53 protein-coding genes, 1 tRNA gene and 3 pseudogenes (2 of these 57 running past the window's edge) are annotated in these 56,455 nt (G+C 68.4%); 38 read left to right on the top strand and 19 right to left on the bottom strand.

Features of this window, described 5'->3' with window-relative positions; all coding sequences use genetic code 11:
* The 5 genes from BW730_RS11210 to mfd form a co-directional block, all read left to right on the top strand.
* A protein-coding gene (locus BW730_RS11210; RefSeq protein WP_077686308.1) for a ribonucleoside-diphosphate reductase subunit alpha crosses the window boundary here: on the top strand, positions 1-1,661 show its 3' portion. It extends 922 nt beyond the left edge of the window; only the last 1,661 of its 2,583 coding nucleotides appear in the window; the start codon falls outside the window, past its left edge; it ends in the stop codon at positions 1,659-1,661.
* A gap of 26 nt (positions 1,662-1,687) precedes the next feature.
* Positions 1,688-2,668: a ribonucleotide-diphosphate reductase subunit beta gene (locus BW730_RS11205; protein WP_077686307.1), complete on the top strand. Its 981-nt coding sequence runs from the start codon at positions 1,688-1,690 to the stop codon at positions 2,666-2,668.
* Positions 2,669-3,655: 987 nt separating this feature from the next.
* Complete coding sequence (locus tag BW730_RS11200) at positions 3,656-4,276, top strand: 50S ribosomal protein L25/general stress protein Ctc (RefSeq protein ID WP_077686306.1); 621 nt, start codon at positions 3,656-3,658, stop codon at positions 4,274-4,276.
* The gene (gene pth / locus BW730_RS11195) at positions 4,273-4,854 is read left to right on the top strand and encodes an aminoacyl-tRNA hydrolase (protein WP_077686305.1); all 582 of its coding nucleotides are present in this window, start codon (positions 4,273-4,275) and stop codon (positions 4,852-4,854) included. The genes BW730_RS11200 and pth overlap by 4 nt, the downstream gene beginning before the upstream one ends.
* Positions 4,855-4,973: 119 nt before the next feature.
* Complete coding sequence (mfd, locus tag BW730_RS11190) at positions 4,974-8,474, top strand: transcription-repair coupling factor (protein WP_077686304.1); 3,501 nt, start codon at positions 4,974-4,976, stop codon at positions 8,472-8,474.
* Positions 8,475-8,489: 15 nt separating this feature from the next.
* Here mfd and BW730_RS11185 read toward each other — a convergent pair whose 3' ends face one another.
* Complete coding sequence (locus tag BW730_RS11185) at positions 8,490-8,990, bottom strand: SRPBCC domain-containing protein (protein ID WP_077686303.1); 501 nt, start codon at positions 8,988-8,990, stop codon at positions 8,490-8,492.
* Positions 8,991-9,139: 149 nt separating this feature from the next.
* Between BW730_RS11185 and BW730_RS11180 the strand changes: the two genes are divergently transcribed.
* From BW730_RS11180 to BW730_RS11155, 6 genes are all read left to right on the top strand, one after another.
* A complete protein-coding gene (locus tag BW730_RS11180; protein ID WP_077686302.1) occupies positions 9,140-9,652 on the top strand; it encodes a hypothetical protein in 513 nt (170 codons plus the stop codon).
* A 29-nt stretch (positions 9,653-9,681) separates the two neighbouring features.
* Entirely contained in the window at positions 9,682-10,278 is a 597-nt protein-coding gene (locus BW730_RS11175; RefSeq protein WP_077687634.1) for a nucleoside triphosphate pyrophosphohydrolase, read from the top strand.
* Between the two features lie 379 nt (positions 10,279-10,657).
* Positions 10,658-11,938: a phosphopyruvate hydratase gene (eno, locus tag BW730_RS11170; protein ID WP_077686301.1), complete on the top strand. Its 1,281-nt coding sequence runs from the start codon at positions 10,658-10,660 to the stop codon at positions 11,936-11,938.
* 212 nt (positions 11,939-12,150) lie between these two features.
* Positions 12,151-12,579 carry an FtsB family cell division protein gene (locus BW730_RS11165; protein WP_077686300.1) on the top strand — a complete coding sequence of 143 codons (429 nt, stop codon included), beginning with the start codon at positions 12,151-12,153 and terminating at the stop codon, positions 12,577-12,579.
* An 11-nt stretch (positions 12,580-12,590) separates the two neighbouring features.
* Positions 12,591-13,097 (top strand): DUF501 domain-containing protein, encoded by a 507-nt coding sequence (locus BW730_RS11160; RefSeq protein WP_077686299.1) that lies wholly within the window; start codon positions 12,591-12,593, stop codon positions 13,095-13,097.
* Positions 13,094-14,014 carry a Ppx/GppA phosphatase family protein gene (locus BW730_RS11155; RefSeq protein ID WP_077686298.1) on the top strand — a complete coding sequence of 307 codons (921 nt, stop codon included), beginning with the start codon at positions 13,094-13,096 and terminating at the stop codon, positions 14,012-14,014. The genes BW730_RS11160 and BW730_RS11155 overlap by 4 nt, the downstream gene beginning before the upstream one ends.
* A gap of 175 nt (positions 14,015-14,189) precedes the next feature.
* On the opposite strand, the gene BW730_RS11150 is transcribed toward BW730_RS11155, so the two are convergent.
* A complete protein-coding gene (locus BW730_RS11150) occupies positions 14,190-16,301 on the bottom strand; it encodes a choice-of-anchor G family protein (protein WP_145952823.1) in 2,112 nt (703 codons plus the stop codon).
* A gap of 485 nt (positions 16,302-16,786) precedes the next feature.
* Here BW730_RS11150 and BW730_RS19360 point away from each other — a divergent pair, with 485 nt between their 5' ends.
* From BW730_RS19360 to BW730_RS19805, 9 genes and pseudogenes are all read left to right on the top strand, one after another.
* On the top strand, positions 16,787-18,136 hold the full coding sequence (locus BW730_RS19360; RefSeq protein WP_226996740.1) for a glucose PTS transporter subunit IIA: 1,350 nt from the start codon (positions 16,787-16,789) through the stop codon (positions 18,134-18,136).
* Positions 18,052-19,371, top strand: coding sequence for a phosphoenolpyruvate--protein phosphotransferase (ptsP, locus tag BW730_RS19355; RefSeq protein ID WP_226996739.1), 1,320 nt, complete (start codon positions 18,052-18,054; stop codon positions 19,369-19,371). Before BW730_RS19360 ends, ptsP begins: the two co-directional genes overlap by 85 nt.
* 11 nt (positions 19,372-19,382) lie before the next feature.
* Positions 19,383-21,151 (top strand): annotated as a pseudogene (locus tag BW730_RS11140) (PTS transporter subunit EIIB).
* A gap of 157 nt (positions 21,152-21,308) precedes the next feature.
* The gene (locus BW730_RS11135; protein WP_077686296.1) at positions 21,309-22,052 is read left to right on the top strand and encodes an SRPBCC domain-containing protein; all 744 of its coding nucleotides are present in this window, start codon (positions 21,309-21,311) and stop codon (positions 22,050-22,052) included.
* Between the two features lie 74 nt (positions 22,053-22,126).
* A complete protein-coding gene (locus tag BW730_RS18565) occupies positions 22,127-22,291 on the top strand; it encodes a hypothetical protein (RefSeq protein WP_158522617.1) in 165 nt (54 codons plus the stop codon).
* Between the two features lie 95 nt (positions 22,292-22,386).
* Positions 22,387-23,097: a potassium channel family protein gene (locus BW730_RS11130; protein WP_077686295.1), complete on the top strand. Its 711-nt coding sequence runs from the start codon at positions 22,387-22,389 to the stop codon at positions 23,095-23,097.
* Positions 23,098-23,174: 77 nt separating this feature from the next.
* Positions 23,175-23,777 carry a hypothetical protein gene (locus tag BW730_RS11125; RefSeq protein ID WP_145952822.1) on the top strand — a complete coding sequence of 201 codons (603 nt, stop codon included), beginning with the start codon at positions 23,175-23,177 and terminating at the stop codon, positions 23,775-23,777.
* A 49-nt stretch (positions 23,778-23,826) separates the two neighbouring features.
* Positions 23,827-24,537, top strand: a complete 711-nt coding sequence (locus BW730_RS11120) for a response regulator transcription factor (protein ID WP_226996738.1) — start codon at positions 23,827-23,829, stop codon at positions 24,535-24,537.
* Positions 24,534-25,432, top strand: a pseudogene (locus tag BW730_RS19805) (sensor histidine kinase). The gene BW730_RS11120 and the pseudogene BW730_RS19805 overlap by 4 nt, the downstream one beginning before the upstream one ends.
* Positions 25,433-25,794: 362 nt before the next feature.
* Here the strand turns inward: BW730_RS19805 and BW730_RS11110 are convergent.
* Genes BW730_RS11110 through BW730_RS11100 form a run of 3 tightly spaced genes read right to left on the bottom strand, consistent with a single transcriptional unit; the run spans position 25,795 to position 27,850 of the window.
* Positions 25,795-27,315 carry a flotillin family protein gene (locus BW730_RS11110; RefSeq protein ID WP_077686292.1) on the bottom strand — a complete coding sequence of 507 codons (1,521 nt, stop codon included), beginning with the start codon at positions 27,313-27,315 and terminating at the stop codon, positions 25,795-25,797.
* A 23-nt stretch (positions 27,316-27,338) separates the two neighbouring features.
* A complete protein-coding gene (locus tag BW730_RS11105; protein ID WP_077686291.1) occupies positions 27,339-27,602 on the bottom strand; it encodes a hypothetical protein in 264 nt (87 codons plus the stop codon).
* On the bottom strand, positions 27,593-27,850 hold the full coding sequence (locus BW730_RS11100) for a hypothetical protein (protein WP_077686290.1): 258 nt from the start codon (positions 27,848-27,850) through the stop codon (positions 27,593-27,595). Before BW730_RS11100 ends, BW730_RS11105 begins: the two co-directional genes overlap by 10 nt.
* Before the next feature lie 106 nt (positions 27,851-27,956).
* Here BW730_RS11100 and BW730_RS11095 point away from each other — a divergent pair.
* A tRNA-Leu gene (locus BW730_RS11095) sits at positions 27,957-28,030 on the top strand.
* Between the two features lie 19 nt (positions 28,031-28,049).
* Positions 28,050-28,523, top strand: coding sequence for a DUF3060 domain-containing protein (locus BW730_RS11090; RefSeq protein WP_077686289.1), 474 nt, complete (start codon positions 28,050-28,052; stop codon positions 28,521-28,523).
* Here the strand turns inward: BW730_RS11090 and BW730_RS11085 are convergent.
* Positions 28,520-30,037 (bottom strand): ATP-dependent DNA ligase, encoded by a 1,518-nt coding sequence (locus BW730_RS11085; RefSeq protein WP_077687632.1) that lies wholly within the window; start codon positions 30,035-30,037, stop codon positions 28,520-28,522. The two genes, BW730_RS11090 and BW730_RS11085, sit on opposite strands and share 4 nt — an antisense overlap.
* 144 nt (positions 30,038-30,181) lie before the next feature.
* On the opposite strand from BW730_RS11085, the gene BW730_RS11080 reads away from it, so the two are divergent.
* Positions 30,182-31,648 carry a DHA2 family efflux MFS transporter permease subunit gene (locus BW730_RS11080; protein WP_226996736.1) on the top strand — a complete coding sequence of 489 codons (1,467 nt, stop codon included), beginning with the start codon at positions 30,182-30,184 and terminating at the stop codon, positions 31,646-31,648.
* Here BW730_RS11080 and BW730_RS11075 read toward each other — a convergent pair.
* Positions 31,645-33,042 carry an MBL fold metallo-hydrolase RNA specificity domain-containing protein gene (locus BW730_RS11075; protein ID WP_077686287.1) on the bottom strand — a complete coding sequence of 466 codons (1,398 nt, stop codon included), beginning with the start codon at positions 33,040-33,042 and terminating at the stop codon, positions 31,645-31,647. The genes BW730_RS11080 and BW730_RS11075 overlap by 4 nt on opposite strands.
* A 152-nt stretch (positions 33,043-33,194) precedes the next feature.
* Here BW730_RS11075 and BW730_RS11070 point away from each other — a divergent pair, with 152 nt between their 5' ends.
* On the top strand, positions 33,195-34,037 hold the full coding sequence (locus BW730_RS11070) for a Bax inhibitor-1/YccA family protein (RefSeq protein WP_077686286.1): 843 nt from the start codon (positions 33,195-33,197) through the stop codon (positions 34,035-34,037).
* Here BW730_RS11070 and BW730_RS11065 read toward each other — a convergent pair.
* Entirely contained in the window at positions 34,027-34,635 is a 609-nt protein-coding gene (locus BW730_RS11065; RefSeq protein WP_226997221.1) for an NUDIX hydrolase, read from the bottom strand. The two genes, BW730_RS11070 and BW730_RS11065, sit on opposite strands and share 11 nt — an antisense overlap.
* A gap of 222 nt (positions 34,636-34,857) precedes the next feature.
* Between BW730_RS11065 and ypfJ the strand changes: the two genes are divergently transcribed.
* Entirely contained in the window at positions 34,858-35,751 is an 894-nt protein-coding gene (ypfJ, locus tag BW730_RS11060; RefSeq protein ID WP_077686285.1) for a KPN_02809 family neutral zinc metallopeptidase, read from the top strand.
* Here the strand turns inward: ypfJ and BW730_RS11055 are convergent.
* On the bottom strand, positions 35,748-36,215 hold the full coding sequence (locus BW730_RS11055) for an aminoacyl-tRNA deacylase (protein WP_077686284.1): 468 nt from the start codon (positions 36,213-36,215) through the stop codon (positions 35,748-35,750). The two genes, ypfJ and BW730_RS11055, sit on opposite strands and share 4 nt — an antisense overlap.
* A gap of 183 nt (positions 36,216-36,398) precedes the next feature.
* On the bottom strand, positions 36,399-37,379 hold the full coding sequence (locus BW730_RS11050) for a hypothetical protein (RefSeq protein WP_145952821.1): 981 nt from the start codon (positions 37,377-37,379) through the stop codon (positions 36,399-36,401).
* A gap of 275 nt (positions 37,380-37,654) precedes the next feature.
* On the opposite strand from BW730_RS11050, the gene BW730_RS11045 reads away from it, so the two are divergent.
* From BW730_RS11045 to BW730_RS11035, 3 genes are read left to right on the top strand one after another with little or no spacing between them, the layout of a single operon-like run.
* The gene (locus BW730_RS11045) at positions 37,655-38,215 is read left to right on the top strand and encodes an HdeD family acid-resistance protein (protein WP_077686282.1); all 561 of its coding nucleotides are present in this window, start codon (positions 37,655-37,657) and stop codon (positions 38,213-38,215) included.
* Positions 38,216-38,263: 48 nt separating this feature from the next.
* The gene (locus BW730_RS11040; protein WP_077686281.1) at positions 38,264-38,488 is read left to right on the top strand and encodes an acylphosphatase; all 225 of its coding nucleotides are present in this window, start codon (positions 38,264-38,266) and stop codon (positions 38,486-38,488) included.
* Between the two features lie 15 nt (positions 38,489-38,503).
* The gene (locus BW730_RS11035; RefSeq protein WP_077686280.1) at positions 38,504-39,631 is read left to right on the top strand and encodes a cytochrome P450; all 1,128 of its coding nucleotides are present in this window, start codon (positions 38,504-38,506) and stop codon (positions 39,629-39,631) included.
* Between the two features lie 35 nt (positions 39,632-39,666).
* On the opposite strand, the gene BW730_RS11030 is transcribed toward BW730_RS11035, so the two are convergent.
* Positions 39,667-40,671 (bottom strand): LacI family DNA-binding transcriptional regulator, encoded by a 1,005-nt coding sequence (locus BW730_RS11030; protein ID WP_158522615.1) that lies wholly within the window; start codon positions 40,669-40,671, stop codon positions 39,667-39,669.
* A 241-nt stretch (positions 40,672-40,912) separates the two neighbouring features.
* Between BW730_RS11030 and BW730_RS11025 the strand changes: the two genes are divergently transcribed.
* Genes BW730_RS11025 through BW730_RS11010 form a run of 4 tightly spaced genes read left to right on the top strand, consistent with a single transcriptional unit; the run spans position 40,913 to position 45,133 of the window.
* Positions 40,913-41,950, top strand: a complete 1,038-nt coding sequence (locus BW730_RS11025) for a nucleoside hydrolase (RefSeq protein WP_077686278.1) — start codon at positions 40,913-40,915, stop codon at positions 41,948-41,950.
* A 39-nt stretch (positions 41,951-41,989) separates the two neighbouring features.
* Positions 41,990-43,261 (top strand): extracellular solute-binding protein, encoded by a 1,272-nt coding sequence (locus BW730_RS11020; protein ID WP_077686277.1) that lies wholly within the window; start codon positions 41,990-41,992, stop codon positions 43,259-43,261.
* A 49-nt stretch (positions 43,262-43,310) separates the two neighbouring features.
* On the top strand, positions 43,311-44,249 hold the full coding sequence (locus BW730_RS11015) for a carbohydrate ABC transporter permease (protein WP_077686276.1): 939 nt from the start codon (positions 43,311-43,313) through the stop codon (positions 44,247-44,249).
* Entirely contained in the window at positions 44,246-45,133 is an 888-nt protein-coding gene (locus BW730_RS11010) for a carbohydrate ABC transporter permease (RefSeq protein ID WP_226996734.1), read from the top strand. Before BW730_RS11015 ends, BW730_RS11010 begins: the two co-directional genes overlap by 4 nt.
* A gap of 47 nt (positions 45,134-45,180) precedes the next feature.
* Here the strand turns inward: BW730_RS11010 and BW730_RS11005 are convergent, their stop codons facing one another.
* The 4 genes and pseudogenes from BW730_RS11005 to BW730_RS10990 all read right to left on the bottom strand — a co-directional run bounded on the left by BW730_RS11005 (position 45,181) and on the right by BW730_RS10990 (position 47,702).
* Positions 45,181-46,008, bottom strand: a complete 828-nt coding sequence (locus tag BW730_RS11005) for a phosphotransferase (RefSeq protein ID WP_077686275.1) — start codon at positions 46,006-46,008, stop codon at positions 45,181-45,183.
* A gap of 73 nt (positions 46,009-46,081) precedes the next feature.
* The gene (msrA, locus tag BW730_RS11000) at positions 46,082-46,747 is read right to left on the bottom strand and encodes a peptide-methionine (S)-S-oxide reductase MsrA (RefSeq protein ID WP_158522613.1); all 666 of its coding nucleotides are present in this window, start codon (positions 46,745-46,747) and stop codon (positions 46,082-46,084) included.
* A gap of 28 nt (positions 46,748-46,775) precedes the next feature.
* Positions 46,776-47,009: a hypothetical protein gene (locus BW730_RS10995; RefSeq protein WP_077686274.1), complete on the bottom strand. Its 234-nt coding sequence runs from the start codon at positions 47,007-47,009 to the stop codon at positions 46,776-46,778.
* Positions 47,010-47,013: 4 nt separating this feature from the next.
* A pseudogene (locus tag BW730_RS10990) lies at positions 47,014-47,702 on the bottom strand (uracil-DNA glycosylase).
* A gap of 491 nt (positions 47,703-48,193) precedes the next feature.
* Between BW730_RS10990 and BW730_RS10985 the strand changes: the two are divergent.
* Positions 48,194-48,991, top strand: a complete 798-nt coding sequence (locus tag BW730_RS10985) for a hypothetical protein (protein WP_077686273.1) — start codon at positions 48,194-48,196, stop codon at positions 48,989-48,991.
* Positions 48,992-49,441: a DUF2089 domain-containing protein gene (locus BW730_RS10980; protein ID WP_077686272.1), complete on the top strand. Its 450-nt coding sequence runs from the start codon at positions 48,992-48,994 to the stop codon at positions 49,439-49,441. It abuts the gene before it with no gap.
* 83 nt (positions 49,442-49,524) lie between these two features.
* On the opposite strand, the gene greA is transcribed toward BW730_RS10980, so the two are convergent.
* Both greA and BW730_RS10970 read right to left on the bottom strand, forming a co-directional pair.
* Complete coding sequence (greA, locus tag BW730_RS10975) at positions 49,525-50,028, bottom strand: transcription elongation factor GreA (protein ID WP_077686271.1); 504 nt, start codon at positions 50,026-50,028, stop codon at positions 49,525-49,527.
* Positions 50,029-50,040: 12 nt separating this feature from the next.
* Entirely contained in the window at positions 50,041-50,445 is a 405-nt protein-coding gene (locus tag BW730_RS10970; RefSeq protein ID WP_158522611.1) for a DUF4307 domain-containing protein, read from the bottom strand.
* 64 nt (positions 50,446-50,509) lie between these two features.
* Here BW730_RS10970 and mca point away from each other — a divergent pair, with 64 nt between their 5' ends.
* Positions 50,510-51,406, top strand: coding sequence for a mycothiol conjugate amidase Mca (gene mca / locus BW730_RS10965; RefSeq protein WP_077686269.1), 897 nt, complete (start codon positions 50,510-50,512; stop codon positions 51,404-51,406).
* 16 nt (positions 51,407-51,422) lie between these two features.
* Here the strand turns inward: mca and BW730_RS10960 are convergent, their stop codons facing one another.
* Positions 51,423-52,028 (bottom strand): rhomboid family intramembrane serine protease, encoded by a 606-nt coding sequence (locus BW730_RS10960; protein WP_077686268.1) that lies wholly within the window; start codon positions 52,026-52,028, stop codon positions 51,423-51,425.
* Between the two features lie 71 nt (positions 52,029-52,099).
* On the opposite strand from BW730_RS10960, the gene BW730_RS19345 reads away from it, so the two are divergent.
* Positions 52,100-53,335: a thioredoxin domain-containing protein gene (locus BW730_RS19345; protein WP_226996732.1), complete on the top strand. Its 1,236-nt coding sequence runs from the start codon at positions 52,100-52,102 to the stop codon at positions 53,333-53,335.
* A 1,075-nt stretch (positions 53,336-54,410) separates the two neighbouring features.
* Here the strand turns inward: BW730_RS19345 and BW730_RS10950 are convergent.
* Entirely contained in the window at positions 54,411-54,977 is a 567-nt protein-coding gene (locus tag BW730_RS10950; RefSeq protein WP_226996730.1) for a P-loop NTPase family protein, read from the bottom strand.
* 74 nt (positions 54,978-55,051) lie between these two features.
* Between BW730_RS10950 and BW730_RS10945 the strand changes: the two genes are divergently transcribed.
* Both BW730_RS10945 and BW730_RS10940 read left to right on the top strand, forming a co-directional pair.
* The gene (locus tag BW730_RS10945; protein ID WP_226996728.1) at positions 55,052-56,317 is read left to right on the top strand and encodes an ankyrin repeat domain-containing protein; all 1,266 of its coding nucleotides are present in this window, start codon (positions 55,052-55,054) and stop codon (positions 56,315-56,317) included.
* Between the two features lie 33 nt (positions 56,318-56,350).
* Positions 56,351-56,455, top strand: partial view of a transglutaminase-like domain-containing protein gene (locus tag BW730_RS10940; protein ID WP_077686267.1) — the 5' portion only. The gene runs 756 nt beyond the window's last position; only the first 105 of its 861 coding nucleotides appear in the window; it begins with the start codon at positions 56,351-56,353; its stop codon lies beyond the right edge, outside the window.

The raw sequence follows: 56,455 nt of genomic DNA, 5'->3' as shown, positions 1-56,455 counted from the left end.
GGAAGAAGTTCGGCGCACTGTGCTTCTACATGGAGAACTGGCACCTCGACTTCCCGCAGTTCCTCGACCTGCGGCAGAACTCCGGCGACCCCTACCGCCGCACCCGCACCGCCAACACCGCAGTGTGGATCTCCGACGAGTTCATGGCCCGCGTGGCCGCCGACGACTACTGGTACCTGTTCGACCCGCTGGAGGTCGACGACCTGACCGAGTTGTACGGCGCCGAGTTCTCCGCGCGCTACCGCGAGTACGTCGCGATGGCCGAGGCAGGCGAACTGCGCCGCTTCGTCAAGGTCAAGGCGCGCGAGCAGTACACGTCGATCCTCGTCACGCTGCAGACGACGTCGCACCCGTGGCTGACGTGGAAGGACGCGATCAACACCCGGGCGTTGAACGACAACACGGGCACCATCCACCTGTCGAACCTCTGCACCGAGATCTGCCTGCCGCAGGACCGCGACTCGATCGCCGTGTGCAACCTCGCGTCGGTCAACCTGTCCCGCCACCTGATCGGCGACGAAGGCGCGCTCGGCATCGACTGGGACGGCCTCGCAGACACCGTCCGCACCGCGGTGCGCCAACTCGACAACCTCGTCGACATCACCATCTCCTCGGTTTACGAGGCCGAGACCGCAAACCGCGACAACCGTGCCGTCGGGCTGGGCGTGATGGGCTTCACCGACATCCTCGAGCGGCTCGGACACCCGTACGACTCGGAGGAGTCCTACGCGCTGATCGACCAGATCACCGAGTTCGTTTCTTGGCACGCCATCGACGCGTCCTGCGACCTCGCCGCCGAGCGTGGCGCCTACCCCAACTTCCAGGGATCGGGATGGTCGAAGGGCCTCGTGCCGATCGACACGCTCGACCGCCTCGAGCGCGACCGTGGCATCAGCGTCGACGTCGACCGCACCGTCCGGCTCGACTGGGACCACCTGCGCGCCCGGGTCGCCGGGGGAGTGCGCAACGCGACCCTGATGGCCGTCGCCCCCACCGCGTCGATCGGGCTGGTCGCTGGCACCACGCCGGGCCTCGACCCGCAGTTCTCCCAGATCTTCAGCCGCGCCACCTCGTCCGGCAAGTTCCTGGAGGTCAACCGCAACCTGGTCGCCGACCTGAAGCGCCTGGGTCTGTGGGAGGCCAAGCGCGGCGACCTGCTGCGCGCCCAGGGCGACCTCGCCAAGGTCGACGGGATCCCGGAGGAACTGCGTCGCACCTACCGCACAAGCTTCCAGGTAGATCCGGCGTCGTTCCTGCACGTCGCGGCGCGCGCCCAGAAGTGGATCGACCAGGCCATCAGCCGCAACATCTACCTCGCCGACCGCAACGTGTCGACCATGGTGGACCTGTACCAACTCGCCTGGCGGATGGGCGTCAAGACGACCTACTACCTGCACATGATGCCCCGCCACACCGCGGAGCAGAGCACGGTCGCCGTCAACAAGAGCGCCGACCTGGCGGGGGCGTCTTCGGGTCGACGGCGTGGGTTCGGGTCGCGCCCGGCCGCTGCCACCGTCGCCGCACCTGTCGCCTCGGCCGCGGTGGCCGCCCCCGCCCTGCTGCCGGTCGTCGGGTCGGCCATCACGCTCGAGGTGGAGGTCGACGAGACCGGCTGCCCCGTCGACCCGCAGGAACGCCTGCAGTGCGAGTCGTGCCAGTGACCACCACCACATCAGGAGAATCCACCATGACCTCGATCCTCGGCACCGGCATCCAGGAAGGGCTGCTGCTCAAGCCCGTCACCTACCCCTGGGCCTACGACCTGTACAACCAGGCGGTCGCCAACACCTGGTTCCCCAACGAGATCCAGCTCGGCGAGGACCTCGCCGACTTCGCCAGGATGAGCGACGACGAACGCCACGCCCTGACGTACCTGATGAGCTACTTCAACCCGAACGAGCTGCTGGTCAACAAGGCCCTCGCGTTCGGCGTCTACCCCTACCTGAACGCCGCCGAGTGCCACCTGTACCTGGCTAAGCAGATGTGGGAGGAGGCGAACCACTGCATGGCTTTCGAGTACGTGCTCGAGACGTTCCCGATCGACAGGAAGGCGGCCTACGAGTCGCACGTGACGGTGCCGTCGATGGCGGCGAAGGAGGAGTTCGAGGTCGCCTACATCAAGCGGATGACGGAGGAGACGCTCGACATCTCGACCGTCGAGGGCAAGCGGGACTTCGTGCGGAACCTGGTCGCCTACAACGTGATCCTGGAGGGGATCTGGTTCTACTCGGGGTTCATGGTGGCGCTGTCGTTCCGCCAGCGGAACCTGCTGCGGAACTTCGGGTCGCTGATCGACTGGATCGTGCGGGACGAGAGCCTGCACCTGAAGTTCGGGATCAACCTGATCTTGACGGTGTTGGACGAGAACCCTGAGGTCGCCACGGACGAGTTCGCGGACGAGATCCGGGGAATGATCCTCGACGCGGTGGAGATGGAGGAGCGCTACAACCGGGACATGCTGCCGAACGGGATCCTGGGGTTGAACGCGGAGTACGTCAACGACTATGTGAAGTACCTGGCGGACCGGCGGCTGGAGGAGCTCGGCTTCGAGCCGCACTACAACACGGCGAACCCGGCCAAATGGATGGCCGCGGCAAACGACACCCTCCAGCTCGTCAACTTCTTCGAGGCCACCAACACGTCCTACGAGGTCAACGCCCAGGCCTGATCCGTTGGTCGAGCCATGCAGCGGCGCTGCGCGTCGCTTCATCGGTCGTGTTCGCTGGTTGAGCCATGAAGGGACGCGGAGCGTCGTTTCATCGGTCGAAACCTCGTGACCTTTCAGTCGGTCTTGTCAGGGGTTGGTCTTTGCCTGGACTGGCCAGAGGGTCCGTTGGTTGAGCCATGCCGCGGCGCTGCGCGTCGCTTCATCGGTCGATACCTCGTGACCCTTCGGTGCGTCTCGGGCAGCGTCGGTTACCTGAGCCCGTGTTGTCTCGACGCTGCCCTGCGCTGGGTTGCGGTCAGCCCCGGCCGGTCGCCCGGCGGCTCCTTGGCTGGTTCGCGTTGCCGGAGTCCGGTCGTCGGGTGGTCGGGTTGTTGAGGCCGCCGGTCGTCCGTCCGGGTCTGCCCGGTGTCGGGTCGTCTGCCTGTGGTCGGGTGCCGTGCTCGGGTGGGTACTCACGACCGCGGCCTGCGCCCTTCCGGTCGCCCCGTTGGGGTCGGGCCCCTGGAGGCGTGTGTCGTTGGGTCCCTGGCTGAGTCTGGCGTGCTGCGCGGACGGGGCGACTGGAGGGCTAGTGGCCGTTACTTCCGGCACGTCGCGTTCCGCTGCTGTTCTGCCGCTGCTCGTGTCGGTGGCGGTCGGGCCTGGGAGGTCGCCCGGCGGCTCCTTGGCTGGTTCGCGTTGCTGGCGTTCGGCGTCGGGTGGTCGGGTTGTTGAGGCCGCCGGTCGTCCGTCCGGGTCGGCCCGGTGTCTCGTCGTTCGCCTCAGTTTCAGGAGCTCGTCGACACGGATTGCCGCCCGTGCGACCTGCGTTCCCGCGTCAACCAACCGGGCGACCCGGGCGATTTCGGCCACCCGATTCTCCTGAGGTAAGCTGTTCCAGTTGCCTGGCGAGGGACCCCCAGGGTCCGTGATCGACTAGCTCGCTCCTCGCTCGGCGTCCGCTTTTGTTGCATTGCCCCGTTGTTTCAGAGCTTGAGGAGATCCCCCATGGCAGACGTCAAACTGACCGCCACCACCCGCACCGAGTTCGGCAAGGGCGCCGCCCGCCGCCTGCGTCGCGCTGGCCAGACCCCCGCGGTCCTCTACGGTCACGGCACCGATCCCGTCCACCTGGCCCTCTCGGCCCAGGAGGCCTTCCTGGCGCTGCGTACCGCCAACGTCCTGCTCGAGATCTCCATCGAGGGTGAGAAGAAGCCCGTCCTCGCCCTGCCGAAGCAGGTCCAGCGCGACCCGATCTCCCCGGTCATCGAGCACATCGACCTCCTCCTGGTGAAGGCCGGCGAGAAGGTCGCCGTCGACGTCGCCCTGTTGCTGGTCGGCGAAGCCGAGCGTGGCTCCATGGTCAACCACGACCTCACCGCGCTGCCCGTGCTTGCCCCCGCCACCAACATCCCCAACGAGATCGAGGTCTCGATCGAGGGCCTGGAGATCGGCGCGCAGATCCTCGTCTCCGACGTCGTGCTGCCTGAGGGCGTCGAGGCCAACGCCGACCCCGAGGCGCTCGTGCTGTCGGTCGTCGTGATCCCCGTGGCCGAGGAGACCGAGGCTGAAGAGGGCGCCGAGGGTGGCGCTGCTGAGGCTGCTGAAGGCGACGAAGCGGGCGAGTGAACACTCCCTACCTCGTGGTCGGGCTCGGAAACCCGGGCCCGACCTACGACTTCACCCGGCACAACGTCGGTTTCTGGGCCGTAGCGGACCTTGCGGATCGCTACGGTTCCTCCTTTTCCCTCAACTCGAGGCAGCGGGCGGAAGTGGCGACAGTCACCCTGCCCGGCCCTGAGCCGATCAAACTGGTGCTCGCCAAGCCGACCACCTTCATGAACGACTCGGGCACGGCCGTGAAGGCGATCGCCGCCTTCCACAAGATCCCCGTCGACCACGTCATCGTGATCCACGACGAACTCGATCTCGATGCGGGGCGACTTCGCGTCAAGACCGGGGGAGGCGACAACGGGCACAACGGGCTCAAGTCGATCCGCGCGCACCTCGGCACCGGCGACTTTCACCGGGTCCGCGTCGGCATCGGGCGACCGCCGGGCAGGCAGCCCGCCGCGGACTACGTCCTCAACAAGCTGAAGCCCGCCCAGGCCGACGAGATGAGGGTCGACGCAGCCGTCGCGGCCGACGCCGTCGAATACCTCATCCGCGAGGGCCTCACCGCAACGCAGAACCGCTTCAACGGCTGATAATTGAGCAGTTTCCGTTGCTCGATGACGATGGCAGCGCTAACAGTTGCCGCTTAGGCTAACGAGCGACGGAAACTGCTCAAGCATTCACCCAACCCAACGCATCGGCAGGACGACTCGTGAAGTATCCAGGGCTCCTCTCACTGCTCGAGGCGGACCGCGGCTTTGCCGCGACGATCGCCGACTCGAGGAGGTCGGGCGTCACGACGCTCGACGTCACCGCCGTGCCCTCCTTCTTCCCCCTGCTCAGCTCCGCGATCGCCGAGGGGTCTGCCAACACGGTGCTCCTCGTCACGTCGACGTACCGGGAGGCCGAACAGTACGCGGCCGAACTCGGCGGGCTGCTCGGCGAGGACGACGTCGCCTACTTCCCGGCCTGGGAGACCCTGCCGCATGAGCGCCTCTCGCCGCGCGCCGACACCGTCGGACGACGCCTGGCGGTGTTGCGCCGACTCTCCGGCAAGGACGAACTCCCGCCTCCGCGCGTGGTGGTCGCGCCGATCCGTTCTGTGTTGCAGCCCCAGGTCAAGGGCCTCGCCGACATGGCGCCCGTCCGCATCGCGGTGGGGGAGACCTACGAACTGAGCCAACTCCTCGCCGATCTGGCCGACGCCGCCTACAACCGCGTCGACATGGTCGAACGGCGCGGCGAGTTCGCCGTGCGCGGCGGCATCGTCGACGTGTTTCCGCCAACAGCCGAGCACCCCGTCCGCGTCGACTTCTTCGGCGACGAGGTGGACGAGATCCGCTTCTTCACCGTCGCCGACCAGCGCTCGACAGGCGAGACGACGACCTCCATGGTCTGCCCTCCCTGCCGCGAACTCCTGCTCACGCCGCAGGTCCGATCCCGCGCCAAGCGACTCTCGCAAGAGCACCCAGAGCTGAGCGACATGCTCGCCCGGATTGCCGAGGGGCAGGCGGTCGAGGGCATGGAGGCGCTCACCCCGGCGCTGGTCGACGGCCTCGAACTGCTCGTCGACGTGCTGCCGAAGGGGTCGCTCGTGCTGGCGGCCTCCCCGGAGCTGATCCGGGCCCGCGCCGCGGAACTCGTGCAGACCAGCCAGGAGTTTCTCGAGGCGAGTTGGGCCGCCGCGGCCGGTGGGGGCACCTCTCCCATCGACCTCGGGGCATCTGCCTACTGGAGCCTCGGCGACGTGCGCCAGCACTCCCTCGACAAGGGCCACCGCTGGTGGTCGCTTTCACCGTTCGCGGCCCACGACGACGACGGCGAGGCGGAGCAGCCCAACTTCGACCCCGACTCGGTCCACTCCCGGATCCTCGACGTGGGGCCGTCCGAGACCTTCCGCGGCGACACCGAGGCCGCGACCCGCCACATCGCGGCGCGCATCGACGCCGGCTGGCACGTCATCCTCGTGGTCGAGGGCCGCGGCCTGGCGCAGCGCCTGATCGAACTGCTCGGAGAGGCTGGCCTCTCTGCGCACCTCGACGACCTGAGCGAGCCCCCGAAGCGCGGCCGGATCTCCATCGTGTTGTCCTCGCTCAGGCAGGGCTGGCGCGCCGACGAGCCGAAGGTCGAGGTCATCACCGCGGCCGAACTCACCGGCCAGCAGGCCCTCGACCGCTCCGAGCGCAAGCTCCCGTCGCGCCGCAAGGCCACCATCCAGCCGCTCGAGCTGAAGGCGGGCGACCCCGTCGTGCACGAACAGCACGGCGTCGGACGCTTCGTCGAACTGGTGCAGCGCGTCGTGCAAGGCGCCACCCGCGACTACCTCGTCATCGAGTACGCGCCCTCGAAGCGCGGCCAACCGGGCGACCGGCTGTTCGTGCCGATGGACCAACTCGACCAGCTCAGCCGCTACGTCGGCTCCGAGTCGCCGACGCTCGACAAGATGGGCGGCGCCGACTGGACCAAGCGCAAGGCGAAGGCCCGCAAGGCCGTCCGGGAGATCTCCGCCGAGCTGATCAAGCTCTACGCCGCCCGGCAGGCGACGAAGGGCTACGCCTTCAGCCCCGACACGCAGTGGCAGCGCGAACTCGAGGACGCGTTCAACTACGTCGAGACGCCCGACCAGTTGTCGGCCATCACCGAGGTCAAGGGCGACATGGAGCAGGTCGTCCCCATGGACCGCCTGATCTGCGGCGACGTCGGCTACGGCAAGACCGAGATCGCGGTGCGCGCCGCGTTCAAGGCGGTCCAGGACGGCAAGCAGGTCGCGGTGCTCGTGCCGACGACGCTCCTCGTCACACAGCACTACCAGACCTTCGCGTCCCGGTTCGCTGGCTTCCCCGTGCACCTGGCGCAGTTGTCCCGGTTCCAGAGCGATGCCGAGGCCAAGAAGGTCGTCGACGGCCTCGCCACGGGCAAGGTCGACGTCGTGATCGGCACCCATCGGTTGCTCAGCAACGGGATCCAGTACAAGGACCTCGGGTTGGTGATCATCGACGAGGAGCAGCGCTTCGGCGTCGACCACAAGGAGCGGCTCAAGTCGATGCGCGTCGACGTCGATGTGCTGTCGATGTCGGCGACCCCGATCCCGCGCACCCTGGAGATCGCCATCACCGGCATCCGGGAGATGAGCGTCATCGCGACCCCGCCGGAGGAGCGCCACCCGGTCCTCACGTTCGCGGGCCCGTACGACCAGGCGCAGGTCAAGGCCGCCATCCGCCGCGAGTTGGCCCGCGAGGGTCAGGTGTTCTTCCTGCACAACCGGGTCGGCACGATCGAGAAGACCGCCGCGACGCTGCGGGAACTGGTGCCTGAGGCGAGGGTCGTGACGGCGCACGGCCAGATGAGCGAGAAGCGGTTGGAGCAGGTGATGCTCGACTTCGGCGAGCGTCGCGCCGACGTGCTGGTGTGCACCACCATCGTCGAGGCTGGCCTCAACATCCAGACCGCCAACACGCTCATCATCGACCGCGCCGACCTGCTCGGCCTCTCCCAGTTGCACCAGTTGCGCGGCCGAGTGGGTCGATCCCGCGAGCGCGGCTACGCCTACTTCCTGTATCCGCCGGACAAGCCGCTGACGGAGGCCTCCCACGAGCGACTCGCGACGATGGCCGCCAACACCGACCTTGGCGCAGGCATGGCGATCGCGATGCGTGACCTTGAACTGCGCGGCGCGGGCAACCTGCTCGGCGAGGATCAGTCCGGCCACATCGAGGGCGTCGGCTTCGACATGTACCTGCGGATGGTCGGCGAGGCTGTTGCCAGCTACCGCGGCGTCGACACCGAGACCGAGCCGACGATGCGGGTCGAGATCCCCGTCGACGCGCATCTGCCCGAGGACTACATCGCCTCCGAGCGGCTGCGGTTGGAGATGTACAAGCAGATCGCCGAGATCCGCAACGACGCCGACATCGAGGCGGTCCGCGGCGAACTCGTCGACCGCTACGGCGAACTGCCCGACCCTGTCGAGGCGCTCCTCGGGGTCGCGCACCTGCGCAACCTGGCCCGCGAGAAGGGGATCCAGGAGATCGTGCCGCAGGGCAAGGTCGTCCGGTTCTCGCCCATGACGCTGCCCGAGTCGAAGCAGGTGCGACTGCAGCGCCTGTACCCCGGCGCGACCGTCAAGTCGGCCCTCGACCAGATCCTGGTCCCGAAGCCCGACGGCGACTACCTCACCTGGGCGAGAACCTTCCTCACGCAGATGTACGCCTGAGCAAGAAGGCTCGCGTCAGAAGGTCATGGCCTCGCCGAGGTCGCGGTAGTACCGCTGCTGGGCGGGGAAGTAGTCGCGCTCGAAGTTGACCTCGGCGAGGTCGCCTCCGGTCTCGACGGCGACCAGTCGATCCAGGTAGTACTCCCAGCCTGGCCCGATCGACGAGACGTCGTCGCCCTCGTCGAAGTCCTGTACGAGCGTCAGCGTCGTGACGCCGTCGGTCTCGGCCAGTTCGAGGGCGAGGCGCCACTGGAACACGGGGTGCAGGGTCGTCACCCGCAGCAGGTCGGGGGAGCGACACTCGTCGATCCGCAGCGGCGAACCCTCGGTGTCGCCCTCGCTGGTGACCGCCAGGGTCACCTCCCCGCTCGCCGGGTCGCCGGTCCAGGTGCCGTACCAGCGCTGCAGTAGGGCGGGGTCGGTCACGGCCGCCCAGATCCGCTCGATGGGCGCGTCGAAGGCGCGGCTGATGGCGATGTGTGAACCGTCGCGTAGCTCTCCGGTGGCCTCGGGCATCCTGGTCCCCTTCCGTTGTTTCGCTCATCTTCACAGGAATCCGACGCGGCCGGTGGGCGTTCCGCCGTCTCTGGTCGGCGCCCGCGCATGCGGTAGTCTGGCGGACGCGCGCCCGCCGCGTTCGAACCCTGCCGCATGAAGGACCGAAGATGAAGCTGATCCGCGTCGCTACCGCCGTCGCCGCCGTCGCCCTGCTCGGGGCGTGCAGCCCCACGTCCGGGACCGCCGCCGTCGTCGACGGACGCGTGCTGACCACTACCGAGGTCGAGAACACCGTTGCCGGCTGCGCCAGCGCGATCGGGGTCGACAAGTCGCAGGTGAATCGCAGCGTCATCGCTCAGTCGCTCGTCCTCGGGCGTGCTCTCGCCCCGCTCATCGACGGGTTCGACCAGATGCCCGACGATCAGATCCTCCAGGTCGGTCAGGGCATCGGTATCGACACGACACCGCTTCTCGCCAACGCCGACTGCAACGAGTTCGGCCGCGCCGCCGTGCTGACCAACTCTCTCCTGCAGAGCCTCGGCGCGCAGGGCGTCGCCCAGGCGCTCGCCGACACCGACATCACCGTCAACCCGCAGTACGGGCGCTTCGACCCCGCACAGGCGACCCTCTTCACCTCGACCGGCTCCCTGTCGGTGCCCGCCGCCGCGACCTTGAAGTGACCTCCGAGCTGGAGCGGCTGCGGCAGGTCATGGTCGACCTGCGTGACCGGTGCCCGTGGGACGCCGAGCAGACGCACCGCTCCCTGCTCAACCACCTCCTCGAGGAGACAGCTGAGGTCGTCGACGCCGTCGAGACCGGAACCGACGACGACCTCCGCGAGGAACTCGGCGACCTGCTCCTGCAGGTCTACTTCCACGCGCGCATCGCGGAGCAGGAGGGCCGCTTCGGCCTCGACGACGTCGCCCGCGGCATCTCCGACAAGCTGATCCGCAGGCATCCGCACGTCTTCGCCGACGAGGACGTGCCCGACGACATGTGGCAGTCCTGGGAGGAGCGCAAGCGCGCCGAGAAGGGCCGCTCGTCCGCACTGGACGGCATCGCGGAGTCGCTCAACGTGCTGCCGAGGATCCAGAAGGTCGTCTCGAGGGCACGGTCCCACCAGGTCGACCTCGACCTCCCCGACGAGCCGATCGACGAGGCGACGCTTGGAGACGAACTGGTCGCGCTGATCGCCCGCGCCCAGTCGGGAGGGATCGACGCCGACGCCGCCGCCCGCGCGGCGCTCCGCCGCCTGGAGGCCACCGTCCGCGTGGTCGAGGGCACGGACGGCCACCCGGCCGACTGATCGACCACCGGCCGTCCCGCCTACTTGTCCCGTTTGCCGGACGAGCGGCCCTGCTGGCTGAGCGTCCCGGGAGCGCGGCGACCGGGCGTCGACACGTCCAGCACCCGCCGAGCCGACCCGGGGCATCACGGGCGAGGAGGAGCCTGCCGAGCCCAGAAGAGGGTCCTTGGCCAGCCCATCGCGCCCCTCGTCAGCCCCTGGTACGACCGTCACCGCGGGCCTGTCGACGTCCCCGCCGGTCGCGGCCCGCGGCGGTCCGACCGAGCCTGCCGCCAGCCGGCCTCCGAACGCTCAGATCGGATAGACCCCAAGGGGCGCATCTCGGTGCGGTAACGGTAGGCTGACCAGTGAAAGAGACGACTCTTTGAAAGGGAGCTACATGGCATCCATCGAATTCATCCAGGCTCGCGAGATTCTTGATTCCCGCGGCAACCCGACCGTCGAGGTCGAGGTGGAGCTTGACTCGGGCGCCAGCGGTCGCGCTGCCGTCCCCTCGGGTGCCTCGACCGGCGCCTTCGAGGCGGTCGAACTCCGCGATGGCGACAAGTCCCGCTACGGCGGCAAGGGCGTCCTGACTGCCGTCAAGAACGTCACCGAGGTCATCGGTGAGGAGATCCTGGGCCTCGAGGCCGACGAGCAGCGCCTCGTCGACATGGCCATGATCGAGCTCGACGGTACCGACAACAAGGCGAAGCTCGGCGCCAACGCCATCCTCGGCGTCTCGCTCGCCGTCGCCCACGCCGCTGCCGAAGAGGCAGGCCTGCCGCTGTACAAGTACGTCGGCGGCCCGAACGCGCACATCCTGCCCGTTCCCATGATGAACATCCTCAACGGTGGCTCCCACGCCGACTCCAATGTCGACGTCCAGGAGTTCATGATCGCTCCGATCGGCGCCGAGTCGTTCGCCGAGGCCCTGGAAATGGGTGCGAGCGTCTATCACGAGCTGAAGAAGGTCCTCAAGGCCCGTCAGCTCTCCACCGGCCTGGGTGACGAGGGCGGCTTCGCCCCCAACCTGGACAGCAACCGTGAGGCCCTTGACCTCATCATCACCGCCATCACCGACGCCGGCTACAAGCCCGGCGAGGAGATTGCGCTTGCGATGGACGTCGCCGCCTCCGAGTTCTTCGAGGACGGCCAGTACAACTTCGAGGGCGAGAAGAAGACCTCGGAGCAGATGGTCGACTACTACGAGGAGCTGGTGAAGTTCTACCCGCTGGTCTCCATCGAGGATCCGCTGAACGAGGAAGACTGGGACGGCTGGAAGCTGATGACCGAGCGCCTCGGCGACAAGGTCCAGATCGTCGGCGACGACCTGTTCGTCACCAACGTCACCCGCCTGCAGAAGGGCATCGACACCGACACCGCCAACGCGCTGCTGGTGAAGGTGAACCAGATCGGTTCGCTGACCGAGACCATCGACGCCGTCGACCTCGCTCACCGCAACGGTTTCCGCACCATGATGTCGCACCGCTCGGGCGAGACCGAGGACACCACGATCGCCGACCTCGCGGTCGCGCTCGGCTGCGGCCAGATCAAGTCGGGCGCCCCCGCGCGCACCGACCGTGTCGCGAAGTACAACCAGCTGCTTCGCATCGAGGACGACCTGGACGAGGCGGCCGTTTACGCCGGCCGTTCGGCGTTCCCGCGTTTCAAGGGCTGAGAAAGTTGGGGCTTGAGGAATACTTGACGGGTGCCTCAAACCCCTCGTAACACTCCGGCAACCAGTGGTCCGGGCCGCGGAACCCCGCGGACCCGGACCACTGCGCGTCCGGGGGAGCGTACGAGCCGGCCGCGCGTGCAGCCCCTCGAGCCACGCGACGTCTCCGAGGCGCTGTCCGATGCGCCGATGCCCGCCCCCGCGCGCAGCGGGCGATGACCGCCACCTGGCGGCTGGCAGTGCTGGTCGTCGTGATCGCGGGCATCTCGCTTGTGCTCGCCAACTCGCTGCGGGTCTACTTCACCCAGGCGCAGGAACTAGGCCAGGAACGCGCGAAGATCGCGGCCGAGCGGGACCGGATCGCCGACCTTGAGGACAAGCTGCAGCGCTGGAACGACGACGAGTACGTCAAGTCCATCGCGAGGGTGCGGCTGGGCTGGGTGATGCCCGGCGAGGTCGGCTACCACGTCATCGGCGCCGACGGGAAGCCACTCGAGGGCGCCACCATGAACGATCAGGACCAGGCGCCGGGGACCTGGTACGAGAAGATGTGGGGCTCGGTCCAACTGGCAGACACGCCGGGGGAGGACACCGGCGGCTCGACCGCGCCGAACCCGCAGCCCTCGCCCAGCCCGACCCCTTAGCTAGGAAGAACGTGACCCAGATCACCGACCACGACCTCGCCATCGTCGAGGCGCAACTCGGACGCGAACCGCGCGGCGTCGTCGAGGTCTCCTGGCGTTGTCCGTGTGGCAAGCCTGGAGTCGTGAAGACGCTGCCGAGGCTGCCAAACGGGACACCATTCCCGACCACCTACTACCTCACGAACCCGCGCCTTGTCTCGGCCGTGTCGACGCTCGAGGCCTCCGGGCTGATGAGCGAGATGAGCGAGAGGCTCGCCGAGGACAACGAGTTGGCCGCCCGTTACCGCGCAGCCCACGAGGCCTACCTCGCCGACCGCGAGGCGCTCGGCCACGTCGAGGAGATCGACGGCATCAGCGCGGGCGGCATGCCCATGCGGGTCAAGTGCCTCCACGTGCTCGTCGGCCACGCGCTGGCTGCGGGCCGCGGGGTCAACCCGTTCGGCGACGAGGCCCTCGACCTGATCGGCGACGATTGGCACGACGCGTGCGTCGCAGACACGGCAGAGGACACACTGTGAGCCGCACCGTCGCCGCCGTCGACTGCGGCACCAACTCCGTGCGTCTCCTGGTGCTCGAGCGCCACGGCGACGGCGAGGTGGAGGAACTTACCCGCCAGACCCGGCTCGCTCGGCTCGGCCAGGGGGTCGATGCCACGGGCGAGTTCCACCCTGAGGCCCTCGAGCGCACCTTCGCGGTGCTCGACGAGTACGCCGACCTGATCGCCGAGCACGGGGTCGACGACGTCCGCTTCGTCGCAACGTCCGCTGCCAGGGACGTCAGCAACCGCGACGTCTTCGAGTCGGGGGTGCGGGACCGGCTCGGCGTGGGCGTCGACGTCATCTCGGGAGACGAGGAGGCGCGACTGTCCTCCGCAGGCGTGCTGAGTGGGGTCACCTCGCCGCGCCCCACACTGATCTTCGACATCGGCGGAGGGTCGACCGAACTGGTGGTGGTCGGGTCGGACGAGCGCATCGTCTCGGCCATCAGCCTCGACATCGGCGCCGTCCGCATCAAGGAACGCTTCCTGCCGACCGAGCCGCCGACGCCCGCGGAGACATCGGCCGCCCGGGCGTTCGTCAACGCGCAACTCGACGCATCGGGAACCGACTTCGCGGCGGTCGCCTCCAGCATCGGGGTGGCGGGGACGGTCACCAGCGTCGCGGCCGATCACCTGAACCTCGCGACCTACTCCCGAGACGCGGTGCACGGCACCATCCTGACGTTGGCGGCCATCGACGAGGCGAACCTCCGATGGCTGGAGCAGACGACGGAGCAGATCGCCGCCAACCCCCTGCTACCCCCGCTGAGGGCCGCTGTGATCGGGGCCGGCTCGATGATCCTCGCCGAGATCGTGCGGAGGCTTCCTGCCCGCAAGATCATCGTCAGCGAGTCCGACATCCTCGACGGCATCGCGCAGGAACTCCTCGCTCGCTGAACAGTGTGGAACGGGCCCGGTCAACGTGACCGGGCCCGCTCGTTTGATTATCCGTCACGGCTCTTTGGGGGGATCGATCCGTGACGGTTCACCCACCACGTCGACAGACCTCGCCGACGGCAGGCTTGCCGGGCGGGGCGACCCTCGCATCACCGAAGAGCCGCCCCGACCGGGGTCAGTGGATGCGCCTCGAACGGCGCAGGGCGAATCCGACGGCCGCCGCCAGCAGCGCGATGGCCGCCACGGGGGCTGCCCCGTCGGCGCCCGTCGAGGGCACTCCCGGGCGCACGCCCCCGCCCGGCTTCTGCGTGGGCGTGCCGCTGGCGCCGCTTGAGGGGCCGGTGCCCGGGCTCGGGCTTCCCGATGGGTGAGTCGTCGGGCTGGCGGTCTGAGACGGTGTGGCGCTGGCGCTGGCCGACGCGGTCGGGCTGCCCGACGCACTCGGAGTTGCGGTCGGCGACGGGGTCACCACAGGCTCATACGTGAAGTCGCCCGGGGCGGAGTCTTCCCCTGGGAGCACGACGATGACCTCGCGGGGCCCGACGACGCCCGGAGGCGTCACCGCCGTGACGGTGGTGTCGTTGACGACCACCACGTCGGTGGCAGGCTTCCCGTCGATCGTGACGCCCGTCGCGCCGGTGAACCCGACCCCGGTGATCGTGATCGCGGTTCCGCCCGTCTCAGGGCCGTGGTCGGGGTCGATCCCCGTGATCACCGCGGGCGCGACCCGAACCGTCGAGGCCGCCAGAGGAAGCACGACCGCTCCCATCTCGGGCAGCAACGTCACCTGCAGCGCCCGGACCGTGAAGGCCCCGTTGGACGCGGTGCTCTGGGAGTTCACCGTCACCTCGACGATCCGGCTCAGGAGTGGGGTCAGGACCGGCGAGAGTGCATCGAGGGTCCCGACGACGGCGGTGGTCAAGGGCTGGAAGAGTTGCGCGTCAGGCGACAGGAGCCCCGCCGCGATCGGGCTGATCGCGGGAAGGACCGTGGCCCTGACAGGGGCGAGGATCAGATCCAGGAGCCCAGCCAGGGCGATCGGTGCGCCGGCGACCCTGACCTCGCCTGTGGCGGTGAGCAGCGGGGCCGGTCCATCCCCGGCGAAGCCCGCCAGCGTGCCCGCCGCCTTGATCTGCAGGGCGCCCGAGATCAGGAAGCCGGAGAGAGCCGGAGTGTAGGTCACCTCGAGTTGAGTGGCGCCCAGCCGGGTGACCAGGGACGAGACCGTCTCGGTGACGGCGTCGTCGAGCACCTCTGAGACCGAGTCGAGGATGGTGCCGATCTGGGCGGTCGTCAGCAGTTGCGTGTTCGCCGGCAGATCGTTGAGCCCACCAGCAAGGGTGGCGAGGTCAACCGAGATGGTGCCGTCGGCGAGGTCGACGACCACCCCGTTGCTACCGACGAGAGGACTGCCGAGGAGGTCGTCGAAGATGCCGGACAGGTCCGCGGTCAAGCTCACCTGCGGTGACCCGAAGTCGAGCGAGGCGAGCCCGAGGTTCACCGGGGCGATGTCGAGCGCCGCGAGCGCCTGAGAGAGGGCGCCGCCCGGTCCGAAGGTGGCGTTGACGGCGGTCTCGATCGACTCGCCCGCCTCACGCAGTTCGTCGCCCAGTGCCGCGACGGCAGGGCTGTGGAGCTTGAGGACAGCACCCGCGAGCAGGTAGTCGCTGGTCGGGGCAGAGCCCGTCTGCGCGTGCGCGGATGAGGCAAGCGCCCCCAGTTCCAGCGCCAGGCGGTCGACGAGGTGGTCGGTCAGGCCGTCAACCCCCAGTTGGTCGGTCAACCCGGTCAGGTCGAGTCGTGCCACGCCGCCGTCGCCTGCTCCGGCGGCGAGGTCGATGGCACCTGCATCGGTCAGCGCGCCGCTGGCGGCGGTCGCGGTGGCGGCGTTCGGTGCGTATGCGTAGCCCTTGAGCAGGCCTGCTGCCGCGCCGTCACCGAGGTAGAGAAGTCCTTCGTTGTCGCCGTCGGAGATGAGCGGCACGCTCAAGGCGGGAAGGTTGAGTGCCACGGCCCGGTCGAGCAGCGCCGCGTCGATGGTGGCGCGCCGCTCGGCCGGGTCGCTGGGTGTCCCCGACTCGACGGTGATGAGGTCCGCGAGGTCGATGGACAGCAGGTCCGCCTCCAGGAGAGCGGCCCTGGCCTCCGAACGGTCGGAGGGTGCGGCGTCGGCGGTGGGGATGAAGAAGGTGGAGACGGCCAGTGCACTGGCGACGACCAGCACGGCCGGGCGGTTCCGGCGCGCACGAAGGCGCGCCGAACCAGGGCTCGTTAGGGATGAAGGCATCAGAGGCTCCTCGATGGGGCGGGTGTAAATCGGTTTGTCGATCAACTGGCCGTCACCCCCACGTCAGGGAGAGTGTGATGCTGCGGCTCTGAGCGAGAGCTTAAACAGCGGTTTCTCGGCACTGCAACACGAGCGCTGCGCCCGAGACGGGTGCGACCTCACCCCTGCGGTGAATACTGCAGAGAACGCAAATTTCATAGCCGAAAGGATGAGGCCACTTGGGCAGCGGTTGCGTCCGTCTGCCCTTGCGGCGCGCACAATGGGACCGGTCACGACGCCGTGCGGGGGCTGCCGGCGCCGGGATCGGACGGCATCCATACACCGCATGTGCGGAGTCCCACTCGTCTATGGCGACGCGGGATCGACTTTTGTGCACTTTTCTCGGCATATCCCGCGTTTCGGCAAAGCTTGCTGACTAGGCTCCGGACTACACCGCGCAGCGTTGCCGGGGGTTCGCAGCCTGCGCCCGACGGGAAGACTGGCACATGAGCGAGCCGCAGACCATCACCCGAACCGAGATCATGGCGCCGCTGACCGGCGTGATGCTTGCCCTTGACCAGGTTCCAGACCCCGTCTTCGCCAAGAAGATGGTCGGTGACGGATTCTCGGTCGACCCGCTGAGCAACGTGCTCGTCGCCCCCGTCGCGGGCGAGGTCATCGACCTGCAGCCCTCACATCACGCGATCACCCTTCGCACCATGGACGGGTTGGAGATCCTGATGCACATCGGCCTCGACACCGTCTCACTGCTCGGCGAGGGATTCACTCCGCGGGTCAAGGAGGGGGCGACCGTAGCCGTCGGCGACCCCCTCATCGAGTTCGACATGGACGCCGTCGCCCGCGCCGCGAAGTCGCTGCTCACCCAGGTCGTGATCACCAACATGGAGCGCGTCGCTGGCATCGAAGCGGCCACCGGCCTCGTCATCGCGGGCAGCGACATCGCGGCGAGCGTCGAACTGAGGGAGGACGACGACGTCAAGGACACCGGAGGCACCGCGACGACTGCGACCTCGGAGGCGCTGATCATCCCGAACCCGACGGGCCTGCACGCCCGCCCGACGGCCACCTTGGTCAACCTCGCCAAGCGGTACCGCTCGGACATCAGGCTGCGGCGAGGCGACGACAGCGCGAACGCCAAGTCGATCGTGTCGATCATGGGCCTGGCCGTCGGGAGGGGAGAGAAGGTCGTCGTCACCGCGCACGGCCCCGACTCCGATGCCGCCGTGGCGGCGATCGCCACCGCCATCAAGGAGGGCCTCGGCGAGGAGGTGCCGCCCGGCGCGGGAACCGAGGACACGGCGCCCATGCCCGCGATCGTCCCAGAGCCGCTGCCCGAGCCGGAGCCAGCCAAGGGCCCGCGCTCCGGCGACCCGAACCTGCTGCTCGGCGTCTCCGCCTCGCCGGGGCTCGGCGTCGGAACGGTGGTGCAGTTGCGCCACGACGACATCGAGGTCGCCGAGACGGGGGACGACCACCACACGGAGCGCCGCAAGTTGAACGCGGCGATCGACCGGGCGCTGCTCGACCTGTCGGCCCTGCAGCAGAAACTGGAGCGCGACGCCTCACCGGACAAGGCCGCGATCTTCGCCGCCCACCGCGAGATCCTGCAGGACCCCGAACTGCTCGACATCGCCGTCAGCGCCATCGACAAGGGCAAGAGCGCCCCGTTCGCGTGGCGCGCCGCCTACAACTCCTTCGCCGAGCAACTCGCGGGCTCTCGAACGAGGTGCTGGCGGGAAGGGCCAACGACGTGCGCGACGTGGGCCAGCGCGTCCTGGAGGAACTCACCGGGCAGCGGGGCGAGCGGAGGGCGCTTCCCGACCAGGCGATCCTGATCGCCGAGGAACTCACCCCGTCCGACACCGCCCAACTCGACCGAACCAAGGTCGTCGGGTTCGCCACCACAGGCGGCGGCGCCTCCTCGCACGTGGCGATCATCGCCCGCTCGCTCGACATCCCCGCGGTCGCCGGAATCGAGACGGCGGCCCTCGACGTGCCCGACGGTAGCCGCGTCGTCCTCGACGGCACGGCGGGATCGCTGCAACTCAACCTCACAGAGGACCAGATCGGGGCGATCCTCGGCAGGCAGCGCAGGCTGGCGGAACGGAAGGCACGCGAGGACGCGCGCAAGCATGAGCCCGCCGTCACCGCCGACGGTCACCGGGTCAAGGTCGTCGCCAACATCGGGGGTGTCGAGGACGCCGTCCAGGCGGCTGGCATGGGCGCGGAGGGCGTCGGCCTGCTGCGCTCCGAGTTCGTCTTCATGGGACGCTCCACCGCACCCACCGAGGCGGACCAGGCTGAGGTCTACGCCGACTGCGCCAAGGCGCTGCGCCGGGGCGATCCGCTCGTGATCCGGACCCTCGACGTAGGCGGCGACAAGCCGCTGGCCTACCTGCCGATCCCGGCCGAGGAGAACCCGTTCCTCGGCATCCGCGGCGTCCGCGTCGGGTTGGAGAAGCCGGAGGTGCTGCGCACCCAGTTGCGCTCGATCCTCGCCGCCGCCGGGCACGGCGCCGAACTGTTCGTGATGTTCCCCATGATCGCCACCATCGCCGACTGGCGGGCCGCGAAACAGATCTTCGACGACGTCGTCGCGGCCCATCCACCAGCGCGACCCGTCTCTCTCGGGATCATGATGGAGGTGCCGTCGGTGGCCGTGATGGCCAAGCAGTTCGCCGCCGAGGAGGGCTGCGACTTCTTCAGCGTCGGCACCAACGACCTGACCAGTTACACGCTCGCCATGGACCGCGGCCACCCCAAGCTCGCCTCGCAGGTCGACCCGTGCAACCCGGCCGTCCTCAGCCTGATCGGTGACGCGGCGGAGGCGCTCCACGCTCGCGGCAAGTGGCTCGGTGTCTGCGGCGGCGTGGCGTCCGACCCGCAGGCCGTGCCGATCCTTGTCGGCCTCGGCGTCGACGAGTTGAGTTGCTCCATCCCGGCGATCCCCTCCGTGAAGGCCGCAGTCCGGTCCGTGTCGCTTGAGGACTGCCGGCGACTGGCCGCGAAGGCCGTCACCTGTTCAACACCGGAGGAAGTCCGGTCCCTCGTCCCGACCATCGATGAGTGAAGGAAGCGACCATGAGCACCGCTGAAGAGATCGTCGAGGCGGTCGGAGGACCCGACAACATCGTCTCGCTCACCCACTGCGCCACCCGCCTACGGTTCCAACTGGCCGACGCGTCCGGCGTCGACACCCCGAAGGTCGAGTCCATCAAGGGCGTGATGGGCGCCGTTCCCCAGGCGGGCGACCGCTACCAGGTGATCATGGGCGGCGCCGTCCAGAACACCTACCAGGCCATCAATGACCTGCCCTCGATGCAGGACAAGCGCCAACTGAGCGACGCGGAGGTCAAGGCCGCCGCGCGATCCGGGGGAGTGCGCGGCAGGTTCGCCTGGATCGACTCGTTCTTCGAGTTCCTCTCCGACTCGTTCCGTCCGATCCTCGGGCCCTGTTGGGTGCCTCGCTGTTCATCACGTTCATGTCGCTGATGTCGACGCTCGGCGTCATCGGCAACTGGGCCGACCCTCGCGTCGAACTGCCCCCGTCCTGGCAGTTCGTCAACCTGCTGTGGCAGTCGGTGTTCGTCTTCCTGCCCCTGATGGTCGCCTACAACGCGAGCAAGAAGGTCGGCGCGGACCCATGGGTCGGCTTCGCCATCATGGCGCTCGTGATGCTGCCCGGGTTCACAGGGCTCGGCGCGTCCGAGGCCGCATACTCGGCCACCATCGCGGGCAGTGACGTGACGCTGATCGACGTCTTCGGGATCCCGCTGACGATCTTCAGTTACAACTCGCAGGTCTTCCCGCCGCTCCTTATGGCCGCCCTGCTTGGGCCGCTGTACAAGCTGCTGAAGAAGATCATCCCCGACAACCTGCAACTGATCTTCGTGCCCTTCCTGGCGATGCTGATCATGCTGCCGCTGACGGCCTTCCTGATCGGCCCGCTCGGGGTGTTCATCGGAGCCTGGGTCGCAGGCGGCCTCGGCGCGATCAACGGGTTCAGCCCCTTCATCTTCGCGATCATCATTCCGCTCGCTTACCCGTTCATGGTGCCGCTCGGCCTGCATTGGCCGCTGAACGCCGTGATGCTGCTCAACATCCAGACGCTCGGCTTCGACTTCATCCAGGGCCCGATGGGGGCCTGGAACTTCGCCTGCTTCGGCGCCACGGCCGGAGTGCTGTACCTTGCCTGGCGGGACCGCGACGTGCAGATGCGCCAGACCGCGACCGGAGCGCTCGCGGCGGGCCTGCTCGGCGGCATCTCCGAGCCGTCCCTGTACGGCATCCACCTGAGATACAAGAAGATCTACCCGCGGATGCTGCTCGGCTGTCTGGTCGGCGGACTGATCCTCGGCTTCGGAGGCAGCGTCACGACGCAGGCGTTCGTGTTCACGTCGCTGTTGACCATCCCCGCCTTCTCCAACATTCCGCTTTACGCCATTGCGATCGGGGCGGCATTCCTGACGTCGATGCTGATGGTGATCATCTTCGACTACCGCACCCCTGAGCAGAAGGCGGCCGCCCGCCGTCAGGGCGCCGAGGACGAGGCTGCGGCCGCCGAGCCGCGGGTGATCGTGGTCGGCGACGTCGAGTCGAACCAGGCGAAGCAGTGGGTGGCCGCGCTGGGCGGCGAGGAGAACATCCTCAGCGTGGAACCGATCGCCGAGACTCGAGTCCGGGTCGAGGTTCGCGACGACGCACTGGTCGACGCCGACGCGCTCAGACGGGCGGGGCTTTCGGGCGCTGTGCAGGTCTCCCCAGGGGTATGGCACCTTGTCGCGGGGCTGGAGGCGGGCCAGTACGCGGAGGGGATGCGTCGGAGGCTGTCGTCGCTGGCCGCCACCTGACGGGGTGGGTCCGTCCCGGCGTGACACCAATGGGTGTGGCGCAAGGGAGGGCGCGTGCGCCATCGTGCGCGAGGGGCGCGCTGGGCGTACCCGAGCGCGCCCCAGGGGGACGCGCCGATCGTGTCCGCCCGTGAACCATCAAGCGAGGAGCGTCCATATGCCCACCCTTTCCGCCGTACGCCGTCAGATCCTCGTCGGTGGGGACCCCGCCGACGCCTACCGGCTCTGGATCGATGACATCGGAGCGTGGTGGCCCGTTGAGGGGTTCAGCTGCTTCGGGGCGGGGGCGAGCGTCGCCTTCGTCGGCGACCACATTGTGGAGACCGCGCCCGACGGCAGGAAGACCAGGTGGGCTGAGGTGATCTCGACCCAGCACGGGTCGCGCCTGGAGCTGAGTTGGCATCCCGGACGTGAGGCCTCCGAGTCGACGCGTGTCGTGGTGACCTTCGTCGGCGTGCCACAGGCCGGGACGTTGATCACGCTCGAACACGATGGCTGGCAGGGCTGGCCGAACCCCACGGGCGCCCGGGCCGACTACCGGGCCGGCTGGCGCAAGGTGATGTGCAGGCTGGCCGACTACGCGGGATCGCCCGGCGGTGCCGACGACGTCTGGCTGGTGTTGCAGCACCAGGCCGGTCCTGCCGCCCCGCCCGGCGGGGTCATGACGTCGCCCGACTTCGCACTGCACGGCCGGTTCCTGAGGGAACTCGGGCGACGTGGGGTGCTCGTCGCCGCGGGGCCCCTGGTAGACCGGCCCGGCTCCGGGATGGCCGTCGTGCACACCCCGGACGCCGCCACCGCCGTCGAGGTCGTGAACATGGCCCAGGACGAGGACGGCAGCGTCGTCAACGAGTTGCTCGTCCTTCTCGCCCGCCCGTGGAAGGTGATCATGTCGAGCTGACCCCCGGCCATGCGAACCCCGCCCGCCTCGGGAGGCCCACGGGTAGTCTCGGGGCAGGCGGAAAGGGGCACGCGATGACATCCGAGATTGAGTTCGACGAGACCGACCGCGCCGCGCAGGAGGCTTCGGCCGACCCTGCCGACGACCAGGTCGCGCCCGAAGGAGGGCCCGACCTGGTCGACGAGGCCGATTGGATCGACCAGCGCACCGACGCACCCCAGGACGACCCGGAGGAGTAGATCGCCCTGGCGTCGGGTCCGTCCCCCGATCATGTCGAGGGGGGCCGAACTCGAACGGTTTGCTGTTTGCTGCTGACGGTGTCCCATAATCAGGCATGTTTGGCGCGCGGCTTGAACGCTGGGACAAGATGCTGGAGTGGCCCTTGATAGTGGCCACGTGCCTCTTTCTGGTGGCTTATGCGACGGAGATCGTGTGGAGGCCCGGGATCGGCACCGCCACCGTGTTGTGGGGCACCTGGGCACTGTTCCTGGTGGACTACATCGTGCGACTCTCGCTGGCCGAGAACCGTTGGCGCTGGTTCCGAGCGCACCTGCTGGACCTCGCCGTTGTCGCCCTGCCGATGCTGCGCCCCCTTCGCCTGATGCGGTTCCTCACCATCGTTGCGCTGATCCAGCGAAATGCTGGCTCGCGTCTCCGGGGCCAGGTCGTCGCCTACACCATCGGGGCAACGATCCTGATCCTTCTGCTGGCTGCGCTGGCTGTCCTCGACGCCGAGAAGGGAGGCAGCGGCAATATCCAGTCATTCGGCGAGGCGCTCTGGTGGTCCTTCGTGACGATGACGACCGTCGGGTACGGCGATTACGCCCCCGTCACTGGAACAGGCCGGGCCGTGGCAGCTGGACTCATGGTTGGCGGGGTCGGGCTGATCGGCGTGGTCACTGCCACGCTCGCATCGTGGATCGTCGAGCGCGTCTCGCTCGAAAGCACCTCCGCGTCGTCCGCCTCCGAGGAACGGATCGAGGACCTGAGGCGGGAAGTGCGTGAGCTGAAGAACCTTGTTCAAGGGCTGGCGCAAGAACGGTGAACGATGTCGCGGATCTGCGACATGGTTGCGACAGCGCCGACACCTACGTGAGCCTCGCCGTTTCTAGGGTTGTCCCTATGAACCGCATCACACGTATCGCCTTGTCAGTGGCCGCCTGCTCGACCCTGTTGGTAGGGACCGGCTGCAGCCTCACCACCGCGGACGGCCCGGCCGAGGCGTCGCAGGCGCCCTCCTCACCGGCGGAGACGCAGGCCGCGACCAAGGCGCCGACCCCGGCGCAGCCGTCCGAGGAGCCGACGGAGGAGGCCTCTGACGAGCCGACCGACGCCCCCTCTGACGAGCCGACCGACGAGTCGGAGTCCCCCGCGCCGACCACCGCCGAGCTCAGCGAGGACCTCGACCGGGCGACCCTGCTCGCCGCCGTCGAGACCGAGGACAACTGCGCCTCCGGCAAGGTCCTCGTCGACCGCACCGGCGTCGTGGTGGCCGTGACGGCCGACTGCGACGAGGTCGAGATCACCGGGAACGGCTCCATCGTGGTGGGCCAGGGGATCGGGAAGCTCACCGTCGCTGGCACCGGGTCGGCGGTGCTCGCCACCACCATCGACGCCGTCAGCATCACCAAGGACGGCAACGGGTCGGTCGTGAACTGGGAATCTGGATCTCCGACGGTCGCCGACGCGTCCATCGGCTCCGTCGCGGTGGCTGCGGGGGCATGAGCCCCGGGCTTTCTAGGATCTGACCCATGTCCGCTGCCTCGGCGTCTCGATGATGTCCTCCTCGATCCTCCTGGTCGACGACGAGGAGGCGATCACCACGACCCTTGCGCCGTACCTGGAGCGCTCCGGGTTCAGGGTCGAGTGCGCCCCGGACGGCGAGGCCGCGCTGGAGGCCCTCGCAGTGCGAGGCGTCGACATCATCGTCAGCGACGTGCTGATGCCACGCAGGGACGGCCGCTCGCTGGTGCGCGAACTGCGCTCCAGGCAGGACTGGACGCCGGTCATCCTCCTCACCCAGGTCGACGGGTCGTTCGAGAAGTCGGCGGCGCTCGACGAGGGCGCCGACGACTACCTGGCGAAGCCGTTCGATCCTCCGGAGTTGATCGCGAGGATCCGTGCCGTCCTGCGGCGCACCACGCCGGGGGAGCGCACCCTCGCCTCCGCGAAGCGTCTCGTGGCCGACGGTGTCGAGTTCGACCGGACGGCCCGGCGAGTGTTCGTCGCGGGTCGGGAGGTCGTCCTCACGCCGAGGGCGAGCCTGCTTCTCGAGTACTTCATGAGCCATCCCGACGAGTTGCACACCCGCGAGCGACTGCTGGAGACGCTGTGGGGCTATGAGTTCGCCGTGTCGTCGCGCGCCGTCGATCACCGGGTCGCGGAGTTGCGCCGCGTGCTGGGCGACGATGCGGGCCAGCCTCGCCTCATCGAGACGGTCCCGGGCGGCGGATACCGGTTCATCTCCCCGGTGCGCGGCGGATGAGGCGCGCCTGGTGGGTCGCGCTTGCCCCGGTCGTCGTCGCAGGGATCATCGCGGCTGGGCTGCTGGTGGCCGGCGCCGACACCTGGCTGATCCTCTCGACACGGCTCTCGCTGACCATCGCGCTCGCCGGGGTGGTCGGGTCCGGTGCCTGGCTCGGGGCGCGCGCACTGCGGTCACGCGCCACGCGCCGCGAGGCCGCGGTCGAGGCGCGGGTGCGCGACCAGGAGAGCCAGGCCAGGCACCGCTTCATGCGCCGCCTCGACCACGAGTTGAAGAACCCCGTCACCGCGATCCGCACCGCGCTCGCCGCGCAGCCCACGCCGGGGCCCGCGATGGGTGTGGTGTCGGCCCAGGCGCGACGGCTCAGCACGCTGGTGGGGGACCTGGCGAAGTTGGTCGACCTGGACACCCGCGCACTGGAGCGCGAACCGGTCGACCTGCGCGACGTCGTCGACGAGGCCATCGAGGTGCTCCCGCCGTCGGACCGGCGCATCTCGGTGGAGTTCCCTCAGGTGCCGTGGCCGGTGCCCCCGGTGATCGGCGACCGCGACCTGCTGTCGGTGGCGGTGTTCAACCTGCTGAGCAACGCCGTCAAGTATTCGGAGCCGGGCGCGCGGATCGAGGTGCGGGCCACCGAAGGCGGCGGCGTCGTCCACTTGGACATCAACGACACCGGCTGGGGCATCCCTCCTGCGGCCGTCGGCCAGATGTGGGAGGAACTGGCTCGGGGCAGCACCCGCGCCCCGTCGAAGGGTCCGGCCTCGGACTGTCGATCGTCCGGACGATCCTCGCGCGCCACGGCGGCACCGCCCAGATCACCTCGGAGCCGGGGGTCGGCACCCGGATCTCGCTCCGCCTCCCGGCCGCCCCCGTCGCCCGGCGCGACCCCCGCTGACCCGCCCCGCGCCTCCCGCGTGACGCTCGGTGCACGTCTGGCGTTGAGCATGTTTGGTAACTCGTTGTCGTCCAAGCGCTATTTGCACGATCCAAACGCAAACGAGCAGCCAAACATGCTCAAATCCCACCCGACCCGAGCGTGACAAACCCGCCGACCCCCCAGCGGGGTTCGGCGCGTCCGGTGTCTCGGTGCACGTCATGCGTTGAGCATGTTTGGTAACTCGTTGTCGTCCGGGCCACGTTTTCACGATCCAAACGCAAACGAGCAACCAAACATGCTCAAGCCCCAACCCACCCCGAACATGACGAACGCGCCGACCCCCAGCGGGGATCGGCGCGTCCGGTTGCTTCAGCGACGCGTCACTCGGCGACGTCGCCCTTGACGATGTCGGCGCGGGCTGGCTCGTCCTTCTTGGTGAAGCGGTCGAGGATGCTGGTCAGGTCGTAGCCAGTGGTGTCCTTGACCATCTGCATCGTCTGCATCACGTTGTCGGTGACCTGGCGAGGCAGCGTCGACGCGCCGTCGGTGGAGATCACCGTCAGCTTGTCGATGTTGCCCATCGGCGCTGCGACCTTCTCGGCCATCTCGGGCAGCACCTCGATGAGCATCTGCAGCACGGCGGCGTCGTTGTAGTGCTGGAACGCCTCGGCACGCTTGTCCATCGCCTCGGCCTCGGCCTGGCCGACCGCGAGCACCGCGGCCGCCTTGGCCTCGCCCTCGGCGCGGACCGCCTCGGCCTCCGCGATACGACGTGCCTTCTCGGCCTCGCCTCGACGGGCACCCTCGATGGCCTCGGCCTCCGCGAGCGCCGAACGACGCGACTTCTCACCGACACCGCTCAGGCGAGCCTTCTCGGCCTCGGCCTCGGCGTTGGCGATCGACGCTGCCTTGTCGGCATCGGCACCGAAGATGGCCGCGTTGCGCTTGGCCTCTGCCTCGGTCTCCACGCGGTACCGCTCGGCGTCTGCCGGGCGGCGGACCTCGGTGTCGAGCTGGCGCTCCTTCAGGGCCGCCTGCGCGACGGCGACCTTCTCCTGCTCCTGCAGAATGGCCTGGTCACGGTCGGCCTGCGCGAGAGGGCCGGACGCGGCCGCGGTCGCGCGGGCGGCGTCGGTCTCGGACTGGATCTCGGCCTGCTTCAGCACCAGTTCGCGCTGCGCGATGGCGATCTGCTGCTCGGCGGCGATCTGGGCCTGCTCCGCCTCGCGGCGGGCCTCGGCCTCGGCGACGGCGGCCATCCGGCCCAGCTTCGCCGACTCGGGGCGACCAAGGTCGCTCAGGTAGGTGCCGTCATCGGTGATGTCCTGGATCTGGAAGGTGTCGAGCACCAGACCCTGACCGGTCAGCGACGACTCCGACTCGTCCGTGACGCGCTGCGCGAACGCGGCGCGGTCGCGGATGATCTGCTCGACCGTCAGCGAACCGACGATCGAACGCAGCGAACCGGCGAGGGTCTCCTGCGTGAATGGCTCGATCTCGTCCTGCTGCGACAGGAAGCGCTGCGCGGCGGCGCGGATCGAGTCCTCGTTGCCGCCGACCTTGACGATGGCGACGCCGTCGACGTTGAGCTTGATGCCCTGGCCGGAGACGGCGTTACGGATGGTGACCATGATGCGGCGCGACGACAGGTCGAGCACGTGCAGGCGCTGGATGAACGGGACGACGAACACGCCGCCGCCCATCACGACCTTCTGGCCGCTGAGGTCGGTCGACACGAGCCCGGTCTCCGGGTTGCGGACCTCCTTGCCCTTACGGCCGGTGATGATGAACGCCTCGCTCGGCTTGGCGACCTTGTAGCGGCTCGCGATCAGGAGCCCCACGAGGACGACGAGCACGACCAGGCCGATGATGGCGGTCGCGATGGGGTTGAGTTCGGGCATAGCTGCCTTTCTTGGGTTACGGGTCAGGCGTTGAGTTCAGGGGTGGTCGGGGTGACCTCGACGGCGGTGGGTGACAGGATCGAGGAGACCCACACCTCCTGCCCGGCGTCGACGGGGAGCGCCGACTTGGCGCTCAGCTTGCGGACGTGTCCTCCGGCGGAAATCCGGATCTCTCCGTAGCCGCCCTCCGGGATCGCAGTGATGACCAGGCCCGCGTGGCCGATCATCGAGTCGGACCTGAAGCTTGCCTCGTTCTCGCCGGACTTCAGGGCCTTGGTCAGTGACACGGCCCCCAAGCGGCGATGGCGCCGATCACGACGCCGACGATCACGGCCACCAGTGTGCTGTCGATCAGGGCAAGGCCGAGCGCTCCGCCGAAACCGAAGGCGCCGACGAAGGCCGCCAGGCTGGAGAAGGAGAACAGGTCACCGCCGAGGACATCGAGATGGAAAAGGCCGTCGAGGACGTCGCCGATGATCAGTGCCAGGAGAACTAATGCGACGCCTACGCCTCCGATGATGAGAAACGCGGTCACGATGGTGGCCCCCTTTGTCGAGTCTCAAGCCTACCGGCCGGGAGGGCCAGCGGTAGGCCGGGCGTGGAGATCGCGAAGGCGTCGGCCGGTAGTCTTGGCCTCCGCAGCCCTCGTGGCCCAACTGGCAGAGGCAGGCGGCTTAAACCCGCCCAAGTACGGGTTCGAATCCCGTCGGGGGCACTGTCGATAAGGTGGGCACATGAGGACGATGCTGGGCGTGGCCGTTGTCGCCGCGCTGTTCGGCAGCGGATGTTCGTCGGTGTTCCTCGAGGACCCCGTCTACCCCGATGCCACCATGACGGCCGAGACGCGGACGCCCGGCACCGTCGCAGACCCGCTGCCGTCGGGTTCGGCCCTCGATCGCGCCGAGATCGCGGCGGCCAGCGACCAGGTCCTGGACTGCTCCTCGGGCTCCGTGGTCATCGAGTACCCGGGGGCGTTCAGCATCAAGGGGTCTTGCGCCTCCGTCACCATCGCCGGCGACTCGACAGTGCTCACCGCCGACCACATCGACCAGTTGCGGATCTCCGGCTACGGCCACATCGTGCTGGTCGACACCATCGACGACATCGCGCTCGACGACACCGTCTCGGGCACCGTCGTGCAATGGGAACATGGCGACCCGAAGGTCGACGACAAGTCGGCCGAGTCGCGACTCTTCCGCGCCCGCTAAGTCAGGAACGCGCGGACGGCGTCGATCGTGTCGGCCTCTGCGGCGGGCTTGTCGTCGCGGTACCTGACGACGCGGGCGAACCTCAGCGCGACGCCCCCTGGATATCGCGTGGAACGCTGCACCCCGTCGAAGGCGATCTCGACGACCTGCTCCGGACGCAGCGCGACGACCCAGCCGTCGTCGGAGGTCTCCAACTCGCGGAACCTCCCTGTCTGCCACCGCAGCATCTCGTCCGTCATCCCCTTGAAGGTCTTGCCGAGCAGCACGAAACCACCGGTACCGGGGTCGCGCGCACCCAGGTGGATGTTCGACAGCATGCCCGCCCGACGGCCGCTGCCGCGTTCGACGGCGAGCACCACCAGGTCGAGCGTGTGGACGGGCTTGACCTTCACCCACCCCGAGCCGCGTCGCCCCGCCGCATACGGCGAGGAGAGGTTCTTGACGACGACGCCCTCATGGCCTGCCTCCAGCGCGCGGCGCGCGAACTCCTCGGCGACACCGGGGTCGTCGGTCACCGTCCTGGCGACGCGCAGCGCGGGCGGCACGACGCGTTCAAGCGCGGCGAAGCGGACCTCTGCCGGCTCGTCCAGCAGGACGTCGTCGTCGATCTGGAGCGCGTCGAAGAAGAAGGCGGCCACCGCCTCGCCAGCGTCGGAGGCGGTGCGCGCCGCGGTCTCCTGGAAGGCGCGCGGGCGGGCGTCCGGGCCGATCAGCATCGCCTCGCCGTCCAGCACGCACCGCTCGACGGGCAGCGCCAACACCGCCTCGACGACCTCCGGGAGCCGTTCGGTGACGTCCTGGAGCGTGCGGGTTGCGAGCCAGACCCGGTCCCCGTCGCGGTGCGCCTGCAGCCGGATGCCGTCCAGTTTCACGTCGACGGACACCGGGGCCCCGCTCGGGTCCGCCTTCGCCATCGCCGTCGCGATGTCCTTCTCCGACGCGGCGAGCATCGGCTGCACGGGGCGGCCGACGCTGAGCCCGACTGCACGCAGCGCCTCGGTCCCGCCGATCAGTGCAAGGGCGACGGCCTCGGCCGCGGAGCCGGCCAGCATCGCGGCCCTCCTTACCTCGGCGACCTCCACCGACGCGGCGCGCGCCGCAGCATCGATCAACAGCGACTCGGATGCACCCTGCCGCAGGTTGCCCGTCACGACGGCGACCAGCCACTCCTGTTCCGCGGCGGTGGCGGCGCCGAATAGCGCGTCGAGTTCCCGCGTCCGCTTGTCCACCGAGCCAGGGCCGGTGAGCGCCGCGAGCCGTTCGAATGCGGCGTCCACCTCCGCGACCGTCAGCGTCGCGTCGTCGGCGGGGGCGCGGTGCGTTCGAAGCGAGCCCCACGCGACGCCGGTGCGCCGCTGCCGCAGGGTGCCCGCCAGGTAATGCGCGACGACGTCCAGGTCCTCCGGCGCCGTGTCCGCGAGCAGGGCGGCGACGATGCTGGTCTTGGCGTCGCGGGAGCGGGTCGCGGCCACCGCGGCGGAGGCGTCCACCACGGAACGAAGCGTTGTCGGCATGTGCCAAGTCTCACGCCGCAGCCGGGCGGCCGCTGGCTTCACGCGCAGTCCACCATCCGGAATGCGGAAACTGCCCTTGTCCGCGGCGGTGCGCAGGCGTAGATTCGCGGGGCGCTCCGTCGGGGGCGCAGATGCGGAGTGCACGTGGACGACTCGCGTTCCCCTTGGCCGGGTTTCCTGTCGATGATCATCGGCTTCTTCATGATCCTGGTCGACTCAACCATCGTCACGATCGCGATGCCCCACATCATGCGGTCCTTCGACACCGGCATCAACAACGTCATCTGGGTGACCTCGGCCTACCTGCTGGCCTACGCGGTCCCGCTGCTGATCACCGGCCGACTGGGCGACCGGTTCGGCCCCAAGCCGATCTTCCTGCTCGGCCTGTTCATCTTCACGGCGTCATCGCTGTGGTGCGGCCTCGCGGGCAGCATCGGGATGCTGATCCTCGCGCGCGTCGTGCAGGGCCTCGGCGCGGCGCTGATGGCGCCGCAGACGATGGCCGTGATCATGCGGACCTTCCCCGTCGAACGCAGAGGCGCGCCGATGGGCCTGTGGGGAAGCGTCGCGGGCATCGCGATGCTCGTCGGCCCGCTGCTCGGCGGCTTCCTCGTCGACGCCGCAGGGTGGGAATGGATCTTCTTCATCAACGTTCCCGTCGGGATCGCCGCGATGGTGCTGGTCGCCGTCAACGTCCCACGACTGGAGACGCATTCGCACTCCTTCGACCTGGTGGGCGTCGCGCTCAGCGCCGTCGGGCTGTTCCTGATCGTCTTCGGCATCCAGGAGGGCGAGACGTACGCGTGGGGCAACATGCCGGTGATCGTGTTCGGGGCGACGTTGCAGGTGCCGATCTTCGGCATGATCGCCGTCGGGGTCGTCGCGATGGGCGTGTTCATCTGGTGGCAGCGTGTCACCAGGAGCGAGCCGCTCGTGCCGCTGCAACTGTTCGCGGACCGCAACTACGTGCTCTCCAACACCGCGATCTCCGTGATGGGGCTCGTGGCGGCCGCGTCGAACATCCCCCTGTTCCTGTACGTGCAGTCTGCGCGCGGCTTCACCCCGAGCCAGTCCGCGGTCCTGATGATCCCGATGGCCGTCGCGTCCGGCCTGCTGTCGCCCTTCATCGGCCGCTTCCTGCAGGACCGCGATCCGCGGCCCTGGATCGCGGGAGGGCTCGTCGGGCTCGCCGCGGCGATGGCCTGGTACGGCCTGTGGCTCGATCCGAGCCGGAGCCCCTGGTGGCTGCTGCTGCCCAGCCTCCTGGTCGGCGTAAGCAGTTCGTTCATCTGGGGGCCGCTCGCGCTGGTCGCGACGAGGAACCTCCCGCGCGACCTCGCGGGCGCCGGGTCCGGCGTCTACAACACGACTCGCCAGATCGGCTCGGTCCTCGGGTCGGCGGCCATCGCCGCCGTCATGTCTGCGCGGCTGACCGCCGAACTAGGCCCGGGAGCTGCGGCTCAGGGGGAGGGCTCGTCCGGAGCGGCGATGCCCCCGCAGGTGGTGGAGGGCTTCTCGGCCGCCATGGGGCAGTCGATGTTCCTTCCCGCAGGGCTGCTGCTGCTCGCCGTCGTGTCCGTTGCGTTCATGCGGCCCCCGGGGCGGGCCTAAGTTTCGTCGTCGAAGACGGTGGGCGCGGCGAGGCTGACCACCTCGCCGAAGCGCGGCACCACCGCGGCGCAGCCGATGGTCTCCTCGATGTCGTGGGCGAAGGACGCGGCGACCTTCGGCTCTCCGTGGACCACGAAGACCACCTCCGGCTTCGGGACGAGTTCACCGAGCCAGTCGAGCAGGTCGGAGCGGTCGCCGTGCACGGAGAACTCCCGGTCGCGCACGATCTGGGCCTTCACGGGCACGTAGCGCCCGTTGATCTTGACGTTGCGGGCGCCGTCCTCGAGCGCCCGGCCGCGGGTGCCTTCCGCCTGGTAGCCGGTCAGGATGACGGTGTTGCGCGGGTCGGGCAGCAGCCGCTCCAGGTGATACAGCACGCGCCCGCCCTCCAACATGCCTGACGACGAGATGATGATCATCGGGTCCCTCCGACGGTTCAGCTTCCTGGAGTCGCGGGCCTCGCGGGTCTCGATCAGGTTCAGGTCGGTGAAGTCGGCCACCGTGATGTCGTGGTCCAGTTCGTCGGGCTCGTCGCGGTAGACGTCGAGCGCAGCCAGGGACATGGGTCCGTCGACGACGACCGGCACGTCGGGGATCCTGTCCTCACGGCGCATCCGCACGAGGGCGTGCAGCACCGTCTCCGTGCGGTCGATCGCGAACGCGGGGATGACGACCTGCCCACCGCGCGCGATGGTCTGCCTGATCGCCTCCGCGAGGTCGGCGTGTGCCTCCTCCGGTTCTGGATGCTCGCGGTCGCCGTAGGTTGACTCGCACAAGACGATGTCCGCGCCGGGTGGCGTCGCCCTGTCGCGGAGGATCGGGTGGTCGTGGCGGCCGAGGTCGCCGGAGAACAGCACACTGCGTGGGCCCACCTCCACGTGGATGCACGCCGAACCGAGGATGTGCGCCGTGCGCACCCAACGCGCCCATGCGACGCCCTCGACGTCGATGTTGGTCTCCCATTCGACGGCCCGGAACAGCGGGAGCGTCGCCTCCACGTCGGAGGTGTCGTACAGGGGCTCGGGCTGTTCGTGCTTCGACCAGCCGCCGCGCGACGCGTCCTCGGCGGCCTGCTCCTGCAACTTGCCCGAGTCGCGCAACACGATCTCCGCGAGCCTGATCGAGGCGCCGGTCGCGTAGATCGGGCCGCGGAAGCCGTGCTTGACGAGGGCGGGCAGATACGAGGAATGGTCGGCGTGCGCGTGCGTGAGGAGGATCGCATCGATCGTCGCCGGGTCGATCGGGAACTCCTCGCGGTTCTTCAACCGCCACTTCTTCTCGCCCTGGAACATGCCCGAGTCGACCAGGATCTGCTTGCCATCGACGCTCAGCAGGTACTTCGAGCCGGTGACCGTTCCGACGGCACCGAGGAACGTGAGGGTGGGATCAGTCATGTTCGATCCTCGCACGTGGCGGTGACAGTGCGCGGGGCTTCCCGGGAACCGACAGCCCAGCGCCGAACCGGGAACAGAAGCGGTCGTTGCGTCGCGCGCTACCATGGAAGTCGACAAGCCTCCTTCGTGAGACTGAAGAAAGAGCATCTGAGATGGCAAATCCGATTATTGGTAGCCCGGACGCCTTCACGCGTCACAGCACCCCGCAGCAGACCTACCCGCAGGGGTACGGCCAGCAGCAGGGCCCCGGCTACGACCCCTACCAGCAGCAGTTCCCCGAGCAGCAGCAGAACTACAACCCGTACCAGCAGCCGGTGTCCACCGGCGCGGTGATGACGCTTGACGACGTGCTCGCCAAGACGGCCATCACCCTCGGGACGGTCGCCCTGTTCGCCGTCGCGGCGTTCATCCTCCTGCCCTGGAACCTCGTCACCCCGGCGCTGATCGGGTCCGGCATCGTCGGCCTCGTCACCGTCTTCCTCGTCGCGGGCCGCGCCAAGCTGCCGGTCGGCGGCGTGCTGTTCTATGCAGCCGTCGAGGGCGTCTTCATCGGCGCGTTCTCGAAGTTCTTCAACGAACTGTGGCCAGGCATCGTCGTGACGGCCGTGCTCGCCACGTTCGTCACCGCTGGCGTCACCCTCGCGGCGTACAAGTTCTTCAACATCCGCGTCACCGCCAAGTTCCGCAAGGTCGTGACCATCGCCACCATCGCCCTGGCGGGCGTGCTGCTGGTCAACTTCGTCCTCGCCCTGCTGGGCGTAGACACCGGCCTTCGCGGTGCGGGTGCAGGCGCGGGCATGCTCGCGATCGGCGTCTCCGCCGTCGCCGTCGTGCTCGCCGTGCTGAACCTCGTGATGGACTTCGACTCCGTCGAGCGCGGCATCGCCGCCCAGGCTCCCGCGCAGGAGTCCTGGCGCGCGGCCTTCGGCATCACCATCACCATGGTGTGGCTCTACACCGAGATCCTGCGCATCCTGAGCTACTTCAGGAACTAGCCGCCCACAGCCTGCGGGCGTACTGCGCGAGCAGCGTCCGCGAGCTGTTGGTCCAATGCAACGAGCGCCACGCGCGCAGAGGCACCCAGTCGGCCCCTTGAGTCGATCCACCGATGTCGTGGACGACGGGGTCGCTGGGTGTTTCGCATCTCGCGGCGTATACGACGCGCAGGGCGTGGAAGTCCTCGAGTTGGCCCGACATGGACCGGCCGATCCAGTGCTCCGACTCCAGCGTCAGCACACGTTCGATGACGATGTCCTGGCCTGTCTCCTCGAACACCTCGCGCAGCACCGCGTCGGAGGGCGACTCATGCTCATCGACCCCGCCGCCCGGCAGAGTCCAGGTGCCGGGAGCCAGCGTCGTCGTGGAGTTGACGGTGCCGAGGATGCCGCGACTGGACAGCACCAGGGCATAGGCGCCGATTCGCTGGTGTCGCCGCGGCTGCTCATTGGGGCGCGAAACGTAGACGGTGTGCCGCTCCGGTGGGCGCTGATCCGCCGCGGTGACCTCCCGGACAAGCCAGGTGAAGACGATCTCGCGCTCCTCGTCCATCGTCGCCGCGAGCGGCCGGACGGGCACGTAGCCGCGGTCGAACATGGTCACGCGGGGATGCTGGCCGTGCGAGATGGGAAATCCGGCTACTGGTGCCCCCAGGGGATGGGTGACACCGACGACGCGCATTGGCCAAGCTTAGACGCACGCCACTACCCGCGGGTGACAAGCGCCTCGTCGCGGGTCCTCCCCAGGTTGCCCTCGACGCACTAGCATTGTGAAGTCACAGTGGACCCCGGGCACACCGGGCAGGACGACGGGGAAGCCATGGAGTACCGACCGGAAGCCGACATCAGTGGCGGCAACGTGCGCTACGGCGGAGGCGGCGGTGGCGGTGGCCGCGGCGGCCGGATCGCCGTCGGCGGTGGCCTCGGAGGCCTGATCGTCCTGCTGATCGCGCTGTTCTTCGGGGGCAATATCGGCGACGTCCTCGGAGGGCAGGCTGAGCCGCAGACCCAGGACACCACGGTCGGCAGCAACAACCCCAACTGCAAGACCGGCGCCGACGTCGAGCGGGACCGGGACTGCCGCTGGACCGCGTACATGGCAGCCCTCAACAACTACTGGTCAAGCGCCTTCACCGAGGGCTTCCGGCCGCCGGCGAGCATGCAATTGTTCAGCGGCCAGATCGCAACCGCGTGCGGCACCGGCTCCTCCGAGATGGGTCCCTTCTACTGCCCCGGCGACGAGACGATCTTCGTCGACGACTCCTTCGTCGGTCAGTTGCTGCAGCAGTTGGGCACCGAGCAGAGCGACCCCGCCGAGCTCTACATCGTGGGCCACGAATACGGGCACCACATCTCCAACCTGACGGGGCAGATGAGCGCCGCGCGGCAGGCGGGCAACGACACGGGCCCCAAGTCGGCTGCGGTGCGCCTCGAACTGCAGGCCGACTGCTACGCGGGGGTCTTCTTCGCCAACACGATCAAGGACCCGAACTCGCCGATCAAGGCCATCACTCAGGACGACCTCGACCGGATCGTCGTCGCGGCGCGCGCGGTGGGCGACGACCACATCCAGAAGCAGTCGACCGGCCGGGTCGTCCCAGAGAGCTGGACGCACGGGTCGTCGCAGATGCGCCAGTACTGGGTCGCGAAGGGCTTCCAGAGCGGCAACCCGAACACGTGTGACACCTTCGCCACCGACGACCTGGGCGGTTAAGCCTCCGCGTCTGTGACGTCGGCTACCTGCGCCCCGAGATGGGCAAGCAGGTCGTCGCCGCCGAGCGTCGCCGCGACCCCGTGCCCGCCGGCCCCGATCGACACGCTCCGTCCCGAGATCCGCTCGTCCGCGACAACAGGCAGCGGAGTGAGGGTCCCGAACGGCGTGATGGTGCCGCGGGCGAACCCGGTGACGCGCAACGCCTCGTCAGCGTCGGGCATCGAGAGCCGGTTGACGCCGAGCAGCGCCCTCAGCTTGGGCCACGAGATCGCACGGTCGCCCGGCACCAGCACGAGAAGGTGATCGTCCTCGCCGCGGCGCACCACCATGGTCTTGACGATGTCGCGCGGCTCGACGCCGCGGGCGGCTGCCGCCTCCTGAAGCGAGCCGACGCGTCCGTGCCTGGTGACGGTGTGCGCGAGGCCTGAGGCCGTCAGCGCCTCAAGGGCGGGATTGGTGTCCATGGCCACAAGACTAGGTCGCACTTGGGCGCGGGTCGACGGGTGCGCGGTGGCGGTGGTTGGGAGGGGGCTTGAGCATGTTTGGTGTCTCGTTTGTGATCTGAACGTTCAAACGTGCCCCGAGAGGCAACGAGCAACCAAACATGCTCAAGGCGAGACCCGAGCCCCGGGTCGTCGGTGGGCGGGTCAGCCGACCAGGTCGGTCATGTCGCGTCCGTCCATGTCCGCGTAGTGCACCGAGCCGCCGCAGTCGACCTTCGCGACCGGGGCCGAGCGCTTCAGGGACATGTCCACCGTCACGGTGCACGCCTCGTCGGGGGTCTTCTGGAACTTCGAGATCGCCTTCGCCAGGCCGGCAGGCTGAATCAGAGCAGGATTGAACGGTGCGACGCTCGGGTTCTCGGTGCGGCGGGTCTCGAAGACGGGCATCTCGGCGGGCCGGGTGCGGTTGAGGACGACGCCCTTGTCGGCGTCGGGCAGGTCGGCCGAGTAGCCGAGCGTCGGGCTCAGCGTCACGGAGTAGACCTCGGTGGCGTCCCCGACGACCTCGCCGACGCCCGCCGTCAGGTCGGCGACGCTGGTGAGGCCGAGGCTGGCGACCGCGGTGCCGTCCTTGTTGAAGAACACCGTCTTCGACTCGGGGCGCGACGTGACCGTCATGACGACCTGTCCCTCCCGGTACTCGACGATCTGCAGCACCAGTTCGCCGCGCACGCCGCGCAGGTCTGCGATGTCGAACATCCGGCCGAGCGAGTCAATGGGGTACTGCGACGGGTCGAAGGTCTTCTGGTCCAGGTACTGGATGTCGGAGTCGACCTTGGTGATCTCGCCGTTCTCCCACCGGTAACTGGCGACGCCCTTGTCCGGCTGCAGCGCGGTGAGCGTGGCCTGCTTCGTCGTCAGGTCGACCTTCAGCACCGGGAGACCACCCGAGACCTCGTGCAGCCTGGCGACGATGTCGCCCGCGTCGCCGGCGGTGAGGCTGTCGGCGATCGGGTAGGAGATGGGGAACTGGTTGTCGGGGACAGGAGTGGAGGTGGGGACGATCGTGAGCGTCGGCGTCGGGCTCGGTGCGACCTGCGGGGAGGTGCTGGTCGCGGGAAGGTTGGGGGTGCACGCGGACGCGATGAGCAGGCATGACACTGCTGCGACGGCCCGGATCCTCATGGGCCACAAGTCTAGGCGGAATGCCGCCCACCCCCGCATCGGTCCTTGGTCGTTGCCGGGTCGACCTACGGGCACCAGCGCGGTTGTGGTGGACGCCGTCAACGTGGCTATCCTGTTGCGGTTGCGGGGCGCTGTGTCGGGGCGCCCCGCACTACCTTCTCTAGCCTCGGTAGGCCCGCGCAGGGCCGCGTAGCGCCAGGCCTGTGTCTCCCCTTCCGAACGCGGTGCGACTAGGGGGTATAGCGTGGAGACGCTGGACGACTGCAGGAGGAATCATGATCAACTTCGCGAAGAGCGTGTGGCCCTGGATCCTGATCCAGGGCATCCTCGCCGTCATCTTCGGCATCATCGCGCTCGCCTGGCCTGGCGCCACCTTGCTCACGCTGGCAGTCTTCTTCGGCATCTGGATGATCGTCGACGGTGTGGGGTTGCTGATCCAGGCGGTCACGGATACCTCTGGCGACCTGGCCGATCGGGTCCTGGTCGGCCTGTTCGGCGTCCTCGGTGTCGTGCTCGGCGGCGTCGTCGCCTGGAACCCGTTCACCGGGGTCGAGGCGATCGCGCTGCTTGTCGCGGTGTGGTTCATCGTCGCGGGCATCCGTGAGATCGTCTTCGCCGCCCGGGTCCGCAAGGTCATCACGGGGGAGTGGCTGCTCATCTTGAGCGGCATCCTTGCTGTCGTCTTCGGCATCCTGTGCCTGGTGATGCCCGCACTGGCGCTAGGCGCCGTCGTCTACCTGATCGGGATCGGCGCGCTGCTGTTCGGGATCTTCATGGTCGTGTCGGCCATCCGGATCCGCACGGTCGCCACCACCGTCACGCCGCCTCAGCCCTAGCCGCTGACAGCCCACCGGGCGGCGCGGTAGGTTCGGGGCGTGGACAACATGACCGTCCTGGTGTTCGGCCAGGTGCAGGGCGTCGGGTTCCGCTGGGCGACCGGCAGGCAACTCGACGCGCTCGCTCTGGTGGGCGACGCGGAGAACCTTCACGACGGATCTGTGCGGGTGACGGCGTCGGGCGATCGCGCCGCGCTGCAGGAACTGCTCGACTGGCTCGAGGGCCCTATGACGCCCGGCCGGGTGCGCGCGGTTCGCGTCATCGAGGACTGACGGCTGAGGAGAACGATGACGAACTGGCCCGATGAGGTGGACCCGACAGGTCACGACCTGCGGTTGCTGACCGACGAATTGCGCGCCGGGCACCGCGTCGTGCGGAACGCGCGCGGCGAGTGGGTGCTGCTGGGGTACGCCGAGGTAGAGGCGACGGCAACGGACGCGGAGCGCTTCTCCAGCGCGGTGTCGGCCCACCTGCAGGTTCCCAACGGGCTTGATGGAGAGGAACACGCGGAGGCGCGCCGCGTCCTCGACCGGTATCTGACGGCGGAGGCCGTCGCGCCCTTCGAGACGCGGTTTCGAGAGATCGCGCGCGACCTGGTCGCCTCGCTTCCTACCGAGACGGATGCGGTGCGGGACCTCGGCGCGGTGTTCGCCGTCAGGGCCCAGTCGGCCTGGCTGGGCTGGCCAGCGTCGCTGGAGCCGCGGCTACTGGACTGGATGCAGGCTAATCACGCCGCGACCCGCTCGGGCGAGAGGGCACGGATGGCACAGGTCGCCGACGACTTTGACGACCTGATCCGTGGCGTCCTCGAGCCTCGCCGCCTCAACCCCACCGACGATCTGACCAGCCGACTGATGGCCGACGGCTGGAAGGAACGGCCGTTCACGGATGAGGAACTGGTCTCGATCCTGCGGAACTGGACGGGCGGCGACCTCGGATCGATCGCACTGTGCGTCGGGGTGCTCGCGGCCCACCTGTCGCTCGATCCCGCGCTGCAGGCCCGGCTGCGTTCAGGCGTCAGCGACGCGGAACTGGACGCGGTGATCGACGAGATCCTCCGCCTCGACGACCCCTTCGTGACGAACAGGCGCAAGGCGACCTGCCCGGTCACGGTCGCGGGAGTGGAGATCGGGGAGGGCGAGGTCGTCAAGCTCAACTGGACCTCCGCCAACCGCGACGAGTCGGTGTTCGGCGTCGACATCTTTGACCCAGTAGGTCACGCCGCGCGGAACCTGGTCTACGGCACCGGCCCGCACGTCTGCCCCGGCAGGGCGTTGGCGACGATGGAACTGCGGATCGCCGTCCAGGAGTTGTTGGCGGCGACGTCCGCGGTGTTCCCAGGTGAGCGCGACCCCGAGCGCGAGGTCCACCCGGTCGGCGGCTACCGCCGCGTGCCGATCGCGCTGGCCCGCTAGCCGCTACCTGGCCGCGCCCCCGTGGCGCGGGAGCATCAGGGCATCGCTCGGCTCGGCGCGGCGGTTGAGTCCCGGACCCGCAGTTGTGTGGTCGTGTGGAGACGGAGTGCCGGGTGAGGCTCCGCAATGTGTCCAAGGAGCAGTCGGCAGGCCATCTCGCCCATCTGCTCGAAGTCGATCCAGACGCTGCTCAGGGCGGGGGTGTAGAAGGCGTCTTCGGGTGAGTCATCGATGCCGATCACCGAGTAGTCACGCGGGCACAGCAGGCCCTGTGAGTGCAGCCTGCTCATCAGCCCGAGCGCCAGAAGGTCGTTTCCGGCGAAGACCGCAGTGAACTCCGACGGGTCCAGAGCATCGGCGGCCGCGTATCCGGCCCGTGCGGTCCACGCATCGCAATAGATTGGCTCGGCGGCATCCAGCCCGTGACGTGCCATGGTGTCGCGGAAGCCGCGCACCCTCTCAGAGGCCTCATTAGTGATCGACGGGCCCGCGAGATGCAGGATCCGGCGGTGTCCGAGGGCAACCAGGTGCTCGACAGCCAGGCAGGCTGCCGCATGAGAGTCAGCCTGGACGGAACTCAGTTGAGATGCGACCTGGTCAGACAGGGCGACCAGGGGGACGGCCTTTCCGATGGTCTCGACGACGGTGTTGAGGCCGCTGTATGGAGTGCCGACGATGATGCCGTCCACCCGCAGGGAGAGGAACGTCTCCAAGGCATGACGGACGTCCTCGGCCTTGTCGGGGGCGTGGGGGTCCAAGTCGAGTTGGGTCGTGAGGAGCGCCTGTCCCGCGGCACGAGCGGCTCGGCTGAGGCCGGTGAGGATCGACCCGGAGCCGTGGTTGATCGGGCCGACGTTGAGGTACCCGATGCTGTCAGTCCGCGAAAGTCGCAAGCTGCGCGGGAGCTTGTTTTGTCGGTAACCCAACTCCTCGACGGCCTCACTGATCCGCTGCCGTGCATCCTCCGAGACGTACCCGTTGTTGAAGAAGCGGGAGACCGTCTGGGCCGACACCTCGGCCATCCGACCTACATCGGCCATGCTCGCCTGGCGGGGACGCCGTCGTACGCCGCCATCAGCCATGGTTCTCCTCCGGGCTCCACGATCGTTTCCGGCAACTCTACCGAGCCGCTCGGGATGAATTGATATACGTATTTGACGAAACATGCTTGCGGTGACGCTCTGTTATGCATAACATAACTCCATGGTTCCGACGATGGGACCGCAGAGAGCGGACTCAGGCAGGCAAAGCTGCCGGCCTGGGGCACAGCAAGGAGACGACATGACGAGAGTTCCCACGAGTCCCCAGGACCACGGGATCGCGCCCGCCAAGACCTGGAAGCTGGGCGAAACGCCCTGGCGGTCAGATGAGCCGTTTGCCCCGCACGCGCGGGTGCTCATCGACAACGACTTCTCCGGTGATCCGGACGATCTCTTCCAGATCGTGCACCACCTGCTGTCGCCGAGCCTGGAGATTCGCGGCATCGTCTGCTCGCATCTGCGAGACGGGGACCCCTGGGATCCGAGCGATGACACGGCCGAGAGCGCCTTGAGCGTCGCGCGTGACGTGCTCGCACGGATGGGCCTCGCGTCGCCCGAGATCCTGGTCAAGGGGGCTTCGCGGGCGCTTGAGTCGCTCGATCAGGCGCAACCCTCCGCGGCGGCCGAGGCAATCATCGCGGAGGCCATGCGTGATGACACCGACCTTCCGCTGTTCTACGTGGCGGGCGGCGGCCTCACAGACCTCGCGTCGGCCTACCTGCTCGAACCGCGAATCGCTTCCCGGTTGACCTTGGTGTGGATCGGTGGGAATGAACACGATGGGCTCGCCCTGCCACCGGTGGGTGCCATGCCCATCGAGTACAACCTGTTGATCGACGTGACCGCAGGGCAGGTGATTTTCGGTGCGGAGGATCTCGAGATCTGGCAGGTGCCCCGCGACGTCTATCGTCAATGCCTCGTGTCCGAGGCGGAGTTGCGGCACCGCGTCGCCCGCACCGGGCCGCTCGGACAGTACCTGTACGACGAGATCAGGCTGGTGATGTCCTCGGCGCATCACCGTGCCGAACCGATGCCGGAGGCGTACGCGTTGGGCGACTCCCCGCTCGTCCTCCTGACGGCACTCCGCAGTCCGTTCGAGTCGGACACCACATCCAGCCGGTATGTGTTCAAGGACACCCCGGAACTGACCGCTGACGGAACCTATCGAGCCATCAACGGAAGCCGACCCATGCGGGTCTACACCCAAGTCGACCTGCGACTCATGTTCGAGGACTTCTACGTGAAGCTCGATGAGTTCTCCCTCTGGCAGTCGTCCTAACTATCAACCCCAACGAAGCTCAACCTGGAAGGAACAGAGATGTTCGGATACAAGAAGGTGCTGGCCGTCGCGTCAGCCGCCGCGATGGCCCTCGGCCTTGCCGCGTGTGGCGGAAGCGGTGACGGTGCCGATGGAGCCGGTGACGGCAAGAGCCTCACGATCTGGCAACTGACGCTCGACGGGGACCAGGCGACCGCCTGGGACGCCCTCGTCAAGGGGTTCGAGGCCGAGAACCCTGGCGTCAAGGTGACCACCGAGAACCGTGCGGTCGACCCCCACAAGGATGCGCTGCGCCAAGCCGCGGGCACGGACTCCGTGCCAGACATCTACCGCTACTGGGGCGGGCCAGGGCTCGGTGGCGAACTCATCAAGGCCAACATGAGCCTCGACATCACCAAGTACTACGACGAGTACAAGTGGGCGGACTCTCTGACGAGCGTTGCCGTCGCTCGCTCCGAGCTGTACGGCGGCCATAACGGCGTCGCCTTCCAGGAGTCCAGCGAAGCGATCTACTACAACAAGGCGCTGTTCGAGAAGGCCGGAATCACCGAGTTGCCGACCACCTACGAGGAGTTGCTCGCGGCGGCGGAGAAGCTCAAGGCCGCAGGCATCACGCCGATGGAGATGGGCGGCACGGTGAACTGGCATGTCATGCGTCTCCTCGACGCGTTGATCGAGACCGAGTGTGGTGCCGAGATCGCTGACAAGCTGAACCAGGGGGACGGTAACTGGGGCACGGAGCCCTGCGTCACGGACGCCTTCGTGGAGCTCAAGAAGTGGGGCGACGACTACCTGAACCAGGGCTACATGGCCATCAGCCAGGACGACTCATCTCAGCTCTTCTTCACGGGCCAGGCGGCGATGGCCCTTGAGGGCGATTGGTTCGGGCCGCAGGCGGTCAACGGCGGCATGTCTGCCGATGACTTCGGCATCTTCGCCTTCCCCACGGGGACGGGGAGGATCTATGGATTCGGAGAGTTGCTCTACGTCACGCAGGCCTCGAAGAACCCGGACCTGGCGGCGAAGTTCCTCGACTACATGATCTCTGAGGACGGGCAGGCGAAGCTCGGTTCCGCGTTCTCCGTCATCTCCGCGAACAAGAACGTGGCTCCTCCGGCTGACGCCGTCCTTGCGAACGAGTGGTCCGAACTGGTTAGCCAGGCAACGGGCTCGTACCTGAACAACGATCAGAACTTCAGCACCGCCGAGACCGGCGAGTACTGGCGTGTCCAGAACTCCGTACTCACGGGGTCCATCAGCCCGGAGGACGCGGGCAAGACCTTCCAGCAGTGGCGCGACGCCAACGGCTGATCCACTCGCACCTGGGCGGGGGATTCCCCGCCCAGGAAGGAGACTCACGATGGCAACAGAAACCCAGTCGCCCCCGTCGGGCACCCCGCAGACCGCTCAGCGTGCGCGAAAGCCCCGACGCTTGGTCACGGCACTGCCGTACCTCGCCCCTGCCCTCCTCCTCTACCTCTACTTCCTCGTCTACCCGATGCTCGACTCGGTGAGGCTGTCGTTCTTCAAGTGGTCGGGATTCAGGACGGATGTGCCCGAGTTCGTGGGCCTTGCCAACTACGTCCGCATGTTCACAGCGGACCCGGTCTTCTGGACGGCAGCCCGCAACACGATCTTCTGGGTGATCCTCACCTTGGCGGTTCCGATGGTGCTTGGGCTGCTCCTCGCGCTCGGTCTGAACCGTCAGATGGCGGGGCGCAACCTGATGCGGTCGATCTTCTACATCCCCTCCGTGTTCGCCTCGATCACCGTCGCAGCCATGTGGCGCTGGATCTACAACCCGACCCTCGGCCTCGTCAATCAGGCGCTCGAGCAGGTTGGGCTGGGAAGCTGGGCGCAGACCTGGTTGGGAGACCCGAAGATCGCGATCTACTCGGTCTTCGTCGCGTCCATCTGGCAAGCGGTCGGGTTTCCCCTCGTGTTGTTCCTGGCCGGGCTGCAGTCGGTCCCTCAGGAACTCGTCGAGGCGGCCAAGATCGACGGCGCCAATGCCCTCCAGGTGTTCCGCAACGTGACGCTGCCGGCTCTGAAGCCCACCACGGTCGTCGTGGTCATTCTGACGATCATCAACTCGCTGAAGGTCTTCGACCTGATCGTGGGCATGACCGGTGGTGGACCCGCGCAGTCGACCCAGGTGCTCGCGCTGTGGTCGTACACCCAGTCGTTCGCCAACCATCAGTTCGGGGCGGGCGGCGCGGTTGCCACAGTGCTTCTCGTCATCTCGTTGGCACTGGTCGTGCCCTACATGCTCTGGTCGCTGAAGGGACAGGACAAGTGACTGCATCCGCGATTTCTGAAGGTCTCACGCTGGAAAAGGGCGGGGCGCGGCGTCGTCGACGAGTCGACTTCCCAGGGCTCGCGCTGTGGATCTCCCTTGTCGTCACATCCCTGTTGTGGGCGCTCCCGTTCCTCATCATGTTCCTCACCTCCGTCAAATCGAATGCGGACATCAACCAGAACCCGGCATGGGCACTTCCTCAGCAGTGGGACTGGTCGAACTACGTCCGGGCATTCGAGATCGGCAAGCTTGGCATCACAGGGCTCAACAGCATGCTCATCGCCGTCATCAAGGTGCCAATGGGCCTGCTGCTGTCGGCCGCCTGCGCCTTCGCCCTGGCGCGGCTGCGATTCAGGCGGAGCAAGGCGCTCCTCGGTTTCATTGCGATCGGCTCCATGGTTCCCGTGCAGATCGGGCTCGGGCCGCTGTTCAACACCATGCTGACCCTGGACCTGCTCGACTCGAAGATGGGCCTGATCCTCCCGTACCTTGCGTTCGGTATCCCGTACCAGATCTTCGTTCTGTACGGGTTCTTCCGTGCCATTCCCGACGAACTGGAGGAGTCGGCCCGAATGGACGGCGCCTCGACGTTCCGCATCTTCTGGCAGGTGATCCTCCCGTTGGCGAAACCCGCACTGGCCGCCCTGTTCATTCTGGACTTCGTGGCCACCTGGAACGAGTACGCCATGGCAACCACGTTGCTCCGCAGCCAAGGAAACTGGACCGTTCCCTTGGCGGTGCAGAGCTTCTCAACCCAGTGGGGAACCGAGTACGGGCCGTTGAACGCGTTCATCATCATGTCGGCGATCCCGGTGTTGATCGTCTACCTGATGTTCCAGCGCTACTTCGTCAGCGGCGCCCTGGCTGGGGCGGTCAAGGGCTGACCCGGTGTGGTGAGGGGCGCGCGTCTCTCACCACACTGCTCACGCGGCTACGCGTCGTCGGCCGTCGAGGACCGTGCCCAGGCGAGCGACGGCTCGGCCCAGGCCGGGGTCTCTTCCGACTCGACGGCCAGGATCAGCGCCACCAGGTGTGAGGTGGCCTCGTCCAGTCGCTCCGCCTCCCCGGGAAGGTCTACACCGCGACGCTGGGCCAGTTCGCGGTACTCGGAGTCGAACGCCTCGGACGCCTCGGGGGTCAGTAGGGCGGAGACGTTGCGCAGGTCGCTCGCCCTCAGCCCCATCCCGGTGAGGTTGTAGTCGAACATCAACGCGGAGGAGCCGTCCCAGAACACGGCCAGGTTGGTCGCGGCGAAGTCGTTGTAAGTGAGCGTCGAGGGAAGCGAGCCCATCGTGTCGCGCCAGGCGGGCAGTTGCCTGGTCGCCCACTCGGTGAAGGGCAGGAGGTCGGGCCAGCGCCGCGCCACTGCGGCGAGCGCGTCGGGGTCGATCAGGTCGAACTCGCTGTAGTCGATCGCCTTGGCCGGGACGGTGTCGCCCGCGGCGTGCAGCGCGTCGTACCAGTGGGCGATCAACCGCGCGACGCGAGGATCGGACAGGTCGGCCTCGGTGCCCTGCCGGTAGCCGGCCGAGACCAGGTCCTCCAGGATCAGCCAGTCGGGGCCGGAGCCGAGCACGGGAAGCGTCGGGACCCCAAGTTCACCCAGCAGCGCATAGGTGTCGACCTCGCGGCGGTGCGGAGTGTCGGCGAAGCGCTTGACGACGACGGGCAGGTCGCCGACCTCGCCCCGGATCACCAGGACGCCGTCATCGTCGGAGACGACGTCGCCCCACTCGACATCACTCAGCAGCGTGGACATGGCCCCACCCTATTGCGATGCGGCGCGGAGGCACATGCATGGCTGGTCGGGTCGGAGGTGCGTTGCGTTGAAATCAGGCGTCGGGTCCGCACTTCACGCCGGTGGCGTGGTTGGGGCAGTAGCCGCCAGGGTTCTTGTGCAGGTACTGCTGGTGCTCCCGGTCGGCGTAGTAGAACGGCCGATCCTGCGAGATCTCCGTCGTGATCGTGCCGAACCCCTGGTCGGCGAGGCGCTGCTGGAACGAGGCGAGGCTGCGCTCGGCCGCCTCCCGCTGGGTGTCGTCGACGGGGAACAGCGCCGAGCGGTACTGCGTCCCGTTGTCGTTGCCCTGCCTGTTCAACTGGGTGGGGTCGTGGTTCTCCCAGAACAGTTCAAGGAGGTCGTCGTAGCTGACGCGCTTCGGGTCGAACACGACCTGGACGGTCTCGGTGTGACCCGTCTTGCCCGTGCATGACTCCGCATAGGTCGGGTTGGGGGTGAAGCCACCCGCGAAGCCGACGGCGGTGTTGAGGACGCCCGGGGTCTGCCAGAACATCCGCTCCTCGCCCCAGTAGCAGCCGAGCGCGAAGTAGGCGACCTCGGCACCCTCGGGCACCTCGTCGAGTGGGAGGCCCAGGACCTCGTGGACGGGGATCGGATCGAGGATGGGGGTCGGACGGCCTGGAAGCGCGTCCTCAGGGGCGACCATCTTGGGGGTGGAGAGCTTTCCGTTTAGCCATGCGAGCACGTCGATGTCCATGCCTCCACGCTACCCGCGGCGGCAAGGCTCAGGACTGTCCCGCCATGATCGCCTGGTAGATGCCGGTGGCGATGAAGTAGACCCCGACGCCGAGGCCGACCAGCCACAGTGTCTTGCGCGCCTTCGTCGGCCCGTCCGCGACAGGCTGGGGCGCGTCCGACGCGGCCTTCTGGGCGTCGACCGACTGGGGATTCGCGGCGTCGTCGCCAGCGGGCGCGGCCGCGTCGTGGGGTTCCTGCGGAGACTTCGGGCGGTACGGCATGCGCCTAGTCTGCCACCCGCTCTGGGATGGCCCAGTCGATGGGTGCTGCTCCCTGCTGTTCGAGCAGCGCGTTGGTGCGGCTGAACGGGCGCGACCCGAAGAACCCGTTGCGTGCCGACAGCGGCGACGGGTGTGCGCTTGCGATGATCGGGACGTCGCCGAGCATCGGGGTCGCCGTCTGCGCGTCGCGGCCCCACAGGATCGCCACGAGTGGGCCACCGCGGGCGGCGAGCGCCTCGACGGCGCGGGCGGTGACCTGCTCCCAGCCCTTGCCGCGGTGCGACGCGGGGGTGCCTGGTCGCACGGTGAGGACGCGGTTGAGGAGGAGGACGCCCTGATCGAACCAATGGGTGAGGTCGCCATGCTGCGCGGGCGGGATCCCGACGTCGGCCTGCAGTTCCTGGTAGATGTTGCGCAGCGAGCCGGGTAGTGGTCGCACCTCGGGGGCGACGGAGAACGACAGCCCGACGGCATGCCCGGGGTGGGATAGGGATCCTGGCCGATGACCAGGACGCGCACATCGGCCAGCGGAAGCGTGAAGGCGCGCAGCACGTTCTCGCCGGCCGGCAGGTAGGAGCGCCCGGCGGCCATCTCCTCGCGCAGGAACTCTCCCATCGCACTCACCTGGGGCTCGACGGGGGCGAGCGCCTCGGCCCAGTCGGGTGCGACGAGTTGGCTCAGTGGCTGCGGCATGGGCTCAGCCTTCCATATCGGTGGCGTCGACGGCGGATAGTCGGTGCGGAGCTCGTGCCTGGGGCCCCGTGAGCGGAGCGGGGGCCAAGACCTGGGTTCGCGTGCGGGGTCTGTGGTCGGGGTGGGTTGGCGGGCGTTGGAGGTTTCGACGCGCCCGATCGCTCCGCTCCCGGGCGGCTCAACCAACGGCTCCGGGCGGGCTCTGTCGGCTGGGCTGGCTCGATCGGCGGTGCTGGTTGAGCAGACCCTGTGCGGAGCGTGCGGCTTGGGTTCGGGTGCGGGGTCTGTGGTCGGGCTGGGTTGTCGGGCGTCGGAGGTTTCGACGCGCTCGATCGCTCCGCTCCCGGGCGGCTCAACCAGCGGCTCTGGGCGACTGCGTCGCCGGGCTGGCGCACTCCGCGCGACTGCGTCACCGGGGGTGGCGCCATCGGCCGAAATACGAATATCTCAATCTGGCTTTAGATTCTCGAAAGTCGGGTTACCATTTACTCATGAGCAATGTTGACCTCGGGCCGATCCTCGACGATCTGGCCGCTGGGCGCATCGACGCCCAGGAAGCAAGCAGGCGGATCGACGCGGCCAAGCGTGCCGCCGACGCCCCGCAGGCCCCCAAGGAGCCACCGGCCGACACGACCCGCAAGGGCGGCCCGAAGTCCGGAGGGCTCTCCCGCATCTCCGTCACCTCCGTCGGGCGCCGCGTCCGCATCGAGGGCGACCAGAGCGTCTCGACCCTCACCATCGACGGCCCCCACGTGCTGCGCCGCGTCGGCACCGTGATGGAGGTCAACTCCACCGGCGAGATCGGCCCCAACTTCGGCGGCTTCTCCCTGATCCGGCCTCCCCGCAGTTGGGACGACATCCGCGACATCGGCCTCGGCAAGGAACTGGTCATCCGGGTCAACCCGAACCTGATCGTCGACGCAGAGGTCACCACCGGCGGCCTGCGCACCGTCGGCGTCCCGCGGCTCGGGCGGATCCGCGTCACGGCGGGCGGCTCGACCCTCGAGGACGTCGAGGAGGTGGAGGACCTGCTCAGCCAGGCAGGCGGCATCAGCGTCGAAGGCCCGATCAGCGTGGGTCGATCCAGGCTGAAGGTCGAGTCGGGCACGCTGACGGTGACCCTGTCCAAGGGCGCAAACGTGACGATCCGCGGCGAGGCCAAGCTGGGCAGGATCAGCTGGCCTGACGGTGGAGACAAGGTCGACGAGTACGTCGTCGGCAACGGCTCGGCCCGGCTCGATGTCGCGGTCGTGATGGGGATGGCAACGATCAAGTCGGAGGGCGAGTAAATGGCCAAGCATCTGTACCACGCGCCGTCGGAGTGCCCCGTCTGCGGGGACACCCTCATCACCACGCGCAAGGGCTGCCTGCACTGCGGCACCGAGATTGCGGGCGAGTTCGCAAGTTGCGAGTTCTGCAACCTCAACCAGGCCGACCTGGACCTCTTGAAGGTCTTCCTCTCCTCGCGAGGGAACCTGCGCGAGGTCGAGAAGCACCTCCAAGTGTCCTACCCGACGGCGCGCGCCCGGCTCGACGCGGTGCTCGGCAAGCTCGGGCTCGACGGCGACCCTGCGTCCCCGTCGTCGCCCTCGCAGGCGGCCAGGTCCTCAGAGGTGGACGACGAGCCCACCGAATACGGCGAAGAGGTGCCGAGCGCCGGCTCTGCCGAGGATCAGATCCTTGAGCGCGTCGCACGCGGCGAGATCAGCCCGGAGGACGCGGCGCGCCTGCTCGGCTGACGCGACAACCCTCTGACGACACCCACCACGACGATGGCCGCCACCTGCATGAGGTGGCGGCCATCGTCGATGTCAGAGGGGGTCTAGAGAACCTCGACCTTGGTGACCACGACCATCAGTTCCTTGCCGCTGGGCGCCGTGTAGCGCACTTCCTGGCCGATCTTCGCGCCGAGAACGGCGGCGCCGAGCGGCGACTGTGGCGAGTAGACGGCGTGTTCGACGGACTCGTCGGTGGCGAGCACCTCGCGGGAGCCGAGCAGGAACGTGTCGGTGTCGTCCTCGTCGCCGTCATAGGCGACCGTGACGAGCTTGCCCGGCGTGACCTCGTCGTGGGCACCTTCCGGCTCGCCAACCTCGGCGCGGCGGAGGAGGTCCTCCAACTGTCGGATCCGGCCCTCCATCTGTCCCTGTTCCTCGCGGGCGGCATGGTAGCCGCCGTTCTCGGACAGGTCGCCCTCTTCGCGGGCAGAGGCGATCCGGGCGCTCACTTCAGGGCGACCCACGGTCTTCAGCTCTTCGAGTTCGGCCTCGAGCTTGTCGTAGGCCTCCTGCGTGAGCCACACAACGTCGGCAGAAGTTTCAGACATCCAGCAAGCGTATCAGTCGACCAAAGTGCACGCCGGGTCCTCCATGGTGACCGTCGTGGCCTCCTTGGTGGTCTTGAGGCCGACCTCGACGGTGGTGAGCTTCTCGGTTCCTGGGCCGACGGTGAACGTCCGCTCGGCGACCCGCTCGTAGCTCTGTGCCTGCGCGAAGAGGCTGCACTCCACCTGGACGCTCGGGTCGCTTCGCTGCACGACGACCTCCGCGACCGCCTCCGAGGGGCTCATCACGGTAAAGCCACGCACCATGGCGGCGACCGGCGGGTTGGCACGGTCGAGCCCGTCGACCAGCACCAGCGCGACCGCCCCGACCACAGCGACGGACGCGCCGATGCCGAGCACGTAGTCGATGGGGGAGCGCTTCGGGTAGCGGGCCTTGATGCGGGCGTCGTCGTCGGTCACGCGTCCCATTGTGCCCTGAGACGAACGGGAGGCGCCCATCAGGGACTGCGGCACAATACCGACCATGCCCGGATTGCCGCCCACCCAGTTGCGGTTGTTGCACGTCCACGCCCACCCCGACGACGAGTCGAGCAAGGGCGCGGCGACGACCGCGAAGTACGTCGACGAGGGTGTCGAGGTCTTGGTTGCGACGTGTACTGGCGGCGAGCGCGGCTCGGTGCTGAATCCCAAACTCGCCGACGACCCACAGGTGCTGGCCAACATCTCGGAGATCCGCGCGAGGGAGATGGAGAGGGCCCGCGAACTGCTGGGCTTTCGTCAGGTGTGGCTCGGGTTCGTCGACTCGGGGCTACCGGAGGGCGATCCGTTGCCGCCGCTGCCCGACGACGCGTTCGGGCTGGTCGACCCGGTGGTCGCGGCGGGGGCGCTCGTGAAGGTGATCCGGGAGTTCCGCCCACACGTCGTGACGACCTACGACGAGCAGGGCGGCTACCCGCATCCCGACCACGTGATGTGCCACCGGATCACGCTCGAGGCGTTCAAGGCGGCGGCCGACCCGGACCTGTGGCCAGAGCACGGGCCAGCCTGGCAGCCGGCCAAGTTGTACTACCACATGAGCTTCCACAGCAGGCGCGCCGAGCAACTCGAGCTGGTCATGCACGAGCAGGGCCTCGACTGCCAGTTCGCGCACCTCGACCAGGACCCGTTCTCCTACGGCAGGCTCACGACCTTCATCGAGTGCGCGAAGTACTTCCCGATCCGCGACGAGGCCCTCCGGGCGCACGCCACGCAGATCGACCCGGACGGGCCGTGGTTCGCGGTGCCGCTGGCGATCCAGCAGGCGGGCTGGCCGACGGAGGACTACCAGTTGGTGGTCTCGAAGGTGCCGACGATGATCCCGGAGGACGACCTGTTCTCGGGGCTGCGTCCGCAGCCGCTGGTGCCCGAGTTCATGATCTAGCGGACGCCAAGGTGGGTCAGTAGGCCATCTGCTGGGGCTTGCGGTTGCGCTCGCGGCTGTGCAGCAGCCAGGCGGCGATGATGCCGCCGAGGGCGCCGCCCAGATGGGCCTGCCAACTGACGCCAGCCGCCGTCGGGAAGACGCCGAGCAGCACCGAGCCGTAGACCGCCAAGACGACCACGGCGATCACGATCTGGCCGATCCTGCGGGAGAAGATCCCGCGCACCAGAAGGTAGGTGAGGTAGCCGAAGATGACGCCCGAGACCCCGGCTGTGAAGGTGCCGATCGGACCGAGGAGCCACGCGGTGAGGCCGGAGATGATCGTCGAGATCACGGTGGTGACGACCCACTTGATGGGGCCCGAAAGGTAGGTGACCACGCCAAGCACCAGGAAGGGGACCGAGTTCGCGATCAGGTGCCCCCACCCGAAGTGCAGCAGGGGAGCCCACAGGATGTTGGGCAGGTCGCTGATCTTCCGCGGCTCGATGCCGTAGTTGTCGAGCGCGTTCGCGGTAACGGTGTCGAGCCCCTCGAGGACCCACATCAGAGCCAGCAGGCCGCCGACGACGATGAACGCCTGGACGAGGCGCGACTGCTTCTTGGGGGTCCCGGTCTCACTCATACTTCAAGTGTGCCTCACGCCCCGAGCGGCTCGGGGAAATCGCGACGCAACTGGCCCACTAGGCTGACTCCATGGTCAACCGCCTCTCAGAATCGTCCAGCGATTACCTGCGCCAGCACGCCCACCAGGGAGTCGACTGGTGGGAATGGTCCCCCGAGGCCAGGGCGGAGGCCGTCGCCCGTGACGTCCCCATCCTGCTCAGCATCGGGTACGCGTCGTGCCACTGGTGCCACGTGATGAGCCACGAGTCCTTCGACAACCCCGAGGTGGCCGCCTACATCAACGAGCACTTCGTGCCGATCAAGGTCGACAGGCAGCAGTTGCCCGACGTCGACGCGGTGTTCATGACGGCGACGCAGGCCATGAACAACGGCAACGGCGGCTGGCCCATGACCGCGTTCCTGACCCCAGAGGCCAAGCCGTTCTTCACCGGCACCTACTTCCCGCCCGAGCCGCAGCCAGGGATGCCGTCGTTCATGCAGGTGCTCGGCGCGATGGCCGACGGCTGGCACTCGCGTCGCGACAAGTTGCGCGGGTCGGCCGACTACATCGTGGCGACGCTGGCCGCCCAGGACGACGCCGCCTCCGAGGCCGCGCCCGACCTGAGGAACGCCGTCGACGAGGTGGAGAAGCAGTTCGACCTGATCCACGGCGGGTTCGGCACCGCGCCGAAGTTCCCCGCCCCCACCCTGCTCGACGCGCTGCTCGTCAAGGGCGACCCGAAGTCGCTCGAGATCGCCCAGCGGACCCTCGAGTCGATGGCCCGCGGCGGCATCTACGACCAGGTCGGCGGGGGCTTCCACCGCTACGCCGTCGACCCTGGATGGGTCGTGCCGCACTTCGAGAAGATGCTCTACGACAACGCGCTGCTGCTCGGCACCTACGTGCGCGGCTGGCGGCGCACCGCCGACCACGACGAGGGCCTGCGCGCGCTGTACGAGCGCACCGCCTACGGCATCGTCGAGTGGCTGGAGCGCGAGATGGTCTCCGAGGAGGGCGCGTTCATCTCCGGCCTCGACGCCGACTCGTGCGACATCCGCGGCGCGGTCCACGAGGGGATCTTCTACCTGTGGAACCCCGAACTGCTCGACGACGCGCTCGGGCCGAACTGGGCGACTGGGCTGCTGAGGTGTTCCACGTCACCCGCGGCGGCACCTTCGAGGACGGACTGTCGACGCTGCAACTGCGCGGCCGACCGGACTTCGCCAAGCTGGAGGAGGTCGCGGGCCTGCTGCTGCAGGAGCGCACCAACCGGTTCCGGCCCGCCTCCGACAACCTCGTCGTCGCCGCCTGGAACGGCTGGATGATCTCGTCGCTGGTGACCGGGGCGCTGATCTTCAACGAGCCGGGCTGGCTCGAGTTGGCGCAGCGCGCCGCCGAGCACCTGGTGTCGGTGCACCTTGTCGACGGGACGCTTCGTCGCTCGTCCCGTGACGGTCAGGTCGACCCGGCCGAGGGAGGCGCCGACGACTACGGCGCCGTCATCGAGGCGTTCACTGCGCTGGCTGCTGCCACGGGTGACGCGGCATGGCTGGAGCGGGCCGCAGAGCTGGCCGATCGGGCCGTCGAGGCGTTCGCCCACCCGGACGGCGGCTTCTACGACGCGGTCGACACGGGCCTGTTCCGTCGGCCGCGGTCGCTGACCGACAACGTGACCCCGAGCGGCACGTCGGCGCTGATCGCAGGGCTCCGCGCCGTCGGACTGCTTGCCGAGCGTCCGGGCCTAGTCGCACGGGCCGACGAGGCCGCCGCGACGACCTGGTCGATCGTGGGGGAGGCGCCCCGCTTCGCAGGGGCCGCGATGGCCGACCTGATGATCTCCGACGAGGCCCGCCGCGGGCTGAAGCCTGCAGTCGCCGTCGTGGTGTCGTCCGATCCGTTCTCGGAGTTGTCGCGCGCCGCTTGGCGCCTGGCTCCCGCCGGGTCGATCGTGCTCACGGCGCCGGAGGGCACCGAGGGTTTCGGGCCGCACCTGGAGGGCCGCGTCGACGGGCTCGCCTACGTGTGTCGCGGAACGGTCTGCTTCGACCCGGTCAGCGAGTATTCGGAGTTGAAGACGCCGCTCTGGTCGCGCGTCTAGCCGCCGCGTTGTCGCTCCCCGGGCTTGGCCGGGGGCCGGCTAGATGCGCCGCGGGCGGGCGTTTGAGCATGTTCGGCTGCTCGTTGGCTCCTGAGCCGTGTTTGAACGTTCGAATCGCCAACGAGTTACCAAACATGCTCAAGGAATGAGCCGCCCCCAGCGTCGAAGAACCCATTCGGAGGAGGCTTGGCCTCGGCCGCAGTCTCGGCCTCGGCGGGGGCCGCGTCGTGCAGGAACGGGTGGCTGCGATCGCTGACACCGGCCCTCGCGGCGCAACGAGCGTCGGAACATGCTCAACGCGCCTACCCGGCCATCGCGTCGCGCAGCGGGCCGGCGAGCCAGCGCTCGACGTCGCGGGTGGAGCCGAGCCGCACCGTCGTCCAACCCTTCGCCTCGACCAGTCGGGGCAGCCGGTCGCGCTCGCGGTTGCGGTGCGTGACCGACCAACGGATGATGTGGTCCTCGTCGGTGAAGATCCGGCGCAGCGGCCCCTCGGTGTTGCCGTTCCACATCGGCCGGCCGGTCACCCGGCGGCTGAGCGTTCGCCACACCACGCGCGGAAAGTTGACGCGCCAATAGGGCAGGTCGAGCCAGACGAGCAGGTCCATCCGCTCCGCGATCAGCGGCCTTGCGACCCGGTACTGGAACTCGGTCACCCACGCGTCGGCTGCGACGAGGGCCCGCACGTCGTCGAGGAACTCCGGCCGCGGCACCCAGTTCGGGCCGTGGTAGAGCGAGTCGATCTCGGTGTGCGGGGCGGCCACGATCGCCGCGACCCTGCGAGCGAGGGTCGTCTTCCCGACGCCCGAGACGCCCGCGATCGCGATCCGTCGCGGCCGGGAGGGGAGGGGATCGACGGCGGTGAGCACCGGATCACCCTACAGAGCGCGCCGGGGGTGAGCGCCCTCGCAACTAGGCTGATCCGGTCCATCAAGGAGTCGTCGTGCCCCACCTACTGCGAACCGCCGCCTGCGTCCTGGCCGTTACGGCACTGGCGGCGTGCTCGAACCCCGGGCCGCCCTCGCCGTCGACCCGCCCGAGCGACGGAGTGCCGAGCGCCCGGCCGACGGCCACCCCAAGCATCACCCCCTCGCCCCAGGTAACGGAAGACGACGGCCCGGACGCCGCCCTTCGCGACGCGTACTGGGCGAACGACCTGGCCAAGGCCACCGACCTCGTCAACCAGGGCGCCGACGTCAACGCGAAGGACACCACCCAGCAGTCGGCGTACCTGATCGCCGCCAGCGAGGGTCACCTCGACCTGCTGCGCCTCGCCCTCGCCAACGGGGCAACTGTCGACGACAGGGACAGCTTCGACGGCACCGCGCTGATCCGCGCCGCGGAGCGCGGCCACTTCCACGAGGTCGGCGAACTGCTGCGCGCAGGCATCGACCGCGACCACGTCAACAACCTCGGCTACCAGGCCATCCACGAGGCGACCTGGCTCGGCAAGGACGACTACCCGTACGCGACGACGCTGCGGGTGCTCGTGGCGGGAGGCGTTGAACTGGATCGGCCATCGGGGCAGGAGAAGTTGACGCCGCTGCAGATGGCCGCCGACAAGGGGCTCGCCGCGCAGGAGGCGTTCCTGCGGGCCATCCCGCAGTACTCGGACATCGCGGACCCCGACACCACGCTCCTCGAGGCGGCAACGGGTGGCGAGGCCGACCTGGTCGCGCTCGCGCTGCGCGCAGGCGCCGACATCGAGGCGCGGGACGACCGCGGTCGCACGGCCCTGCTGCTCGCCGTCACCGAGGACCACCTGGGCGTCGCCGACGTGCTCGTCGCGATGGGGGCCTCCGCCGACGCGCTCGACGACCAGCACGACACACCCTGGCTGGTGACGGGCGTCACGGGTTCGGTCGACATGCTCGAGTCGCTGCTGCCGGCAGGCCCCGACATGACGATCAGAAACCGGTACGGCGGCATCTCCGTGATCCCGGCGAGCGAGCGCGGCCACGTCGACTACGTGCGCAGGGTCGTCCAGGTCGGCATCGACGTGAACCACGTCAACGACCTGGGCTGGACGGCGCTGCTCGAGGCCGTCATCCTCGGCGACGGTTCGCGGCCCTATGTCGAGATCGTCACCGCCCTGCTCGAGGCAGGCGCCGATCCCGCGATCGCCGACAGGGAGGGCGTCACCGCGCTGCAGCACGCGCGGAACAAGGGTTTCGACGAGATCGCAGAGGTTCTTGCCGGGAGTCGTTGACCCTCCCACGATGGCAGGTGCCAAGCTGTGTCCATGAACGATGCCCGGCACTCGCCCTACTCGGATCCGCGCCACCACGAACCCCTGGTGCGCGCCGTCGAGGCCGATGTCGCGTCCATCGCCCGGGCGGTGACCAAC

It is taken from the genome of Tessaracoccus aquimaris (assembly GCF_001997345.1).
Lineage (GTDB): Bacteria > Actinomycetota > Actinomycetes > Propionibacteriales > Propionibacteriaceae > Arachnia > Arachnia aquimaris.
The sequence above is the reverse complement of the archived record's forward strand: the minus strand, read 5'-3'. Positions and strand labels throughout refer to the sequence as shown.

Bases quoted from the DNA above. Each gene is read 5' to 3' on its own strand.
- BW730_RS11200 (WP_077686306.1), top strand. From the start codon at position 3,656: ATGGCAGACGTCAAACTGACCGCCACCACCCGCACCGAGTTCGGCAAG.
- eno (WP_077686301.1), top strand. From the start codon at position 10,658: ATGGCATCCATCGAATTCATCCAGGCTCGCGAGATTCTTGATTCCCGC.
- BW730_RS11135 (WP_077686296.1), top strand. From the start codon at position 21,309: ATGCCCACCCTTTCCGCCGTACGCCGTCAGATCCTCGTCGGTGGGGAC.
- BW730_RS11130 (WP_077686295.1), top strand. From the start codon at position 22,387: ATGTTTGGCGCGCGGCTTGAACGCTGGGACAAGATGCTGGAGTGGCCC.
- BW730_RS10985 (WP_077686273.1), top strand. From the start codon at position 48,194: ATGAGCAATGTTGACCTCGGGCCGATCCTCGACGATCTGGCCGCTGGG.
- BW730_RS11050 (WP_145952821.1), bottom strand. From the start codon at position 37,379: ATGAGGATCCGGGCCGTCGCAGCAGTGTCATGCCTGCTCATCGCGTCC.
- BW730_RS10960 (WP_077686268.1), bottom strand. From the start codon at position 52,028: ATGAGTGAGACCGGGACCCCCAAGAAGCAGTCGCGCCTCGTCCAGGCG.
- BW730_RS11075 (WP_077686287.1), bottom strand. From the start codon at position 33,042: ATGACTGATCCCACCCTCACGTTCCTCGGTGCCGTCGGAACGGTCACC.
- BW730_RS10995 (WP_077686274.1), bottom strand. From the start codon at position 47,009: ATGCCGTACCGCCCGAAGTCTCCGCAGGAACCCCACGACGCGGCCGCG.
- BW730_RS11180 (WP_077686302.1), top strand. From the start codon at position 9,140: ATGAAGCTGATCCGCGTCGCTACCGCCGTCGCCGCCGTCGCCCTGCTC.
- BW730_RS11005 (WP_077686275.1), bottom strand. From the start codon at position 46,008: ATGTCCACGCTGCTGAGTGATGTCGAGTGGGGCGACGTCGTCTCCGAC.
- BW730_RS11020 (WP_077686277.1), top strand. From the start codon at position 41,990: ATGTTCGGATACAAGAAGGTGCTGGCCGTCGCGTCAGCCGCCGCGATG.
- ypfJ (WP_077686285.1), top strand. From the start codon at position 34,858: ATGGAGTACCGACCGGAAGCCGACATCAGTGGCGGCAACGTGCGCTAC.
- BW730_RS11090 (WP_077686289.1), top strand. From the start codon at position 28,050: ATGAGGACGATGCTGGGCGTGGCCGTTGTCGCCGCGCTGTTCGGCAGC.
- BW730_RS10980 (WP_077686272.1), top strand. From the start codon at position 48,992: ATGGCCAAGCATCTGTACCACGCGCCGTCGGAGTGCCCCGTCTGCGGG.
- BW730_RS11040 (WP_077686281.1), top strand. From the start codon at position 38,264: ATGACCGTCCTGGTGTTCGGCCAGGTGCAGGGCGTCGGGTTCCGCTGG.
- BW730_RS19360 (WP_226996740.1), top strand. From the start codon at position 16,787: ATGAGCGAGCCGCAGACCATCACCCGAACCGAGATCATGGCGCCGCTG.
- BW730_RS18565 (WP_158522617.1), top strand. From the start codon at position 22,127: ATGACATCCGAGATTGAGTTCGACGAGACCGACCGCGCCGCGCAGGAG.
- mca (WP_077686269.1), top strand. From the start codon at position 50,510: ATGCCCGGATTGCCGCCCACCCAGTTGCGGTTGTTGCACGTCCACGCC.
- BW730_RS11025 (WP_077686278.1), top strand. From the start codon at position 40,913: ATGACGAGAGTTCCCACGAGTCCCCAGGACCACGGGATCGCGCCCGCC.
- BW730_RS11120 (WP_226996738.1), top strand. From the start codon at position 23,827: ATGATGTCCTCCTCGATCCTCCTGGTCGACGACGAGGAGGCGATCACC.
- greA (WP_077686271.1), bottom strand. From the start codon at position 50,028: ATGTCTGAAACTTCTGCCGACGTTGTGTGGCTCACGCAGGAGGCCTAC.
- BW730_RS11070 (WP_077686286.1), top strand. From the start codon at position 33,195: ATGGCAAATCCGATTATTGGTAGCCCGGACGCCTTCACGCGTCACAGC.
- BW730_RS11110 (WP_077686292.1), bottom strand. From the start codon at position 27,315: ATGCCCGAACTCAACCCCATCGCGACCGCCATCATCGGCCTGGTCGTG.
- BW730_RS11055 (WP_077686284.1), bottom strand. From the start codon at position 36,215: ATGGACACCAATCCCGCCCTTGAGGCGCTGACGGCCTCAGGCCTCGCG.
- BW730_RS11030 (WP_158522615.1), bottom strand. From the start codon at position 40,671: ATGGCCGATGTAGGTCGGATGGCCGAGGTGTCGGCCCAGACGGTCTCC.
- BW730_RS11165 (WP_077686300.1), top strand. From the start codon at position 12,151: ATGACCGCCACCTGGCGGCTGGCAGTGCTGGTCGTCGTGATCGCGGGC.
- BW730_RS11085 (WP_077687632.1), bottom strand. From the start codon at position 30,037: ATGCCGACAACGCTTCGTTCCGTGGTGGACGCCTCCGCCGCGGTGGCC.
- BW730_RS11150 (WP_145952823.1), bottom strand. From the start codon at position 16,301: ATGCCTTCATCCCTAACGAGCCCTGGTTCGGCGCGCCTTCGTGCGCGC.
- BW730_RS19345 (WP_226996732.1), top strand. From the start codon at position 52,100: ATGGTCAACCGCCTCTCAGAATCGTCCAGCGATTACCTGCGCCAGCAC.
- BW730_RS11125 (WP_145952822.1), top strand. From the start codon at position 23,175: ATGAACCGCATCACACGTATCGCCTTGTCAGTGGCCGCCTGCTCGACC.
- BW730_RS11185 (WP_077686303.1), bottom strand. From the start codon at position 8,990: ATGCCCGAGGCCACCGGAGAGCTACGCGACGGTTCACACATCGCCATC.
- BW730_RS11205 (WP_077686307.1), top strand. From the start codon at position 1,688: ATGACCTCGATCCTCGGCACCGGCATCCAGGAAGGGCTGCTGCTCAAG.
- BW730_RS11015 (WP_077686276.1), top strand. From the start codon at position 43,311: ATGGCAACAGAAACCCAGTCGCCCCCGTCGGGCACCCCGCAGACCGCT.
- BW730_RS11175 (WP_077687634.1), top strand. From the start codon at position 9,682: ATGGTCGACCTGCGTGACCGGTGCCCGTGGGACGCCGAGCAGACGCAC.
- BW730_RS11065 (WP_226997221.1), bottom strand. From the start codon at position 34,635: ATGTTCGACCGCGGCTACGTGCCCGTCCGGCCGCTCGCGGCGACGATG.
- BW730_RS11035 (WP_077686280.1), top strand. From the start codon at position 38,504: ATGACGAACTGGCCCGATGAGGTGGACCCGACAGGTCACGACCTGCGG.
- msrA (WP_158522613.1), bottom strand. From the start codon at position 46,747: ATGGACATCGACGTGCTCGCATGGCTAAACGGAAAGCTCTCCACCCCC.
- BW730_RS11045 (WP_077686282.1), top strand. From the start codon at position 37,655: ATGATCAACTTCGCGAAGAGCGTGTGGCCCTGGATCCTGATCCAGGGC.